Source organism: Pseudomonas sp. NPDC088414 (assembly GCF_044753325.1).
GTDB lineage: Bacteria > Pseudomonadota > Gammaproteobacteria > Pseudomonadales > Pseudomonadaceae > Aquipseudomonas.
The window spans coordinates 1-56,307 of sequence record NZ_JBIVMY010000014.1 but is presented as its reverse complement, the minus strand read 5'-3'; the positions used below and the strand labels follow the sequence as shown (position 1 = coordinate 56,307).

The window sequence follows — 56,307 nt, the reverse complement described above, 5'->3', positions numbered from 1 at the left end:
GCGTGATTTTGAACTTCGAAGGTGCCGGTGCGCAGGCGCGGGTGCAGGTGAATTTCAGCGAAGGCAGCAAGTGGCTGATGCTCGGCTACGCGAAGCTGGAAGCCATTTAACACCTTGCTCGATTGCTTCTGTAGGAGTGAGCCTGCTCGCGATAGCGATTTATCATTCAATATATTTATTGTCTGACACGCCCTCATCGCGAGCAGGCTCACTCCTACAAGGCTTTGTGTCGGCTCATCTTTAAGGATATTGCCATGGGCTCAGGCTTCTTCTCTTCCTGGACATTCTGGGCCCTGCTCTCGGCGACTTTCGCCGCGCTGACGGCAATCTTCGCCAAGATCGGCATCGAAAACGTCAACTCCGACTTCGCAACCCTGCTGCGCACCATTGTGGTCCTGGTCAGTCTGGCCTTGATTTTGTACGCAACGGGCCAATATCAGTCACTGGGATCAATTTCCGCCAAGAGCTACCTGTTCCTGCTGTTGTCCGGTCTGGGTACCGGCGCGTCGTGGCTGTGCTACTTCCGCGCGCTGAAGGTCGGCCCGGCCTCGCTGGTCGCGCCAGTGGACAAACTCAGCGTGGTGCTGGTGGCGGTGCTCGGCGTGATCCTGCTGGGCGAGAAACTCGACCTGCGCCAATGGGGCGGCATCGGCCTGATCACCGCCGGTGTGGTGCTGTTGACGTTGCGTCGATAAGCAGGTTTCCCGCTGAACCTATCCCATTTTCCTACAGACAAAAGTACATGGCCTTATTGCTTCGACGGAGCTGAACGTAACCTGTCAGGCAAAAGCCCGAAACACTCTCTCGCTAGCCAGTAACACTTCAGCTGTGCAACATGGCGCGCGTGTCTCCACAAACGGGAATTCCCTTTATGAAACGTTTTCTTAGCATCGCCATGGCGTTGTGCATCGGCCTGACGATGAGCCTCGACGCCAACGCCAAGCGCTTTGGTGGTGGCAAAAGCGCCGGCGCTGCGCCGACGCACCAGACCAGCCAGATGGCTCCTTCTTCCCCAGGCATGGGCGGCGCAGCAGCGACCGCTGGTGCTGCCGGCGCTGCCGGTGCAGCGGCCAAGGCCGGTGGCGCTTCGAAATGGCTCGGCCCTCTGGCCGGTATCGCCGCCGGTGGCCTGTTGGCGTCCATGTTCATGGGCGGCGGCTTCCAGGGCATGCAGATCTTCGACATCCTGATCATGGCCGTGATCGCGTTCGTGATCTTCCGCTTCATCGCCGCTCGTCGACGCAAGCAGCAGGAGCATCTGGCTCCGGCCGGCGCGCCGATGCAGCGTGAAGTGTTCGAGCAGAAGCCTGCTGCCATGGGTTCGATCTTCGGTGGTTCGGCCGCACCGGTTGCCGCTCGTCCGGTGATCAACGCGCCGGCCTGGTTCAACGAGCAGAACTTCCTTGCCGCTGCGCGCAGCCACTTCCAGTCGCTGCAGCAGCACTGGGACGCCAACGAAATGGACAAGATCGCCGAGTTCGTGACCCCGCAAATGCTCGACTTCCTCAAGCGTGAGCGTGCGGACCTGGGCGACGGCTTCCAGTCGACCTACATCGACAACCTGCAGGTACAACTGGACGGCGTGGATGATCGTGCCGACAAGACCATCGCCACCCTGACCTTCAGCGGTGTGTCGAAGACCTCGCGTTTCGACCAGGGCGAAGTATTCAGCGAAAGCTGGAACATGGAACGTCCACAGGGCGAAAACCAGCCTTGGCTGGTGGCCGGTATCCGCCAGAACGGCTGATCCCCTGCGCGTTACGCATGTGGTAATAAAAACCCCGGCCTCGGCCGGGGTTTTCTATTTCGCAGTTGCATCTATAGCGAGCTACTGTATAAACCGGCCCATATAAACCGCGCCATTCAAGCAAGAGGATCCCGGACGTGGAAGAAATCATCGAACAACTGCGCGAAGCCAACGAACCCGTACCGGTTCCCCTGGAGTTGCCCGACGAAGACCAATTGGTGGAGATCGAAGAAGAACTCTTCATCAACATCCCGTTCGTCTTCAAAGAGTTTCTGCTGACCGTCAGTGATGTGGTTTACGGCAGCCTCGAGCCGGTGACCGTCACCGACCCGCAATCACACACTTACCTGCCGGATGTCGCGGCCAACGCCTGGGACGCTGGGGTACCACGCGATCTGATCCCGATCTGCCAGGACGGCGACAATTACTACTGCGTCGAAGAAGACGGCACCGTGGTGCTGTGGTCCGGCGAAGAAGAGCTGATTACCGAAGAGTCCTGGGAATCGGTGTGGCACTGGGCGCGGGATGTCTGGCTGGAGAGCTGATTAGCCGGATGCCCGGGCCGGTCAGTGCCCCGACGACTCCTTGTGGTTGTCGAGGGTTTCCAGCAGGGCCACCTGCATCCGCGTGTGCACGCGGATGAACCAGCGCCAGAGCAGCGCCGCCACGGCGGCCGCGACTACGGCGACCAGCACCAGCAACTTGTTGGTCGGCAGAATACTGGCCGACAAGGCTGCCAACAGCAGGAAGATCACCAGCAGCGAGAGGATCGGGATCACTTCGGAGATCACCCGACGCACTCGCTGCGTGTGCCTTCCGGCCATCTCCGGCTTCACGCCCATTTCCGCCAGCAGCATCGACAGCGCCTTGAGCTTGCGATAAGCCGCGATCAGGAACGGCAGCGACAGCAGCAACGCCCCGCCCCAGATCAACGCCTTCTGCCAGCTCGGATCACCAATCCAGTCCTGCATCCACACCGACAGCCGTCCGGCGAAAAACGCACCGCTGAAGAAAATCGCAATCACCAGCGCCAGATTGACCCCGACCTGCAACAGGATCCGCCGGATCATCGCCGCCAGCATCGCGCCCTCGCCTTGCGGCTGAATGCTGCGCAGCCATTCGCCATACATGCCGAATACCCGGCCCAGACGCTTGGGCACCGCCGCCGAAAGCTTGATCGACAGCGGGTCGGCCGCGCGAATCAGGTACGGCGTCAGCAGCGTGGTGATCACCGACACCGCTACCGCAACGGGATAAAGGAAGTTGCTGGTGACCTGCAGCGTCATCCCGAGCGCGGCGATGATGAAGGAAAATTCGCCAATCTGTGACAGACCCATCCCCACACGCAGTGAGGTGCGTCCGTCATTGCCGGCGATAAACGCCCCGAGGCCGCAGGACAACATCTTGCCGAGCACCACCGCTACGGTGATTACCGCGATCGGCCACGCATACTGCAGCAGGATCATCGGATCGAGCATCAGGCCGATGGCGACGAAAAAGATTGCACTGAACAGGTCGCGAACCGGTTCGATCAGGCGTTCGATCTTCAGCAACTGCCGCGACTCGGCCATGATCGCGCCGATCAGGAAGGCGCCGAGCACCATGCTGTATTCGAGCTTGACCACCAGCAGGCAGAAGCCGAAACACAGGCCGAGCACGGTGATCAGCAGCATCTCGTTGCTTTCGAATTTGGCCACATAGGCCAGCAGACGCGGTACCAGCAAAATGCCGACCACCAGCGCGACGATCATGAACAGCGAAAGTTTGCCGACCGTGGAGAACACTTCGCCGGAGCTGACCGTGCCGCTGACTGCGATGCTCGACAGCAAGGCGATGATGCCGATGCCGAGGATGTCCTCGACAATCAGTACGCCGAAGATCAGCTGCGCGAAGCGCTCGTTTTTCATCTTCAGGTCGTTGAGCGCCTTGACGATGATGGTAGTCGAGGAGATTGCCAGAATCGCGCCGAGGAACAGCGAGTCCATGGTGTTCCAGTCGAACCAGCGGCCGATTTCATAGCCGATCCAGATCATCAGGACGATTTCGAGGAACGCCGCAATAAACGCCGTGGCCCCGACCTTGAACAACTTGCGCAGGCTGAATTCCAGCCCGAGGCAGAACATCAGGAAGATCACCCCCAGCTCGGCGAGGGTCTTGATGGTTTCTTCGTCGTGGATCAGGCCGAACGGCGGTGTGTGCGGGCCGATGATGAAACCGGCGACGATGTAGCCGAGCACCACCGGCTGCTTGAAGCGGTGAAACAGCACGGTGACCACACCTGCGACCAACATGATCACTGCCAGGTCCTGAATAAAGCTGATGGCATGCATGGTGTGGGCTCCTTGTATGACGTGACTCGCCGTCAGACATCAGAAAGGTCTGAGCGAGTGGGGTAAAAATCCGCTTTTCGTGTAGGAATTGCCCTTGGGCAGGGCCTTTTGCAGGTTAACACCGCGACTTCCGGCTGGAAGCCGGTGCAATATAAGGAAACAGATCGGTCGCGGCGTGACGGCAGCCAGTCGTCTGGCGTCCCGATAACGGTGCTTTTGAAAAAGCCACCAGGCACCCGCAGAGGTGCGTCCAGCCAATCCAGCCTTGATCCGTGAGAACGTTATGGAACCCGGAAACGCCCAACTGTCGATGACGGTATTGATGACCCCCGACATGGCCAACTTCTCTGGCAATGTTCACGGCGGTACCCTGCTCAAATACCTCGACGAAGTGGCCTACGCCTGTGCGAGCCGCTATGCCGGCCGCTACGTGGTGACGCTGTCGGTGGATCAGGTGATTTTCCGCGAGCCGATCCATGTCGGCGAACTGGTGACCTTCCTCGCGTCGGTCAACTACACCGGCAACACCTCGATGGAAGTCGGCATCAAAGTAGTGACCGAGAACATCCGCGAGCGCTCGGTGCGTCACACCAACAGCTGCTTCTTCACCATGGTTGCAGTGGATGACCAGCGCAAACCGGCCGCCGTGCCGCCGCTGCAACCGCAGAACAGCGAAGACAAGCGCCGCTACATGCAGGCGCAGCAGCGTCGGCAGATTCGTCAGGAGCTGGAAAAGCGTTATCAGGAGATCAAGGGCGACGCCTGAGAACAAAAGCAAAAGATCGCAGCCTTCGGCAGCTCCTACAGAGGATCAACTTTTACCTTGTAGGAGCTGCCGAAGGCTGCGATCTTTTCGCTTTTAGCTGGTTACAGGCTGATCGCGGTCGCTTCGAACTTCACCCGCGGATGCGCAATCCGGTCCTGCGCCCTAACCAATTGCAGCTCATAGCTGGCACACGCCTGGGTTTCCAGCAGCACCTCATGCACCGCCGCTGCGGTGAACTCAAACGCCGCCACCAGACTGTCACCCAGCAGTACCCGCGCCAGGAACAAACCTGAGGTCAGATCGCCCACGCCCACCGGCTGACGCGGAAACGCCAGCAGCGGACGGCGCAGGTGCCAGCTTTCATCTGCGGTCACCAACAACATCTCGAAACCGTCCGCCGGCTTGCCCGGATAATCCAGATGCTTGACCAGCACCGCTTTCGGCCCACGTGCCAGCAATGCCCGAGCCATCGCCAGGCAGTCGAACAGCGACTGCGGCTTGCGCCCCAAGAAGCTGTCCAGCTCCAGTTGGTTGGGGCACATGATGTCCGCCACCGCAGCGGCTTCCTCCAAGAGGAAATCGCTGACTTCGGCCGCCACACTGCAGCCCTTCTCCGGATGGCCCATCACCGGGTCGCACAGGTACAACGCCTTCGGATTGACCGATTTGATGCGCTCGACGCCACTGAGAATCGCCCGGCCCTGCGCCGCGCTGCCCAGATAACCGGAAAGCACGGCGTCGCAGTTGCCCAGCTCGCCAATGGCGGCAATGCCTTCGACCAGTTCGGGGATCTGGTGCGGCGCCAGCACTTCACCGGCCCACTGCCCGTACTGGGTGTGATTGGAAAACTGCACGGTGTTGAGCGGCCAGACATTCACCCCGACCCGCTGCATCGGAAACACGGCGGCGCTGTTGCCGGCGTGGCCGAAGACCACATGGGACTGAATGGCGAGCAGATGAGGCGTACGTTTCATTCGGGTTATTCCGTAAAACGATTGAAATTCAAGCCGCGCAGTATGCGACGAAACACAGCCTGTACGACAGACCGGCGACGCAGTTAAGCTGCGCCTATCTTTTGGAGTTTCCTGTTGATGCTGACCCTCGAAAACATCTTCGTGCTGATGCTGTTCGCCGCTGCCGGCGCATGGCTATGGCACAACCACGGCTTGCGCGAGCGCGCGCTGGAGCGGGTCAAGCAGCACTGCATCAACATCGGCGTCGAACTGCTGGACGGTAACGTCGCGTTGAAGAAAATCGGTTTGCTCAAGGATGCCAGCGGTAGGCGGCGTCTGGCCCGGGTCTACAATTTCGAGTTCACCGTGACCGGCGAAACCCGGCACAACGGCACCATCACCCAGTTCGGCGCGCACAGTGCGCAAATCGAACTGGCGCCCTACCCGGCACCGTTCGACGACACGCCGCCGGTCGTCGAGGTCACTCGTCCACGGGCCGAAGTGATCGAGTTGAGCCAGTGGCGTCAGGAACACAACAAGTGGAAGCCTTGAGCTAACCCGTTTGCACCCGGCATTGCGTCAGGCCTGACTGCAAATCATCGATACTTTGCGCATCGGCAAAGATCAGTTCGATGCGCGAATCCCGGCGCCACTCACTGGGCTGCCACTCCAGCTCGGCGTTATCCAGAGCATTTGCCGAAACCCAGCCCTGCTCGCTGTGGATGACCAGTTTCGCTCGCCGCCAGCCCAGCGCCTTCAACCACAAGCTCAGGCGTTGAGTATCGAATTTCTGCTCCGGGTGCCAGCGCCAGCCGATGCTCCAGCCACCCTCCTGCGCCTGACTCAGGCAGATCGGCAATGCCGGATCGCTCCATACCGCCGCAATCGCCCCCACACCCTGCGGTACGACGAGGTTATCCACACCCGCCACCGCTTGCGCAGCCGCGCCGGGCAACGCGTGCAAAGGCAGTTGCGCCTGCTGGGTCCAGATCAGTTTCACTGACGGCAAACGCTGCACGATGGTCTGCCGCACAGCCTCGTCCAGACCTTCTGCCTTGTTCAGCAATAACAGACCAGCGCTGGCCAAGGCGTCCTGCTGAGCGGTCGGCAACGCTTTCCCGGCGGCCAGCGCCTGGGCATCCAGCACTAACACACAGGGCTGCAGCGCCAGTACACCCAACCACGGCGCCTCGCCCAACTGCTTGAGCAACTGCGCTGGATGGCCCAGCCCGGACGGCTCGATGAACAACCGATCCGGCCGCGTCTTGCGCAGCAAACGGCCAAGGCCGATCTGAAACGGCGCGCCGTTGACGCAACACAAACAGCCTCCGGCGACTTCGCCCAGTGCGATACCATCGGCGTCGCGGGTCAGTAACGCGGCATCGAGGCCGATCTGACCGAACTCGTTGATCAGCACTGCCCAGCGCTCGCCTGCCGGTCGCTGGGCCATGAGTTGGCGAATCAGGCTGGTCTTGCCGGCGCCCAGAGGGCCGGCGATGACATGGGTAGGAATGTTCTGCAACATGGCTGGGCGTTTTCTGAAGGGGTTGGACATGCGTTGGATGGGATGGTCGTTGCTGTTGATGCTGCTGTCGAGCGAAGCATGGGCCCAGGCTTGCGTGGTGCACAGCCAGGGTGAGCGGCTCGACGTCAAGGTCTGCCAGCAGAACCGCAGCATTCCCGAGAAACTGTTCAGCGACGGTTTCTGCCAGCCGACGCTGGCCGGGCAGAAAGTCGAGGTGCAGTACGTCGATCAATGCCCGAGCGGCGCGTTCGGCGTATGCAGCAACGCGCAAGTCGCCAATATGCCCTATCGCCAGGATATCCACTATTACGGTGTCGCCTCCGACGCGGCGTATTTGCAGCCGTACTGCGAAGGCCAGAGCCAGGGCAAGTGGCTCAAGCCTTGAGCCGTCAGCCGAGCCAATCGAGGGTGAGCAGCAGACGTCGCTCACCCGGCGCCGGTTGCGGGGAGCGATGAATCAAGCCATAGCCTTCATTGCCGTGCCACTTCTCGCCTTTCAATAACGCCACGTCACCGCTCTGCAGTTGCTGGATGTTCGCGATGTCCCGTGGTTCGGCGTTTGCCTGGCCCAATTGCTCGCGATCCATCACGCCTTCCTTGAGCCACTGACTGCCGATCCCGCCGTAGGTTGTAATCAAGCGCACCGGCACATGATCGACATGGAAGCGTGGGCACATGGCTTTGTCCAACACCCGCAGGCGCAAACCGATGCGGCGAGCGCCCAGCAGACAGGCGAAGGCACTCACCAGCCACTGCAGGTCCGCGATGAAGCCCTCGTAGCCTTGCAGATCACGGAACCCGGCGGCCAGTCCTTGCAGATCAGGGTCGGCGTCTTCATTCGGCAATTCGATGCACAGCGATTCCGCCAAAGGCTCGTTGAGCGAGAGCAGCAACTCTGCGAAATCGGCGATGTGCAGCGGCAGTTGGCGCTGCCAGACCGCGAGATTGACGTCGTCTTCGAGGATTCGCGTCAGCGTTTCGGGCGTCGGCCCCTGATGCTGATTACGGGTACGATTCTGCTGCAATTTGAGCGCGAGCATCAGGCGGCCTCATCGTGCCAAGGGCCGAACGGGTCAGGCAGCATGCGCCAACCTTCTACGCCAACAGCCATCTCTTCGTCCGTGAGCAGGCAGGCCTCAAGTTCCGACCTGAGCTGTACGAAATTCATGTTCTGGCCTATGAAAACCAGCTCCTGACGGCAATCTCCGACATTGCGCGTCCAGTTTTCCATGATCGCTGCGGTACTTTCCTGATCCTGCGGCCATTGGCTTTTCGGTACGAAACGCCACCAGCGCCCGGCAAAACCATGACGCATCAGACCGCCGGCCTGCGACCAACTGCATGCGTCGGTGGGTTTGCTGGCGAGCCAGAAATAGCCCTTGGAGCGCAGCAGTTTGCCGTTGGTCCACGGACGATCGATGAAGTTGAAGAAGCGCTGCGGATGAAACGGGCGACGTGCGCGGTAGGCCATCGAGGCGATACCGTATTCGGTGGTTTCCGGCACGTGCTCACCGCGCAATTCCTGTAACCAGCCTGGGGCCTGAGCGGCCTTCTCGAAATCGAAACGCCCGGTGTTGAGGATCTTCTCCAGCGGCACCTCGCCCATCACCATCGGGATGATTTCCGCCTGGGCGTTGAGGCGCTTGAGGATGGCCATCAGCTCTTCGCGCTCCTGACGACTGATGAGGTCGATCTTGCTGATCAGCAGTACGTCGGCGAACTCGATTTGTTCGATCAGCAGATCGGTGATCGAGCGTTCATCTTCATCGCCCAGTGTCTCGCCGCGGGACGCGAGGCTCTCGGCAGCCTGATAATCGAGGAGGAAATTCACGCCGTCGACTACCGTGACCAGGGTGTCGAGCCGCGCGACGTCAGCAAGGCTCTGGCCCTGCTCATCGCGGAAGGTAAACGTTTCGGCTACCGGCAGTGGTTCGGAAATGCCAGTGGATTCGATGAGCAGGTAATCGAATCGTCCTTCGCGGGCAAGTTTGCTGACTTCTTCGAGCAGATCCTCGCGTAGCGTACAGCAGATACAACCGTTGCTCATCTCAACCAGTTTTTCTTCCGCACGATTCAGGCTGACATCGCGCTGGACTTCGCTGCCATCGATATTGATCTCGCTCATATCGTTAACGATGACCGCAACACGCAAGCCTTCTCGATTACGTAGTACGTAATTCAAAAGCGTACTTTTTCCGGCGCCGAGAAATCCCGATAAAACGGTCACGGGAAGCGGAGATGACATTGGATAATCCTCATCATGTGGTGGCCGATGTGCGTTTTGGCCTGTCTTGGCGTAGCGCAGCGCGTTCTAGAGCTTCAAAACAGCGATATGACAGAAGCAGACGCTTGAAATCGACGAGCTCAGGCCTAATTCAATTTAATGTTATAGTATAACAATATGAATAAGCCAGACCCGCTCTTGCCGAAACTGATAAAGCGCTGGAAGCTGCACGCAATCTGCCCATCGGGAACCGCGATGAAAACTGCTTTGAAATGCTCGCTACTGAGTCTCGCGTTGCTGTCCGGGGCCAACGCATGGGGGCAAATTCCCGCGCTCGCCAACTGCACACGCAGCGCCAATCTGCTGGCCTGCATCGATGCGCAGGGCAATGCCTACAGCGTGAACACGGTGGGCACCACGATTTATCTGCGAGGATTTGAAAAGGAAGGCAAACGCTACTGGGCGCAGACCAACAGTCGCTTCGGCCAGCTAACGTTCTTCACCGGGATCGCCTCTGACGGCGAAGCCTGGGTCGGCTACACCCGTCGCGTCGGCTGGACGACGATCAATCGCTTTTCCAGCTCTGGCGGCAGTAGCGCCAAATTCACCTGCAGCCGAATGACCGGCTGCTAAACCTGCGCTTTTTGCTGCTCCTGCTGCCAGGCGATGTAGCTATCTACTGGCGGATTCTTCTGGAAGTAACGCTGCAATCCTTCAAACAAACCATCAGCCACAGCTTGCTGATGTCGAGGCGTGACCAGTCGCTGACTGTCACGGGCGTTGGAAATGAAGCCGGTTTCTACCAGAATCGATGGCACATCCGGCGACTTCAAGACGGCAAATCCTGCCTGTTCCACGCGCTTCTGATGCAGCGTGGTAATGCCCGCCAGACTGCGGAGAACGGTGCTGCCGAGTTGCAGGCTCGCGGCGATGGTGGCGCTCATCGACATGTCGAGGATCACGCCCGCGAGCATCGGATCCTTGTCTTTGAGATTGAGCAGGCTGGTCGCACCCAGCAGATCCGCGCCGTTCTCCCGCTGTGCCATGAAGCGTGCAGTCGCCGACGTCGCACCACCTTCGGACAGGCAATATACCGACGCACCCGACGCCGTCAAACGCGGTGCCGCATCGGCGTGCACCGAGATAAACATGTCGGCCTTGTGCTGACGTGCGATGTCCACACGCTTGCGAAGCGGGACGAAGAAGTCGTCATTGCGCACCAGTTTTACGTCGAAGCCTTTCTCCCTTTTCAGGCGTTTGGCGAGCAATTGAGCGATGGCAAGAACCACATCTTTTTCCCGCTCACCCTTGGCGCCAACCGCACCTGGGTCTTTCCCGCCGTGCCCGGGATCAACGACAACGATGATGTCGCGCTTGGGGTGAGCCTGATTCGAGGGTGTTTCACGTGGAACCATTGCCGGACTTGATGCCTGTTTGGCGTTTACTAGATCAAGCACCAAACGGTGTCCTTGGCCATCTTGAGGCGCCAAAAGGAAGCTGTTCAATAGCACCGGATGGTTCAGATCGAGAACGATCCGTGTATCCCCCTGACCAAAATGCCCTGAGCGAATGGCGCGAATCGCGGTATCGGCCAGCGCTAATCGACCGAAATCGCTGCTCAAACTCGCCCCGGAAAGGTCGATGATCAAGCGTTCTGGAGCGCTCAGGGAAAAGGTTTTGTAGCGCACCGGACCGCTAAGATCGAACACCAATCTCAGCTTGTCATCAGAACGCCAGAGGCGCGCACTGCGAATTTGTGTGGCCGAAACAGTAAAAGGAAAAGCTAAGGCCGTGCTGGCCAGAAGCAGATTGAGCAGATGACGTCTGTGCATATGAAAGCCTGTTCATGAAAAGGCATCGTGATTTGAATTGTTATAATGTAACATCTAATTCAATCAACACGATGGTTCCGAACATGAATTCGCTGACACTTCCGGATATTGCGACTCAAGCCGCTCGTCAGGCATTACCGCTTGATTGGGTGGGAATGTGCGGCATTACTCTGCCTGTTTTATTGCAAGGTCAACGTCTGGGCGCAAAAGCTGATGCAGGCGTGAGTCTCGATGATGGCGAGGCGCGCGGTATTCACATGTCGCGGCTGTATCTCGCACTGGCGGCACTTGAGCGGCAGGACCTATCTCCCTCCCTGTTACGCCAGGTTCTCGAGGATTTTCTGGCCAGCCATGATGGTTTATCCAACGGCGCCTACCTGAAAATCCACTGCGAAGTGCTGCTGAAAAGGCCTGCGTTAGTCAGCCCTCTAGCCGGCTGGAAGAGCTACCCAGTGAGCATTTCTGCGAGCCTGAAAAACAAAGTGTTCCACGTGGAACTGCAAATTGAGGTGCCCTACTCCTCAACTTGCCCCTGTTCAGCCGCGTTGGCGCGGCAGTTGATTCAGCAGCAATTCATCGATGACTTCGCCAACAAGCCACTGCAACATGCCGAGGTTTTGGCTTGGCTAGGATCAAGCCAAGGCATTGTCGCCACCCCGCACAGCCAACGCAGCACCGCGCATCTTCATATGCACCTCGACGAGTTCATCGACGAGCTACCCCTGAGTGTGATCATCAATGATGCCGAAGCGGCGCTCGGCACCGCCGTACAAACCGCCGTGAAACGCGCCGACGAGCAAGCCTTCGCGTTGGCCAATGGGCAGAACCTGATGTTCTGCGAAGACGCCGCGCGACGACTCAACCTGGCCCTGCGTCGCTCCCCCGGGGTGAGTGGATTCCACCTGCGAGTGATCCACGCCGAAAGCCTGCACGCCCACGACGCGGTCGCCGAAAGCCACTGGCATCGAGAACTCGAATGATCCGTTGCCACACCCTGAGTTGGGGCGCACCCGGCCAACCACTGACTTCGCCACTGACCCTATCGCTGGAACACGGCAGCCTCGGCGCCATCATCGGCGCCAACGGCTGCGGTAAGAGCAGCCTGTTGAAAGTCATCGCCGGATTGCAGGAGCCGTTATCGGGAAAGGTCGCACTGGGTGTTTCACGTCAGGGCGGTTTGGCGTTCCTGCCGCAACAGCAACACCTCGACCGACAGTTCCCCATCAGCCTCGAAGAGCTGGTGGCCGCGGGTTTCTGGGGCCGTCGACTGTCGACGCAACTGCGCACGCAACGACTCGTCAACGCACTGGAAAATTGGCACCTTAGCGGTCTGGAACAGCGTCCGCTGATGGCCCTCTCCGGTGGCGAGTTGCAACGCGCCCTGCTCGCCCGCTTGAGTCTGACCGACGCCCCATTGCTGCTCCTTGACGAACCCCACGCCGCACTCGATGAACTGGGCCAACAATTGCTCTGGCAACACATCCACGCCTGGCACTCCGAAGGACGGACACTGCTGGTGGTCTGCCATGACCTCGCCGCTGTCCGCCAACACATCCCGCAGACCCTGCTGATCAAAAACCGCGAATGCGTGTTCGGACCCAGTACCGAACTGATCCAGCAAACACCCGATATGCAGGTGGCCTGATGCTCACCGTCGCCCACCTCTGGCAACCGTTCAGCGAGTTCGTGTTCATGCGCCGAGCGCTGCTCGGCGGATTGGTATTGGCCTGCAGCACAGCGCCACTTGGCGTGTTTCTGATCCTGCGGCGCATGAGTCTGATCGGTGACGCCGTTGCCCACGGCATCCTTCCCGGCGCGGCATTGGGCTTCTGGTTCGCCGGTCTGAGTCTCCCCGCGTTGACCTTCGGTGGTCTGGGTGCAGGCCTGGGCATGGCCGGGCTAGCCGCCTGGATTACCCGCCGCACCGGTCTGCGCGAAGACGCCAGCCTCGCTGCGATCTACCCGATCTCGCTCGCCAGTGGCGTGCTGATTCTTGGCATCGCCGGCAAGCGTCTGGATCTGCTGCACTTGCTGTTCGGCTCAGCGCTCGCCGTCGACGGCCCAACCCTCAACGGCATGTTGTGGGTGTCGGGACTGAGCCTAGCCGCCATGGCCCTGATCTACAAACCGCTGCTGCTCGACACCCTCGACCCGTTGTTCCTACAAACCGTCAGCCGCCTCGGCCCTCTCGCCCATGGCGTGTTCCTGACACTGGTGGTACTGAATCTGGTGATCGGTTTCCAGGCCATCGGCGCCTTGATGGTGGTCGGTCTGATGATGCTGCCCGCCGCCGCATCACGGTTCTGGAGTCGACGCCTGCCGAGCCTGATTGCGATCTCGGCGCTTATCGGCTGCCTGTCGGTGTGGTGCGGATTGTTGATCTCGTTCTACTACTCGCTGCCCAGTGGTCCGGCCATCGTGCTGGTCGCGGGGATCGGTTATCTGCTGTCCGTGGTGTTCGGACCGGTGCACGGTTTGTTGCGCCGCCCGCCTTTGCTCACATCCCCATGAGGTGTTTCCCGATGCGTGCTTTACTCGTGTTGTTCAGCCTGCTGCTCTCGATGTCGTTGTCGGCGGCGGAAAAATTGCCGGTAGTCACCAGCTTCAGCATCCTCGCCGACATGGTTCACCAGGTGGGTGGCGAGCACATCCAGATCACCAATATGGTCGGCCCGAACGCCGACGCGCACACCTATGAACCGACACCGGACGATGCCAAAGCGCTGCTCAAAGCCAAACTGATCATCAAGAACGGGCTGGGTTTCGAGCCGTGGCTCGATCGTCTGGTGACCAGCACCGAGACAAAAGCCACGGTCGTCAGTGCCAGCCGTGGTGTGATTCCTCGATCGCTGGATGAGGATGGCGAGACCGTACCCGACCCGCACGCCTGGCACAATCTGGCCAACACCGAGCTGTACATCGCCAACATCACCAAGGCACTGATCGCTGCCGATCCGGCGAACAAAGCCGACTACCAACGCAACAGTCAGACCTACCTGAAACAGATCTACGCCCTGCTCGCCGAAGCCAAGGCCAAGCTCGGTTCACTGCCGCCGGGCAATCGCAAGATTGTCACCAGCCACGATGCTTTCGGTTATCTCGGCCAGGCCTACGGCATCGACTTCATGGCGCCGCAAGGTCTGTCCACCGAGCGTGAACCTTCGGCTGCCGAAGTCGCTGCGCTGATCACCCAGATCCGTCAGGCCAAGGTCAAAGCGGTGTTCATGGAAAACATCAAGGACGCGCGCCTGCTCAAGCAGATCGCCGAAGAAAGCGGCGCGCACATTGGCGGCACGTTGTACTCCGATGCCCTCGCCGCCAGTGGCCCGGCCAGCACCTTTGCCGGATTGTTCGAATACAACCTCAACACCCTTTACGACGCGCTGAGCCAACCATGATTCGCAAAAACCCTTCCGGCGATTTGCCGCACATTGCCGAGTCGGCCTACGTCGATAAAACCGCAATCATCTGCGGCAAGGTGGTCATCGGTGAGAACGTCTTCGTCGGCCCCTACGCGGTGATCCGTGCTGACGAAGTAGACGCTTCGGGCACGATGGAGCCGATCACCATCGGCGCCAATTCGAATATTCAGGATGGCGTGGTAATCCACTCCAAATCCGGCGCCGCCGTGACCATCGGCGAATTCACCTCGATCGCCCATCGCTCGATCGTGCACGGTCCCTGCATGGTGGGCGACCGGGTGTTCATCGGCTTCAATAGCGTCCTGTTCAATTGCGTGGTCGGTGATGGCTGCGTGGTGCGGCACAACTCGGTGGTCGATGGCCGCGATTTGCCGGACGCGTTCTACGTGCCCTCCACCACCCGCATCGGCCCCAACACCGACCTATCGCAGTTCCCGCCGGTGAGTGTCAGCGCCTCGGAGTTTTCCGAAGACGTGGCGCGCACCAATGTCGATCTGGTGCGCGGTTACAAAGCCTTGCAGAACGAGTTCTGAACCATGAGCAGCGTGCTGATTCGTAACGCCAGGCTGGTCAACGAAGGACGCGAGTTCGATGGCGATCTGCTGGTCAGTCATGGCCGCATCGTCAAGATTGCGCGCAGCATCGAAGGTGAAAATGCCCGCGTGGAAATCGACGCCGACGGCCAATGGCTGTTGCCGGGGATGATTGATGACCAGGTGCATTTTCGCGAACCGGGGTCGCCGGCCAAGGGCAGTATTCATAGCGAGTCGCGCGCTGCGGTGGCGGGCGGCATCACCAGTTTCATGGACATGCCCAACACCCGACCGGCCACCCTCACCCTCGAAGCGTTGGCGGATAAAAAGCGTCGGGCGGCGATCAATTCGGTGGCTAACTACGGCTTCCACTTCGGTGTGAGCCAGGACAACCTCGATACGGTCGCTGCACTCAATCCCTGCGAAGTGGCCGGGGTCAAAGTGTTCATGGGCGCGTCCACTGGCAACCTGCTGGTGGATGATCCGCAGATTCTCGAACGGCTGTTCGCAGAAGTGCCGACGATTCTGCTGGCCCACTGCGAACACACGCCGAGCATCGAAGCCAACGCTGCCCGGCTGCGCGAACGTCTGGGTGAACGGTTGCCGGCGAATATCCATGCGCTGATACGCGATGCCGACGCCTGCTACCGCTCTTCATCGCTGGCAGTGGAACTGGCAAGACGACACGGCACTCGCCTGCACGTGCTGCACCTGACCACCGCCCGCGAATTGGCGCTGTTCGAGGACAAGCCGCTCGCGCAAAAGCACATCACCGCGGAAGTCTGTCTGCATCACCTGCTGTTCGATGACCGCGACTATCCGGCTTTCGGCAACCTGATCAAATGCAATCCTGCGATCAAGACCCAAACCGACCGCGACGCCCTGCGCGCGGCGCTGCTGAGTAACCGACTGGACGTCATCGGCAGCGATCACGCACCGCATACCTGGGCAGAAAAGCAGCGCCCGTATACCGAAGCGCCTGCCGGTTTGCCGCTGGTGCAGCACGCCTTGCCGGCGCTGCTGGAACTGGTGGCCGATGGTGTGCTGCCAATCACCACGCTGGTGGCGAAGACCAGTCACCGGGTGGCGGACCTGTTTGCGATTCCGGATCGGGGTTATTTGCGCGAAGGGTATTGGGCGGATCTGGTGCTGGTTGAGCCAGCGGCTCTGGAAGTGTCACGGCAACCGATTCTGTCGCAGTGCGGGTGGACGCCGTTTGCTGACAGGAGTTTTCGTTATCGGGTGAATACTACGGTGGTGTCGGGGCAGATTGCCTGGCGGGAGCAGCGAATCAACGAGGGATGCCAGGGACTGGCGTTGCGGTTTATGCGGTGACAACCAAGACGCCTTCGCGAGCAGGCTCGCTCCCACAGGAATCACCTTGTCCCTGTGGGAGCGGGCTTGCTCGCGAAGCTTTTAAGCCCTCGGCTTCACAGTGCCGCAATCCTGACCCAACCACACCGCACGGGTTTCCAGGCTGCCCTTCTGGTTAATGCCGATGGCATTGAACGTGCCGTTGGCCACGGTGGTGAACTCACGATCACTGAGGAACGTCGCGACACCCGTGCCTTGCGCTTTCGGGCAGCTGAAGCGGAATTTCCACTGGTTGCCGGTGCGCTCGGTGATCTGCTGTTTGCAGCCCGATTGCGGATCGGCCAGCGGAATGTCGTTAGTCGCCACTTGCTGCGGCGTCAGGCAGGCACGAATGCCCTTGCCGCCGATGTTGATCCCGTTCTTTTCCAGCGCCGCACGTTGTTGCGGAGTCATCTGGCCTTGCAACTGGCCAAGGATCGATTGCACATCCATGGGCTGGTCATCGACCTTGACGTTGCTCGAGGTCATTTCCCATAGCCCCGGCTGCAGCATTTGCGCCTGCGCAACCAGCGGCATTGCCAAACCCAGGCCCAGCGCCAAACCCAGCAGACGAACGTTCATCGAAAAAAACTCCTGATCAGTAGTGGCCGTTAGACGTCGGCCGGTTGCTTCGGTTCATGTACCAATTAAATAGCGACATTCGCCTCGGAACATGGTCTGTTACGCATTGAGTCTTCAGGAGCAAGGCTGCCCCATGGATTATTTCGGACCGCACATTTTCGGTTATCTGATCGCCCTGATACATAGCCTCGGCTTGATCGCCGCCATCCACGCGGTGCTGACCGTACGCACCGCCCAAGGCTCGATCGCCTGGGCATTGTCGCTTATTTTCATTCCCTACCTGACGCTCATCCCTTATCTGGTATTCGGCCGCAGCACCTTCGACGGCTATATCAAGGCACGCCGTCAGGCCAACGAACAGATGCGCCAGGCGATCTCCGAGCTGAACTGGCGCCCGTGGGTCGAAGAGGCCCTCACCGCCCGTGCATCCAACGCCTACGCCTCACTGCGCGCCATGCCCAAATTGGGTCGTATGCCGTGCCTGGCAAACAACGAAGTACAGCTGCTGGTGAATGGCCACGCGACCTTCGAGGCGATTTTCCGTGCCATCGATCAAGCGCGCGAAGCCGTACTGGTGCAGTTTTTCATCATTCATGACGACCGCCTCGGGCAGCGCCTGCGCGACCTGCTGCTGAAAAAAGCCGCCGAAGGCGTGGCGATCCATCTGCTGTACGACCGGATCGGCAGCCACGCCCTGCCCCATAGCTACGTGCAGGCGTTGCGCGACGGCGGTGTCGAGGTCAAAGCCTTCGCCACGCGCAGCGGCTGGCTCAATCGCTTCCAGGTGAATTTCCGCAACCACCGCAAAATCGTCGTGGTCGATGGCGTGCTCGGCTTTGTCGGTGGGCACAACGTCGGCGATGAGTACATGGGCGAGAAGCCGCCGCTGGCGCCCTGGCGCGATACCCACGTGCAAGTGCGCGGGCCGGTGGTGGCCTGCATGCAGGAGTCGTTTGCCGAGGACTGGTTCTGGGCCGCACGGACTTTGCCGCCGCTGATCCTGCCAGACGTTTACCCGGAGGACGGCGTGCTCTGCCAGTTGCTGGCAAGCGGCCCCGCCGACGCTTACGAAACCTGCTCGCTGTTCTTCGTCGAAGCGATCCACGCAGCGACCGAGCGCGTGTGGATCACCAGCCCGTACTTCATTCCCGACGAAGCAGTCTTCGCCGCGTTGCGTCTGGCGGTGCTGCGCGGCGTCGACGTGCGTCTGCTGCTGCCATCGCGCCCCGATCACCGCATCGTCTACGCCGCGTCCAGCCTGTATGCCTTCGAAGCGGTGCGCGCCGGCGTGCGGGTGTTCCGCTACGAACCGGGTTTCCTGCATCAGAAAGTGGTGTTGATCGACAGCGAAATCAGCGCCATCGGCAGCGCCAATCTGGACAACCGGTCGTTCCGGCTGAATTTCGAAGTGATGCTGCTGACCGTTGACAGCGAATTCGCCGCCAGCGTGGAACAGATGCTCAACGCCGACTTCGAGCAGGCTTACGAAGTAGCCAAAGAGGAAAGCCGGGAGATCCACCGCCTGCAACAGCTCGGCATGCGGATCGCCCGGCTGATTTCCCCGATTCTCTGAACGGCGCCTCTCCCCACAGCGGGAGAGAGGCGCTCAGGCATTACGGGTGATAGATGTCGTCCCGCGTCCAAGGCAACTCGTGGCTGCCATCGGCGTGCGCTTTCACTGCCAGAATCTGGTGCAGATTGATCCAGCCCCGCGCGAAGGCGTAAGCACATCCGGCCAGATACAGGCGCCAGATGCGCAGCGCCTGCTCAGGCACCATTTTCGCCGCAGCTTCGAGGTTGTCTTCCAGCCGCTCGCTCCAGTGGTCCAGCGTGCGCGCGTAATGCAGACGCAGGCTTTCGACGTCGACAATTTCCAAGCCTGCTTCACTGATCTCGGCCGAGATCATTGCCAGATGCGGCAGCTCGCCATTGGGGAATACATATTTCTCGATGAAATCCCCAGCGCCACGCCCGACCGGGCGACCATCGGTGTGTTTGGCGGTGATGCCATGGTTCATCACCAGACCGCCCTCTTTCACCGCACCAAACAGGACTTTGCAATATTCGGCGAGGTTGGCGTGGCCGACGTGTTCGAACATGCCAACGCTGACTACCTTGTCGAAGCGCCCGTCCTGCGGCAGATCGCGGTAGTCGAGCAGTTGCAGTTCGACCTGGTCTTCCAGGCCCTCGGCTTTGACGCGCTCGCGGGCCAGTGCCAGTTGTTCCTTGCTCAGGGTGATGCCGAACACCTTGGCGCCAAACTCCCGCGCCGCAAAACGCGCCAGCCCACCCCAACCGCAGCCGACATCCAGCAGGTAATCGCCGGGCTGCAGACGCAGCTTGCGACACAGGTGCCGAAACTTGGCCTGTTGCGCTTGTTCGAGGGTTTCACTGCCGGTTTCAAAATAGGCGCAGGAATACGCCATGTCGCTGTCCAGCCACAGCTGGTAGAACTCGTTGGACAGGTCGTAATGGTAGGAAATGGCTTTGGCGTCGGTTTCCTTGTCGTGCACCGCTCGCACAGGCTGGGCGCCTTCATCTTCGTCGAGCAAGGCACTGCTCAGTTCGTCGCAAACCCGGATGACTTCGCTGATCGAGCCCTCCAGTTCGAGCTTACCTTCGACGAACGCCGCCCCCAGCGCGTCAAGGCTTGGATGGGTGAACTGGGTAACCATCGTCGGGTCCTTGACCACGATGGTTACGCTGGGCGCCGGGCCCAGATTGAACTCATGGCCGTCCCAGAGTCGCAAGCGAAGTGGGAGCTGCAAATTCTGCAAGGCCGGTGGAAGTTGCGCGAGCATGGAAAATCCCCCTTGTTTCAGACGTCAGATCTGAGGGTAGACCATCCTTGAAAAATAGCAGGCTATCGATTTGATAGTCCGCCCCTATAAGCCGCGATCGCCCAAGGGCGCCAGTGCGCCCCGGGCAAGAGCACCTACACAGATGACTGCTTTGCGCCTCGACAGTTCGCAAAATTGCGTGAGCTAGTCCTGAAGTTTCAACAACGGCTCCTGAAACCTCAGCAAGCGTCCGGCGTTACCCAGCACCAGCAACGTGCTGAGGTTGTGCAGCAACGCTGCGATCATCGCTCCGGCAGCGCCAAGCCAGCCGAAGGCGGCGAAGATGACAATCGCCAGCGTCCAGCCCAGACCGATGATCACGTTGACCTGCAAGGTCTTGCGGCACTGGCGGCTCAGGCGCACACAGGTGCCGAGGCGGCGCAGGTCACTGCCGATCAGGACGATATCCGCCGAAGCCAGGGCAATGTCGGCACCGCCTGCGCCCATCGCCACACCCACCACACCGGCCTTGAGCGCCAGCGAATCATTGATGCCGTCACCCACCACCATTGGCCGGAACCCGTTGTCGATTTCCTTGAGCACGCGGTTGAGCTTGTCCTCGGGCAGCGCTTGCGCTTCCACCTCTTGCAGGCCGACCTCGCAGGCCAGGGTCTGCGCAACACTCTGGCGGTCGCCGGTCAGCAGCAGCTGGCGACCCAGCCCCAGTTCGCGCAATTCAGCGAGGGCAAAGCGCGCTTCCGGTTTGACGCTGTCGGCCAGCAACAGCCAGGCGACAAACTCGCCGTTTAACGCCAGCCCGGCAATCGGCCCGTCGTGCTCGGGAACGTTGGTGGTGACGATGCCCAGTTGCGCGAACAGTTCGGGACGCCCCAGCGCCGCCTCACCCTGCGCGGTCATGGCCACGACACCCAGACCCTGGCGCTCGTGAATGTCCGTCAGCGGCAGGCTCTGCTCTTGACTGACTAACCCCGCCAACGCCCGGCTGACCGGATGGCTGCTGGCCGCGCCGAGACTGGCAGCCAGTGCCATCACCGCAGATGCTTCCAGACGCGGACTGTTGATCGATTGCAAACGCAAGGTGCCGTAAGTCAGCGTGCCGGTTTTGTCGACCACCAGTGAAGTGAGATCTGCCAACTCCTCAAGAAACGCCGAACTGCGGATCAGAATGCCGTGGCGCGCCGCGACCGCCACTCCGGCAATTGCCGTGGCCGGTGCCGACAGCACCAAGGCGCAGGGACATGCCGCCACCAGCACCGCGAGCATCGCCTGCGCATCATGGGTGACAAACCAGGTCACCGCCGCCAGCAACAACACCAGCACCATGTAGCTGCCGGCATAACGTTCAAGCAAACGGGTGATGGGTGGCTTCGAGCGTTCGGCGTTCTGCATCAAGGCGATGACCTTGCCCAGTGTCGATTGATCGCCGGTGCGGGTCACTTCAATGCGCAGCAAGCCGTCGAGGTTGATTGCGCCGCCAAACACCGTCATGCCCACCGCCGTTTCCACCGGCACCGACTCGCCGGTGATCGATGCCGTATCGAGGCTGGCCTGGCCGAACAACACCCGGCCATCCGCCGGCACCCGATCGCCTGCGCGCACCTCCACAGTGTCGCCGGGTTTCAGCGTGCCGTTATCGACTTCGATGATCGAACCGTCCGCCTGAATCTTGCGCGCGTGGCTGCGGGTCAACTGGCCGAGGGCGTGGATTGCTTCCTGCGAGCCGATCACGCTGCGCTCTTCCAGCACGTGGCCGAAGATCATGATGATCGGCAGCAGCGCGGCGGTCAGCAGATCCCCGGTCGCCCACGCACCGAGCATCGCCAGCGCAATCAGTTGATCGGTGATGCCGTGCAGGCTCGGATAACGCAGGCTGTACCACGCCGAACGCATCACCGGCACCCCCACCAATAAAGAGGCGAAACCCAGCAGCAACTGACTGACTCCGGTTTGCTCCGGCACCAGCCAGCGCCAGATCAGGCCAAGGCCGAGCAAGCCAAGGGCGAGCATCGCCAGGGTCAATTGTCGTGCAGCGCGGCGCTGTTCGGCCGAGGACAACAGGCTCGGTGCAGCGGTGGTCGCAGTCATTTACTGGCTCCCTGAATGATCAGGCGGGAATCGTCTTTCGGATCGACCGTGGTCACTGACCCGGCCTGGCCGAGGATCTTCGGCATGCGTTCGCGGTATAGACGCAGGAGCATCTGCGGGTCGGTGCCCTGTTGCTGCGCCTTGGCCAGGCTCATTACCGTGGCGGTGTCGGCAGAGGCTTTGGCCAAGCGTTCGCCTGCCTGTGCGTGGGCCACTTGCAGCGTGCGGTCGGCTTGCTCGTTCGCGGACTGGGTGAGTTTTTCCGCCTCGGTGCGCGCATTGGCGACGGCTTTGTCGGCTTGCTGACTGGCGGTCAATACCGCATTGAAGGCGCTGACGGCCGGATCGGGCAGACTCGACTGCACGTCGACCCGCGCCACCTCGATGCCGATACCCTGCCCGCTCGCTTTGAGTTCAGCCAGACGCTTGTTGATGCCTTGCACCAGATCACCGCGCAGGCGTTCGCGACGCTCGGCTGCCTGATTGTCGGCGCCGATCAACTCGGGCCGCGCGACTAGAATCGTGTCCAGATCCCGGGCAGCAGTCAAAGCCACGGCGCTGCGGGTGACCAACCGATCCAGTGCCGGCAGCACATGATCACCTTGCAGGACGAAGTCATAGGGATCGGTGACTTTGTAAAACACCCGCACATCCAGTTGCACCACGCCGGCGTCGCCGGTCAGCAAATAGCCGGAACCGGCCAATGCATCGCTCAGCGGAGTGGCGAAGGTTGCCACACGATCAGCCTTGATCGCCTCACTGCTGCGCAGCAGGTTTTCCACTCGACGCTCAATCATCCGATCCGCTGCCGGCAGCAAAACCACCTGCTCGAACGGCTGCGGCCAAGCCAGCAACAGCCCGGCATTCTGGATGCGTTGCAGTGCGCCAAAGTGCAGAACCACGGCGCGATTCTGTGGATCGATCTGCCGCACATTGGAAAACGCCCACGCCAACGCGGCCAACACCGTGACCGCGTACAAGGCAAAAAACGCCAGACGTCCGGCCTGAATCCACGGACTGCTCAACGAATGTGTTCCACGTGGAACTTCATCACTCATGGCTGCGATCCGGATTTGTTTTCAACATTCGGCGGGCCGTCCACCAGCACACGGAATGGCGCGGCGTCGGTGCGCAGGATCAGCTTGGTGTCAGGCGTCACGATGGTGCCGAGGGTATCGAGCGAGCGCAGCAGGTTGTACAGCTGCGGCGATCCAGCGTAGGCACGGCCATAAATTTGCGCCGCTTCGACTCGGGATTGCGCCTCGATTTCTGCAGCTTTAACTGTCGCGTCGGCCTGAACAATTCGTGCATCGCGCTCGGCAGCAGAACGAATCTGCGCGGCTTCCCGCTTGCCGATGGCGGTACGTTCGGTGGCGATTGTTTCACGCTCGGCGCGCATCCGGTCGACCGTGGCCGTGAGCGTCACCGAAGGCAAGGTCAGGCGTTCAACACCCACCTGCACCACGCGCACACCGTAAGTGGCAAGCAGTTGCTGATCGATCTGCTGACGCAGTTGCGCTTCGAAATCGGCGATACGCACTTTGCTGGCATCGGTATTCACCAGATCCGCCAAATCAAAACTGCTGGCGGTGGTTTCCAGCGCCGAGCCGACAAAGGTGCGAATCTGCCGCGCCGCTTCGTCCGGCTGATTCTGCACCGCACGCATGAAACGTTGCACGTTGTCCGGGTCGCCCTGCACCTGCCACGCCACGTAGGCCTGAACGATGATGCGCAAACCGTCGCGAGTGCCGACATCCTGCAAACCACTGGAGGTGGTGCGCAGGCGCAGATCCACCGGGATCGCCGCTTCGAACGGCGCCGGCCAGCGCCAGCTCAAACCGGGTTCAAGCAGTACCCGTGACGGGTTGCCGAAACGGGTGATGACCGTGGCTTCACCCGAGCGCACTTGCACAAGGCTCGCCGCCGCGATGGCAAACGCCACCAGCAACAGCGCCCAGCCGATTCGCCGCCAAGGGAACGGTCCCGCCTCTTCCGGCGCGCCGTGGTGATGGTGATGATGCCCATGATGATGGTGATGCCCGGCGTGGCCGTGATCGTGGCCGCTGTGGTCATGGGAATCGTGAGTGTGCGACTGGCTCAAGGGGCAACTCCTGGTTGAGCGGTGGTGCGCGCGGGCGTCGGATCAGCCGGCAGCGTGAACGTACGCAGGTCGATGGTCGGCGCATTGCTGCTGCCGCCTAAACGGTGGTCGAGTACCAACAATTTGGCCTTGCTCAGACCCAGGCTGAGCTGACTCAGATATTGCTCGAGCACGAATGCCTGGCCCGCGCTGGCATAAGCTTTTTGTTCAGCGCTGAACTTCAGGTTTGCCGCCTGCGCCGTCGCGTTGATTTCACGAGCGCTGGCACTGGCCTGATCGCGGGCCAGGCTAGCCTGCAATTGCGCCTGATTACTGGCTTCTGCCGCAGCGCCGCGCTCACGAGAGATCAACGCCTGCGCGCCGATCTGCGCGGCTTGCACGCTGTGGTAAGCATTGGCGGCACCGGCTGGCGGGTGAATCGCTTCGACCACGGTGGCGAGAATCTCCACGCCGCTGTTGAGCTTCTGCAGATCGCCTTGCACCGCATGGCCGATTTCTTCGCCCAGCCCTACCCGGTCAGCACCGAGCAAACCGTCGAGGGTGCGCGAGGCAAAATCGTGCACCAGAATCCGGCTCGCGGTGCTGCGGATCAGTGTCGGTACGTCGGCGTTGTTGTAAGTGGCGGCCAACGCATCCTGATCACGCAGACCAATGCGATAGACGAAACGCACGTCCATGTTGACGATCTGAAAGCTCTGCTGATCGCCACGGCTGCTGGCGATCACCTGGGATTTATCGTTAAAGTGGCTGGCATCCCACAAGCGGTTGGCGGTCATCGGCGCCGGGCCTTCGGCTGGCTCGGCCTGGGTCGGCGCAGGCGCATCACCGACGCTGGTTGCCAATTCATGCACCACGCCGTTCTCGACGCTGAGCACCCGCCCCAGCGGCCAAGGCAAACCGGCGTGCAATCCGGGGCCGAATACTTGCACCGGTTTGCCGAAACGTTCGTAAATGCCGCGCCCTTGCAACGGGATTTCGTGGATACCGGTCAGCAACCAGCCGACGGCAGCCACCAGCGCCAGCACCGGCAGAAAGGCGCGACGCATGTAGCTGAACGCCCAGATCTGGCGCAGATCGATGCCGAAGCGGTTGTGCAATTCGTGCTGCAAGGCGAGCAGCGGTTGCGGCGGCCAACGCAGCATGTCGGCGACAAAACTGCGTGCCAGCAGAGTCGGTTCCAACTGTTCACGACGCGGGCTAAATACAGAAAGAACAGCACGCAATAGCAACTCAATCGCGACCAATCCCGGCAAGATTCCGATCAACACCGCAAGGCGCACTGGCCACACGGAAGCCTCGCTGGCAAATAACAGACATAGCGCGCCCACTACCAGACTGATGATTGCAACGCGTGTCAGTTGCGCGAGCGAGCCGGCCTCCGGCCACTGCGCCGGATTCTCCTGAGCCAATTGCCGCTCCAGCACCAGCAAGCCAAAACCCAACAGCAACATCAGTGCGGCGCCCACCGTGGCCGACAGCCCCACCGCAGCGGGCGGTAACGCCAGATTCCAGACCTGTTCGATGCCGATCATCACCAGCACCGACCACCCGCCCAGCCACAGCGTGGCCGCGCCGATCTGCCCCAGCAGATGCAAACTGCGCTGACTCAGACGCTCCAGCAGCCGCTCGTACCAGCCGTCAGCTGGCGTTGGCTCGACTTCGCTCAACGGCTCGTGGGCGAGCGGATGCATGACTCGCGCACGCCATTGCGTCACCCACCATGCCGACTGCAGGCCGGCGACCAGCACCAACAACGCCGCACCGAGATTCACCAGCAATGCCGGCCATATCGATTGCGCGGCAAACAACCCGACAAACATCGCCAGCACCCACCCTGCCCCGGCCAATGCGCCGAGACCGATGGCCAGGCGGCGCAATCGTCGCCCCTGCGCGGCCGCTTGTTGAAAGCGTGGCAACCCGGTCACTTGCGTGCCATCGACATCCAGATCGACTTGCATATCACCCCAACACCTTTGATTCATCGGCTTATTCGTTACGATATAACGAAAGCCGTGAAATATTCGTACACAAATACGCTTATCTAAAGATGCGCAACCTGTCGCTTGCCTGAAGCCTTGACCGAAATGTCCGGAAACGCACATATTACGTTCGTAATTTTATCGACCAACTACCTTTAGCGATCCGCATCCCCAACGAGGAGCAACAGCATGAGCAACTACGACGTGGTCATTCTGGGCGGCGGCCCCGGTGGTTATAACGCGGCGATCCGCGCCGGCCAGCTGGGCCTGAAAGCCGCGTGCGTGGAAGGACGCGCCACCCTCGGCGGCACCTGCCTTAACGTCGGTTGCATGCCGTCCAAGGCCTTGCTGCATGCTTCGGAGCTGTACGACGCGGCCATGGGGGCGGAATTCGCCAACCTCGGCATCGAAGTCAAACCCACGCTCAACCTCGCGCAAATGATGAAACAGAAAGACGAAAGCGTGAGCGGCCTGACCAAGGGCATCGAGTTTCTGTTTCGCAAGAACAAGGTCGACTGGATCAAGGGCTGGGGCCGCATCGATGGTCCGGGCAAAGTCACGGTGACCGACGATCAGGGCAACAAGACCGAGCTGAGCGCCAAGGACATCATCATCGCCACCGGCTCCGAACCCACGCCCCTGCCCGGCGTCGAGATCGACAATCAACGCATCCTCGACTCCACCGGCGCGCTGTCGCTGGGTGAAGTGCCCAAGCATCTGGTGGTCATCGGCGCGGGGGTGATCGGCTTGGAACTGGGCTCGGTCTGGCGGCGTCTCGGCGCCCAGGTGACCGTGGTCGAATACCTCGACCGCATCTGCCCCGGTGTCGATGGCGAGGCCGGCAAAACCTTGCAACGCTCGCTGAGCAAGCAAGGCATCAGCTTCAAGTTGAGTTCGAAGGTCACCAGCGCCACGACTTCGGCCAGCGGCGTACAGCTCAGCGTCGAACCTGCTGCGGGCGGCAACACCGAGTTACTGGAAGCCGACTACGTACTGGTCGCCATCGGCCGGCGCCCGTACACCAAGGGTCTGGGTCTGGAGAACGTCGGTCTGGCAACCGACCAGCGTGGCATGCTCGCCAACCGCCAGCACCGCACCGAAGCCTCCGGTGTGTGGGTGATTGGTGACGTGACCTCCGGGCCGATGCTCGCGCACAAGGCCGAAGACGAAGCGATGGCCTGCGTGGAACAGATTGTCGGCAAGGCCGGCGAGGTCAACTACGAGCTGATTCCCAACGTCATCTACACCCGGCCCGAGCTGGCCAGCGTCGGCAAGACCGAAGAGCAGCTCAAGGCCGAAGGCCGCGCCTACAAGGTCGGCAAATTCCCCTTCACCGCCAACAGCCGGGCGAAGATCAACCATGAAACCGAAGGTTTTGCCAAAGTCCTCGCCGACGAACGCACTGACGAAATACTCGGCGTGCACCTGGTCGGCCCGAGCGTCAGCGAAATGATCGGTGAATACTGCGTGGCCATGGAGTTCAGCGCCTCAGCCGAAGACATTGCGCTGACCTGCCATCCGCACCCGACCCGCTCCGAGGCGCTGCGTCAGGCGGCCATGAATGTCGAGGGGATGGCGACGCAGATGTAGATGTAGATGTAGATGTAGATGTAGATGGTCACCCAAACCCTGTGGGAGCTGGCTTGCCAGCGATGGCGTCAGTCCTGTAACCGTTGCGGTCGCTGACACATCGCTATCGCTGGCAAGCCAGCTCCCACAGTTGACCGTGTTTCTGCTGGAGGACTGCGCTCAAATGTAGGAGTGAGCCTGCTCGCGATCAAGACAACCCTCTCTACAGCGGCAGATGCCCCAACGGCAACGCCCCCGGCGTCTTCACCGTGTGAATCGCAAAGTTGCTGCGAATGTCGCTCACGCCCGGCAGCTTCAGCAGGCAGCCGCTGAGAAAGCGGTCATACGCGCGCAAATCCGGCACCACTACCTGCAACAGAAAGTCCGACTCCCCCGACACCAGGAAGGCCGAGATCACCTCCGGCAGCGCCGTGACCGCTGCGTAAAAGGCTTCGGCCTGTTCATCGTTGTGGCGTTCGACCTTGACCCCGACAAACACCGTCAGCCCCAACCCTACCTCATCGCGATCCAGGTTGGCCTGGTAACCGCGAATCACCCCGGCCTCCTCCAGCATCCGGACCCGGCGCAGGCACGGTGACGCCGACAGGCCGATCTCGTCCGCCAACTCGACGTTGCTCAAGCGTCCGTTGCGCTGCAGGGCGGCGAGAATCTTGCGATCAAAGGCGTCGAGTTTCATGGTTGGCAGATCCTGATGGTCAAGGCGCAAAAAGAAAGCAGGTTATGCCAATCACAAGGCTTTTTGAAGCTGACTTCGCAAGCACCTGCCCCGGCCTTGCGCCATAAACTTTGCTCACCGAATCGAAAACGAAAGGGCGGCGACATGGCAAATATCGGATTGTTTTTTCTGGCACTGGCGGTGGTCTTCCTGTTGCCCGGGCCGGACATGATCCTGCTGCTGCAAACCGGTGCCCGTCAGGGTCGTGGTGCAGCACTGGCGACCGCCGTGGGTCTGGCGATTGCCCGGGGCTGTCATGTGGCGTTGGCGGCGTTGGGTCTGGCCGCGCTGTTCAAGGCAGCGCCGTGGACGTTTGATCTGGTGCGTCTGGCGGGCGCGGCGTACTTGCTGTGGATCGGCGTTCAATGCCTGCGCAGCACGTTGTTGCCGAACCTCACTGCAACTGCCGTGACGGACACCCAGGGACAATGGCGCGAGGCGATTCGCCGTGGCTTGCTGACCAATCTGCTCAACCCCAAGGCGCTGCTGTTCTGCTCGGTGCTGTTGCCGCAATTCATCGTCAATGACGGCGCAGCGGTGCTGACCCAATTTGCCACCCTCGGCGCGTTGCTGGTGGGCATCGGGCTGCTGTTCGACAGCGCCTACGCCCTGACCGGCGCGGCGCTGGGCCGTTGGCTGCAACACAGCCCAACCGCCCAGCGCGTCCAGCAATGGCTGTTCGGCAGCCTGTTGATCGGCTTCGCCGTGCGCCTGACGTTTATCCAGCAGGCCTAGGGTTTGCGGGCCTTGCGCCGACGACTGAACAACACCAGCACGCCAGCGCTGATCAACAGCAGGACACCGACCACCGGCCATTTGTACGGACGCAACGAATTGCGCACCGCGTCGGTCACCTGGGTCACGTAACGCTTGTCGGCGTTTTCGAAATCCGGATAGGGGCACTGATTGCCGAAGTCCACCGCCCACGGCACGTACGGGCCTTCATTGACGTAGCGTCGATACAGCGCGCTTTGCTCTTCCAGGCTGCTGTTGAAACCGGCGGCGTTACACAACACCGCAGCAAACGCCTGGCTGGTGTGCGGCAAATTATCAGCGGCCCGACTGGCCAGCGCGGTCGCGACAAAACGGTAGTGATAACGCTCGTCCGGCTGCGCTTCACTGGCTTTCTGGCGCTGTACCTCAGCCTCGGCCACCAGCGGCCCGACTTTCAGCTCGGTGTTTTCCAGGCTGTAGTTGCCGCCAAACGTCGCGTAGTCCGGCGCCATCTCGTAACCGAGAATGTCCATGCCCCATTCACGCGCGGTCCACGCCGCGTTGTACAAGGCGCTGGCACGTCTGGTCGGCCACCACGCAGCATCGGCCTTCATCCGTTGCTCGCCGTACAGACGGGCCTTGTGCTGCAGATCGGGATTGTCGAAATAGCCGACCGCTTCCTCGTAATGACCCTCGCGCAGCAAGCGCCGGCCCAGTAGATTGCGCAGGCTGGCGGCGACCGGTAGCGGCACGTAGTTGTCGCGTTGCTGCTGAGTCAGCGCCGGTGGCGCCGGCACGTTGTCATCGACGTAGCGCTTGAGTTCATCGACCGTCAGCACGCGCTCGGCTACCGTCGCCGCGTCGAACCAATAGATACTGTTGCTGCGATACAACTGCACGAACGCTTGCAGGTATTCGCCACGTTGCAGCGCCAGAATCGCGCTTTCGCCCTCGACCCGGCATTTCGGCTGAACGGTTTCAAAGTCCCAGTCCGGAGTGCGTCGGTAACCCCAATCTTCGCTCTGCGGGAACGCCTGCGCGGCTTTGGCATAGGCGGCAGCTGCGGCGTTTTTATCGCCGTCACGCACTGCCAGCTTGGCCCGCAGCCACCACGCCAGTCCGCCGTCGCCGGCGTTTTCAAGGAAGGCCTTGGCGCTGGCGTAATCACCCTGTTGATAGTTCATCGCCGCCAGCCGGTCGGCGTTTTCCAGGCTGCCACGGGTGCTGTCCTGCAGCAGCTTGATGAGCTTCTTCTCGTTCGGCGGTTGCTCGTCGAATGACCAGCCCATACGGCTGATCAACGAAGCGGTGACCAGTTGCTGCACAGCGTTGCGCTCCAGCAACTTCGCCAGTTGCGGCTCGGGCAGTTCGGCCAGCTCATTCATCAGTTGTTTCAGCGAGGTGTAACCCACGGCCGAACCGTGCAGGTTCTGCGCTTCATACAGTTCAATGGCGCCGTTCCAGTCACCGGCGTTGCGCAGCACCCGCGCCTCTTCACCGAGGCTGGCAACCCCCAGCTCCAGCGGGTCGCTGAAGCCATCGATGCTCAGTTGTCGAGCCTGACGGAAGGCTGCGCGTGCGTCCTCCAGCACTTCGATGACATCGCCCGCCTCGGCACTCATGGCAAACCAGGCACGGCCCAGGGAATACGCCGCCCAGGTGCTGCGCAGCGGACGCTGATCGACCGGCAGTGCCAGCACTTTGTTGAAGTATTCGATCGCCAGTGGATGATCGCCAGTGGCAAACGCCACCGCGCCGGCCACGTACAAGCGGATTTCCGCCGGCAGGCTGGCGCCCTGCGCTTCGACCTGACGCGCATCGCTCAGGCCACGCAGTTGCTTGACCAGCGCCTGTTGCTCGGCGCTCAGACCGACCTGCTCGGCTTTTTCGCGAAGCGCAGCAGGTTCGCGTTCGTCGCCGTACATATCGTCGGGATTGTGCGTCGCCGCCGTGACATTCTTCAGCCCGGCAATGGTCTTGCCCAAGCGGCTGATCTCGAAGTTGAAGTTGCCCTCCGGCAACTCGGCCAGGGTTTGCCCGCGATTGTCGAGCAGGCGCATCGGGAAGTCCGGACCGCAGGCCAGCGCCGAACCCAGCGGCAGGCTGAGGCTCAGGCAGAGCAGATGGCGGGGCCAGTTACGGGTCAACATGCGAACCTCCTTGATCAATAAATGCACAGCGCGCCCAACCGATGGCACGCTGTCCGCCCGCCGGCAGACGACCGTCGCGCAGGCGGGTGAAGGTAAGCAGATCCGCGCTCTGTTGCAACGAGTAACCGGCAAGCGCATCGGCGCCTTCGCAAGCGCTGGCCTTGACGGTGATGCGCGTGGGCCAGGCACTGTCGAGGTTTCCGACATTGCGCAGGGCAATGTCTTGCAGGCCATCGTGGTCGCTGAACGTCAGGCCGAGCCGGCTGCTCAACGCATCGCCACGGGCCACGGCGCTCAACGTGGCCAGGCTCCAGGCCCGACGATCATTGGCCAGCGGCAGACGAAACCAGATCAACCCGGCCAGATGCGCCGGCGGGTCCTCGCGCAGCTCTTTTGCCAGTTGGCTCAGTTGCAACGGATCGGCGAGCAGTTCCCGGCGTTGCCCATCACGCTCGACCGGTACTTCGCTCTCCACTACCGGGGCACCGCCGGCATCTGGCAGCAACGCCACGCCATAGGCCGGCAGCGCCAGATAGAAGGGTTTGCTGCTGATTTTGCCCCAGGCGCTGGCCCAGCGCCGAGCCTGCTCGGGGTCGAACAAGCCGCGTCGCGGATCGCTGACGGCATGCACCTGCAGCACGCTGCTGTCGACTGTGGTCAACAATGCCGGCAGCTGTGAACTGCCGAGCCACGCCGGCAGCGCGGTGATGCTCAGCGGCAACGATGCGGGCAACGCGGAGCGCAGATGTGTCAGGAATTCGATGTATTCCGGCAGACGCGCATTACCCGCATCATGGTCGATCTCGACGCCACCCAGGGTCAGCCCCTGCGCCTGCCAGTCGGCGACAACCTGAAAAATCCGATCCGTGACCTGTGCCTGATCCAGCCCCTTGAGCTGACCATCGAGGCGAATCACCGCAATCAGTGGCCGGCCATCGTGCTGGAGCAACGGCGCATCGATACGCGCCCGATGCCAGCCGTCATTGGGGAACGCCTGCAAGGCCAGCACACGCAAGGTCGAAAAGTCCTCGCGGCTGTCTTTCAGCGCGAGTTCATGGGCGGACGTCCACTGGCGTTGCCAGACGTAGAGTTGCTGATCGAGGGCGGGGGCGTCATGCCGCTCGCAAGCAGCGAGCAGCAGCGCCGCGATCAAAATCGAAAAGCCGAACCGCATCAAATGCCTATTCCCTGCCGGTACAAAAATGCAGGGTACACAAATCCCTGTAGGAGTGACTCAGGGCTTGCGGGCAATGATCACCTGACTCTTCGCCACCACCGCGTCCAGCGCCTGCTTGATCTGCGCACCCCGGGGCGAATCGAGCACCGCTTGCCAGGTGTTGGCCCAATGCTCGAGTAACGGGTGATCCGGGTTGCTGAAATCGACCTTGGCTTCCCAGAACAGCAGCATCCACATCGACCAGTAAAACCCGTACTGGCTGTGGCTGATGATCTCCAGCCCGGCGTCGCTGACCATCGTCTTGAACTGCTCTTCACTGATGATGCGAATGTGGTTGGGCTTCTTGAAATACTCCGGCGCCGCAATGTCCTTCTGCAAATCTTCAGAGCTTGGGTGCGGCACGCTCAACAGGTACAGCGCACCGGACTGGCCGACCCGCACCAGCTCGGCAAGAAACTGCGCCGGGTCGTCGACGTGTTCGATGACTTCGGTGGAGACCACCCGGGTGGCGGTGCCGTCGGCAATCGGCAACGGATTGCAGTCGGTGACATGGCACTCGACGCTGCGCGCCGGGGTATCGCTCAGGCGCTGGCGAGTCGCCTCGACCTTGGCGCCATCGATGTCGGCAATGATGATCTTCGCCCCGCGCATGCCGCAGAAATGCACGTTGCCGCCGTCACCGCAGCCGACATCGAGCAAGGTGTCATCGGCCGTCACCGGGAAGCCCTTGAACAGCTCACCGGTCTCCTGATTGAACCAGCCGCTGAGCTTGGCGTCGTAGAGGCCGAGCATGTATGGATCGACCTTGTCCGCCACCGGGGCGGAAGATTGCGCGGGGGCCGGTGCAGGCGTCGCCGCCGTGAGTTTTTTCAATAGGCTCAGCATGAGGTGGCTCCGGGAGTTGAAACGGCAGTTCGGGACGTATCGAGGCGCTGCACCAAAGCGGCACCGCGATTGCGCATCGGCATTTCGATGAAGCGGTAGTTCAGCTCGCTGAGCAGCACGATCAGGCCGCAGGCGATCAGCAAGGTGAGAATCGGGTGCCCGGCCGGGCTCGGTAAACCGGCAGCCTGCAAGCGGAAGATCAGCTCCCGCACCAGCAGGTAGGCCGGGATATGAATCAGGTAAATGCCGTAGGAGCGACTGCCGATCCACGCCATCAGCCGTTGCAGGTGGCCTGCCGGCAGCAGGTAATCGCGGTTGTACGAGGCGATCCACACCAGCAGCGCACCGAGCACGGCGATCGAGCCGATGCGATAAGGCGCGAAAGTGAAACGGTCGGTGGCCATGAAACTCATCAGCAGTGCCACGCCGATCAGCACTGAAACCCCGGCCCACGGTCGCCGCAGAAACGTCGGCTGCCAGCGCTGCCAAGAAGGTTGCGCACTCCACAGCGCCAGCAGCACGCCGAGCGCCAGCGCATCAGTGCGCACCACCATCAGCAACGGCGTGCGCAGGGTGAACAGTTGCACCGCGACCAGCGCCAGCAAGGCCCAGACCAGATGCTTGCGGCACAGCACAATCAGCAGCGGAAACAGCAGGTAAAACTGCTCCTCCAGCGCCAGGCTCCAGTAGACGAAACTGCTGCCGTATTCGTAATGAAAGAAGCTGTCGGCAAAACGGAAGTTGGCGTACTGCAACACCCCCGCCAGGGTCGCCTGCAGGTTGGCGTGCAAGCTGCCAAAGGCACCGGAGCGGTTGAGAAACACACACGCCAGGAGAATCAGCGCCAGCCACAACCAGGCTGACGGCAACAGGCGAAACACCCGCCGCAGCCAGAAATTGCGCGTCTGCTGCCAGCACTCCTGATGCGTCGTGCAGCCTTGCAGCGCAGGAATCAGACTGCGCGCGATGACAAAACCGGAGATCGCGAAAAACAGATCGACGCCCCACCACGGTTGCGCCCAGCCGTGGATGTTTTCCAGCAGCGGTACCGTGTCGGTGAACAGACTGCCCTGCAAGTGATGGAACAACACGCCGAGGACGGCGACCGCGCGCAACACTTCGATGTCCATGATCCGCCTGGCACTCATGGCTGACTCCCGGCGCCGGTTTCGCCAGCCAGTGGTTTGCGGGCGATGATCACCTGACTTTTGGGCATGAAGCGGTCGAGCATCTGCTTGATTGCCAGGCCATCGGGCTGCGCCAGCAGGTCTTGCCAGGTACGCGCCCAGCTCTCCATCAGCGGCGGGTACGGCGCCTGAATCCGGTCGCGCACCGCGCCACCGAGGTCACGGCCGGCAGCGCGCTCGCTGGCCCAGAAGAAGATCATGCCCATCACCCAGAAGAACCCGCTGGCCTGTCGATGCTCGATCACCAGCCCGGCGTTCTCCACCAGTTCGGCAAAGCGCTGCTCGGTGAAAATCTGCACATGATTCGGTGTCTGGTAATAACTGGCCGGGGCGATGCCCTGTTGCAGATGCTCGCCTACCGGTGCCGGCACACTCAGCAAGTACTGCGCGCCCGGGCGGCCCATGCGCACCAGTTCGGCCATGAACGGTTCCGGCTGATCAATGTGTTCCAGCACTTCCATGCACACCACTTTGCTCGCGCAACCGGCGGCCAGCGGCAATGGCAGGCTGTTGCTGACCAGCCCCAGATTCGGCTTGGTGCTCTGCGCCTCAACCTGCCGCGCCAGATCGCGAACTTTGTCATGTTCGCTGTCGGTGAAGATTACCGAGGCGCCCTGTCGCACCGCGAACAGCGTCGCCACGCCCTCGCCACAACCGACGTCGAGCAAGGTGTCGTCAGCGGTGATCGCGAAGCCCTTGAGCAATTCACCACTGTCGGGCAAAAACCAGCCGTCGAGGATCGCGTCATGCAACCCCACATCCCGTGGCGAAACCTGGCCGGGCGGCTCAGGTGCAACAGGCAAGGGCGCGGGACGCAGGCGTGCAAGCAGGCGCCCGATCATGCGCTCGCGGCTTCCACGGACAACGCTTTGATGGCTTGCGCACGCTGGGCAAAAAACGTCCGCAGACGCTCTTCAGCGCTCGCCTGGCTGCAGAATTTCTGCAGGTTGTGCACGGCATGTCCGGACATCCGCGCGTAGCGCTCGACATCGTTTTTCGCCACCGCATAACTGTCGCGATACGCCGCGCACAGTGAGTCCCAATCGGTCATGTAGCGCAAGGTGCGATAGGCCGCCCGTGGGTCATGGGGCCAGGCCGTCAGCTCCTCGGTGGAAGCGACGATGAACGCGTTGTCGCTGTCGACGTAATCGGCCATCGCCGTGTTCAGCGGCGCAATGGCCGGTTTGCCACAGGACATGAACTCCATCAGCGGCAGGCACTGGCCTTCGCCATAGGAGCTGTTGACTACATAGCTGGTGGCCTGCACCAGTGCCTCGTAATCGGCGTCCGCCAGATAACCGTGAATCAGCACGATCCGGCACTGGTAGGACTGGTTCTTGTACAGGTGATGCAGCATGTCGCTCAGGGCATTGGCGATGTCATGGTGCGTGAGCTTCAGCACCAGGGTCGCATCGGCGACCTCACGGAACGTGGTGCAGAATGCGCTGAGCATGTCCTGCCAGTTCTTGCGCCCGTCATACGGGTTGAACACCGAAGTGTAGACCACGCCGTCCAGTTGCAACTGGCAGTCCTGCGGCGGTCCGGCAAACGACAGCGGCGTGCCTTCGCACAACCCAGGCGGACCATAGGGGCGCAGATCCACCGTGCGGCTGTCGAGCAGCAGACCGCGCAGCTTCAACTGCACCGCTTCGACCACTGGCTGCTTGCGTAACTGCGCACCGCGGGCGGCGAAGCGATCCCACACCGGCGCGGGAATCGCGCAGATCGGATAGTCCGCGCCCATCACCTCACACACGGCGTCAACGGTAAAACTCGAATGGGTAATCGCCATGCCGCAGGCGTTCAACACCACGCGCCAGTCGTGACGCGGTTCGCCGTGCCAGCTCTCGGTGGGGATGGTGCTGAACTCCCAGGCAAATACCGGGATGGTCGGGCAGGCGTAATGAATCGGCGTGCGATGCGGCGGCGAGAACGACAGAAACACGCATGCCTCGCCACGGCTCAGGCAATCGAAGTACAGGCGATCGACCAACTCGTCCGGGTTACTCACTTCAATCACTTGCCCGAGGCGCTCCAGCACCGGGCGGAATTCCTTGAGGACAAAGTAGTAGCTGTATTCGGGCCGGCCAAGGTTCTGCTGGATGTTGCTCTTGTTGGTTTCAGAATGAATGATGATCAGCATGATGCAGCCCCCGCCTCGGCGATCAGCTCTGGGCTTGCACTCGGCGTCAGTTGAAAAAACTGCGCCAGACGCTGCTGCACTGGAGCAAAACTGCAGTACTCGCGCATGCGTTCATTGGCCGCCAAGGCCATGGCCTGATAGGCCTGTGGATCGTTCTTGGCCATGGCGTAACTGTTTTCATAGGCGGTTTTCAACGAGCCCCAGTCCGGGCGATGGCGCAGGGTGCGGTAGAGGATCCGCACATCGTCCGGCCAGATGGTCGGCTCACGGCTGGACTTGACGATGAAACCGACACGCTCGTCGATGTAGTCATGCATCGCCGTATGGTCCGGCGCAATCACCGGACGCGCGCAGGACATGAACTCCATCAGCGGCAGGCACAGACCTTCGCAGCGCGACGCGTTGACGTAGAAACTGGCCGCTCCGTAAAGCCTGGCGAACTCTTCGTCTTCCAGATAGCCGTGCATGACCAGCACCCGGCATGAGAACGGCGACAGCTGCGACAACAAGGTGATCAGGTGCACGTAATAGGTCGCCAGATCGTTCTGCGTCATCTTCAGCACCAGCGTGGCATCTTCGACGTCGCGCATGGCCCAGCAGAAAGCCGTGATCAGGTGATGCCAGTTCTTGCGCCCGTCTTCGGGATTGAACACGCTCACGTACACCACGCCGCTGACCTCGGCCTGCAGCGTGGCGCTGGTGTCCGGCAAGCAGGCCTGTGGGTGCTCGGCCACCGTCGGTGCTTCGACAGTGACCGCTGGCGGCAACGGTTCAGGGGCTGGCGTACGCAACCGGAAGAGCTGGCGGCGCAGAGCGACCGGCAGCAAATCGCGAACGGCTTCGCGATACCACTGCAGCAGGTTGTGCTTGAGCAGAAACAGCGGTCGGTGTTCGTTGGAGGCCGCTGTCGCTCGCCAGCCTTCGCGCAAGTAATGCTTGGTGATGAATGCGCGCCGGCGCAGGGTCAGTTCCGGTGGTGGCGGGACAGGTTCGGACGGCGCAGCGACGTCGACCGGCTCGCTGGCCTCCACTGCCGGCTCGTTGGGCGTGGGTGCAATCAACCCATCGGCGGACAAGCCGAGGGCTCGGCTGTCGATGATGCAGCCCTTGATCTGCAACACCGCCCCTGGGTTCACCGCAGCAGGCGGGAACTGCCGACGCACCCCGGCGAAGCCTTCCCACAAAGGCGTCGGCAACACCAGGACCGGGAAATCTTCGCCCATGGTCCGGCGAATGGCCTCTGCGGTGTGGCTGGACAAGGTGATCGCCCGACCGTGACGGGCCAGGATCCGGCTCCAGTCATGGCGGGCATCTTCTTGATGAGGATCGACCGGGATCGAGTCGTACTCCCACGCAATCACGCAGACCACCGGACATTGCAGGTCGGTCGGGGTTTTATGCGGCGGAGCGAACGAAAGGAAGAGACAATCCTGACCGGCCAGTTGCAACTGGCGGTACAGCGGGTCGACTTCCGCCGCCGACGACACCACGTGCACTTGCCCAAGGCTTTCAAGCACAGGACGGTAGGCCTTGAGCACGAAGTAATAGCTGTATTCCGGACGCCCCAGGCTCTGGCTGATGGAGCGGTCGTTGACGTCCGAGTAAAGAATGAAATTCATGGCATCCCACGGTGCAACCACCATCCCGGCGGTTTCACGCTATGACGGCCAAGCGCTGGAGCGAGTCGGGATCACCGCTGCTCGTCCTTCGTCATGGAGCTCGTCTTCGTTCTTGTTTTAGTGGCTGGTTTCACCCTGTTGCGCAACAACCCCGGCGAACCTGGGGAGATGGCGACGATGGCCATTCTAAACACATCCGTCGCGAATCCGGGAACCGCCCGACGAGAATAAATCAGGCTACGCTGACGAGAACTGACCGGTCACGGTTTGCGCTGTTGAAATTGCTGCGCATTTGGCACAGATTGGTAACAAACAACTACAACAACGACTTCGCCTGCCGTCATGTCGGTCTTTTCATCCGGCCTGACAGACTTCTCCTCAAAGCCTGTGGGAAAGTGGCGAAAGTTAAAGACCAAGGGGTCGCTGTTTGAAAAAGCGTCTGTTCATCACGGGCCTCAGTGGATTCGTGGGACAACATCTCCAGTCGCGTCTGGCTCAGCCGGACTCGACATGGGAGCTGCTGCCTGGCGCTGCACCCTACGATCTCACGGCACCTGCCAGTCTCGTCGACCTGTGGCCACAATTGCCCGACGCGGTGATTCATCTGGCCGGCCAGACCTTCGTTCCCGAAGCCTTTCGCGATCCGGCCCGCACCCTCGAAATCAATCTGCTCGGCACCCTCAATCTGTTACAGGCGCTCAAGGCGCGCGGTTTCCAGGGGACTTTCCTGTATGTCAGCTCCGGCGACGTTTATGGTCAGGTTGCCGAAAGCGCCCTGCCCATCACCGAACTGCAACCGCCCTGCCCGCGCAATCCCTACGCCGTGAGCAAACTGTCGGCGGAATTTCTCTGCCTGCAATGGGGCCTGAGCGAAGGCTGGCCGGTGCTGGTGGCGCGGCCGTTCAACCATATCGGCAGCGGGCAGAAAGACAACTTTGTCATCGCCAGTGCTGCACGCCAGATCAACCGCATCAAACAGGGCCTGCAAGCCGCGCAACTGGAAGTCGGCGACATTGACGTCACGCGCGACTTCCTCGATGTCGGCGATGTGATCTCGGCGTATTTCGCTCTGCTGGAAAAGGGCACGCCGGGGCAGGTCTACAACATTTGCTCGGGCCGCGAGCAAAGCATCCGCAGTCTGATCGAACAGCTGGGCGACCTGGCCGAGATCGACCTGCAACTGGTGCAGGATCCGGCGCGCATGCGCCGTGCGGATCAGCGCCGCGTTTGCGGCAGTCACGCAAGGCTCGCCCAGATCACGGGATGGACGCCGAAAATTTCAACACAACAATCCCTGCGGGCGATCCTGTCCGACTGGGAGCAGCGAGTACGACAAGAATGAAAAGTGCACTGATCACAGGGATCACCGGCCAGGACGGCGCTTATCTGGCCAGACTGCTGCTCGACAAGGGCTACAAGGTTCACGGTCTGGTCGCACGGCGCAGCAGCGATTCGCGCTGGCGCCTGCGCGAGATGGGCGTCGAAGGCGACATCGTCTATCTGGACGGTGACATGGCCGATGCCTGCTCGGTGCAGCGCGCGGTGATCAAGTCGGCGCCGGACGAAGTCTACAATCTGGCTGCGCAAAGCTTCGTCGCCGCTTCCTGGAATCAGCCGGTGACCACCGGCATCGTCGATGGCCTGGGCGTGACCCACCTGCTCGAAGCGATCCGCCAGTTCAGCCCGCACACGCGTTTCTATCAGGCCTCCACCAGCGAAATGTTCGGTCTGATCCAGGCCGAGCAGCAGGACGAGAACACCCCGTTCTACCCGCGCAGCCCCTACGGTGTGGCCAAACTCTACGGCCACTGGATCACCGTCAACTATCGCGAAAGTTTCGACCTGCACGCCAGCAGCGGCATTCTGTTCAATCATGAATCGCCACTGCGCGGCATCGAATTCGTCACTCGCAAGGTCACCGACGCCGCCGCCCGCATCAAACAGGGCAAGCAGCACGAACTGGCCCTGGGCAACATCGACGCCAAGCGCGACTGGGGCTTTGCCGGCGACTACGTCGAAGCCATGTGGCTGATGCTGCAGCAGGACAAGCCTGACGATTTCGTGGTCGCCACTGGCGTCACCACTACCGTGCGCGAGATGTGCCGCATCGCTTTCGATCACGTCGGTTTGAACTACCGCGACTACGTGAAGATCGACCCGGCGTTCTTCCGCCCGGCCGAAGTCGAAGTGCTGCTCGGCAACCCGGCCAAGGCGCAGCGCGTACTGGGCTGGAAGCCGAAAACCGATCTGGACACCCTGATCCGCATGATGATGGATGCGGACATGAAACGCGTCGCCAAGGAGTAGGTCATGCTGATCCCCGTGATTCTGTCCGGCGGTGCCGGTACTCGTCTGTGGCCGGTGTCCCGCGAGGGCCATCCCAAACCGTTCATGACCTTGCCCGACGGCCAGTCGCTGCTGGGCAAGACCTACCAGCGGGCGGCGGCATTGCTTGAAGGCTGGGGTGACATTGTCACGGTGACCAACCGCGAATATTACTTCCAGAGCAAGGATCACTATTGCGCCGCCCATGTGTCGAGGCATCGCGGGCACTTCCTGCTGGAGCCGACCGGGCGCAACACCGCCCCGGCGATTGCCGCCGCCGCCCTGTCGCTGCAGGCGCTGCACGGTGACGACGCGATCATGGTGGTGATGCCCGCCGACCATTTGATCGTTAATCAGCAAGCCCTCAAGAGTGCCGTCGAACACGCGGTCAATCTGGCGAAGGACGGTTATCTGGTGACCTTCGGCGTGCTGCCGACCGCCCCGGAAACCGGCTTCGGCTACATCGAGACCGGCGCACCGCTGGACGCCAAAGGCGCAGCGAAAGTGCAGCGTTTCGTGGAAAAACCCGACCTGCAAACCGCCTCCCATTACCTGGAAAGCGGCAACTTCCTGTGGAACTCGGGCATGTTCTGCTTCACCACCGCGACCCTGATCAACGAACTGCAATTGCACGCGCCAGAGTTGCTGGAACAGACCCGCGCCTGCATGGACGCCAGTGCCGCGGTGGAAACCGTCGGCTGCCTGCAACAGGAACTGTCGCCGACACTGTTCGCTGAGATCACCGACATCTCCATCGATTACGCGTTGATGGAACGTTCAGAAAAAGTCGTGGTGGTGCCCGCCGGTTTCGACTGGAGCGACATCGGTTCGTGGGGCGCGGTGGCGGCGCTGGTGCCGGCCGATGCCGACAACAATCGCGCCAGCGGCGAAGCAGTCTTCATCGACAGCCACAACAACTTTGTGCAGAGCGAAGGCCGGCTGGTGGCAACGGTGGGTGTAGATGACCTGATCATCGTCGACACCGCCGACGCGGTGCTGGTGGCCCATGCTGATCGCGCCCAGGATGTGCGACGCGTCGCCAAACATCTCAAGGACAAATCCCACGAAGCCTATCGCCTGCATCGCACGGTCAGCCGTCCATGGGGCACCTACACCGTGCTCGAGGAAGGCCCGCGCTTCAAGATCAAGCGCATCGTGGTCAAGCCCGGCGGCAAGCTGTCACTGCAAATGCACCATCACCGCAACGAACACTGGGTGGTGGTCGAGGGCATGGCCAAAGTCACCAACAACGGCAGCGGCACGCATCTGGTGGCCAAAAACGAATCGACATTCATTGCCGCCGGACACCGGCATCGCCTGGAAAACCCCGGGGTGATCGACCTGGTAATCATCGAGGTGCAAAGCGGCGAATACCTCGGTGAAGACGACATCGTGCGCTTCGAAGACCAATACGGCAGGACGGTTTGATGCTGCTTTCCCTGTACCGCTCGCTGCGCAGCTACCGCGGATTCATCCTCGGCAGCGTCAAGCGGGAGTTTCAGGCGCGTTATCGCAATTCGCTGTTCGGCGCGCTGTGGACCGTGCTCAACCCGTTGTCGATGATCGTCGTGTACACGGTGATCTTTTCCCAGATCATGCGCGCGCGCCTGCCGGGGGTCGATGACGGCCTGGCTTACAGCGTGTACCTGTGCGCCGGTCTGCTGACCTGGGGACTGTTCGCGGAAATCACTTCGCGCAGCCAGAGCATGTTTCTGGAAAACGCCAATCTGCTGAAGAAAATCAGCTTCCCGCGCATCTGCCTGCCGGTGATTGCGCTGCTCAACGCAGGGATCAACTTCGCGATCATTCTCGCGCTGTTCTTCGGTTTTCTGCTGATCAGCGGGCGCCTGCCCGGCATGGCCTTGCTGGCGCTGATTCCACTGTTGCTGGTGCAGGTGATCTTCGCCGCCGGGCTGGGGATGATCCTCGGCATTCTCAACGTGTTCTTCCGCGATGTCGGGCAGATGTTCGGCATCTGCCTGCAGTTCTGGTTCTGGCTGACACCGATCGTTTACCCGCTCTCGATCCTGCCGCCGGGCATCCAGCACCTGATCAGCCTCAACCCGATGACGGCACTGATGACCAGTTACCAGAACGTGTTCCTCTACAACCAGTGGCCGGACTGGTCGTCACTGCTGCCGTTGCTGATCCTCGGCCTGCTGTTCTGCGCCATGGCCCTGCGCCTGTTCCGGCAACGTGTCGGCGAAATGGTGGATGAACTCTGATGGGACATATACGCGTCAGCGGCCTGGGCAAGGCCTACAAGCAATACCCCAATCGCTGGAGCCGGTTGTTCGAGTGGCTGGTGCCGTTTTCCGGCACCCGACACCACTTGCACTGGGTTCTGCAGGACATCGATTTCGAGATTCAACCCGGTGAAGCGGTCGGCATCGTCGGGGTCAACGGCGCGGGTAAAAGCACGCTGCTGAAGATGATCACCGGCACCACGCAACCGAGTTGCGGGCAGATTCAACTGCAAGGCCGCGTCGCCGCGCTGCTGGAACTGGGCATGGGGTTTCACCCGGACTTCACCGGCCGCCAGAACGCGTTCATGGCCGGCCAGTTGCTGGGCATGCAGGTCGAAGAGATCGAAGCGCTGATGCCGCAAATCGAGAGTTTTGCCGAAATCGGCGAAGCCATCGATCACCCGGTGCGCACCTACTCCAGTGGCATGCAAATGCGCCTGGCCTTCAGCGTTGCCACCGCCCGACGTCCAGACATCCTGATCGTCGATGAAGCACTGTCGGTGGGCGACGCCTACTTCCAGCACAAAAGCTTCGAGCGCATCCGCAACTTCCGCAAGGCCGGTACCACGTTGCTGATCGTGTCCCACGACCGCTCGGCGATTCAGTCGATCTGCGACACCGCGATCCTCCTTGAGAACGGCCGCCTGGCCATGCGCGGCAAACCCGAAGAGGTCATGGACTACTACAACGCCATGCTTGCCCAGCGCGAAGGCCAGATCGTGCGCCAGGAAATGCTCGCCAACGGCCAGGTGCAGACCATTTCCGGGACGGGTGAGGCGGGGATTGTCAGTGTGCGTCTGCTCGACGCTCAAGGGCGCAGTCTGGAAGTGGCGGAAGTCGGCCAGCCGGTGGTGCTGGAAGTTCAGACCGCAGTGCGCGAGGACATCGAACGGCTGGTGCTGGGCTTTCTGATCAAGGACCGCCTCGGCCAGGCAATCTACGGCATCAATACCCATCGCCAGGACCAGGCGATCAGCGACCTGAGCGCCGGTGAGCAGGTGACGTTCCGCTTCGCCTTCGACATGCGCCTGGGCAAGGGCAGCTATTCGGTGGCGCTGAGCCTGTCGCGCCTGGATTCGCATCTGGATCGCAACTTCGAATGGCGCGATTACGGTCTGGTCTTCCACGTCATCAACAATCGTCAGGAAGACTTCGTCGGCTGCTCGTGGCTGCAAGCCCGGACCGAGATCAGCCGCTCCAGTGAAAACACCGAGCAACTACCTGATAGGGAAATCTCGCAATGACACGACTGTTGGTGGAGTGCACCTACGTTTTCGAACACCCGTCCGCCAACTCGGGCATTCAACGGGTAGTGCGCAACGTCATTCAACAGTTGCCCGACGCCGACCGCGAGCGTGAATGTATCCCGGTGGTGATGCTCGACGGCGCTCTGTATCAGGTTAAAAGCCTGGCGCCGATCAAAACCCCGAAAATCAATCTGACCAGCCTGCGGGTGAAGCTCGAACAATGGGCCAACGGCTTCTGGCTGCGCCATCGCGCTCTGGAACGACGCTGGCCTTTCAGCCGGTCACATTTCACCCGGCGAGTGTTGTACGTACTCTGCCGACTCACCGCGTTCGCCTGTTTCAGCCTGCCGATGCGCGTGCTCGGGCGCCTGCTCAAGGGCAAGCCGGTGCCCGAGCGTTGCGTGCCATTGCAACATCAGGCCGGCGATCAACTGGTATTGCTCGACTCGTCCTGGCACGCCAACTTTTTCCCCTTGGCCGAACAACTCAAACGCGACGGCGTCGGTATCGTTTCGGTGATCTACGACCTGATCCCGCTGACCCATCCACAGTTTTGCGACGCGGGTCTGGTCAAGGTGTTCAACGACTGGTTCGACTGGATCGCGCGCACGGCTGATGGCTATGTCGCGATCTCGACCACCATCCGCGATCAGGTGCGCCAGGAGATGCTGCGCCGGATCGGCACGCAACAGGTGCAGCAGCGCTGGTTCGATTATTTCCACCTCGGTTCCGAACTGGACCTGACCGACGCCTCAGCGGAGGTCGATCGCAACCTGCTGAACCTGTTCAAGACCCCTGAACCGGTATTCCTGATGGTCAGCACCATCGAGCCGCGCAAGAATCACGCCTACCTGCTCGATGCCTTCGAACAGGCCTGGGCTGCCGGCTCCAGGGCGCACTTGTGCATTGCCGGGAAAATCGGCTGGAAGTGCGAGGCGCTGATCGAGCGAATCCGCCAGCATCCACAACTGAACCGTCGCCTGTTCATGTTCAACTCGCTCTCGGACAAAAGCCTTGAGCACGCCTATTCCCACGCCACGGCGCTGGTATTCCCGTCGCATGTCGAAGGGTTCGGCCTGCCCCTGGTGGAAGCCATGCAGCGCGGGCTGCCGGCGATGGCCAGCGACATCCCGGTGTTTCGCGAAATCGGCGGCGATTACATGGCGTATTTCGATCTGCACAACCCGCAGAGCCTTACCGACCTGGTGCTCGGGATGGAGCGCTCGGGGCAGTTTCCGGCGCCCATGAGCCTGGACCAATGGCGTTGGCTGAGCTGGCGCGAAGCAAGCGCGCAACTGGTGCAGCGCATCGAGCGCAACCTGAACCATCCACTGCCCGCGTCCGAAGGCCAGCATGCGCATTGCTCTTAACGCGCGGATTCTTCAGGCGCCACGTACCGGCATCGGCCATTACGTCGCCGAACTGGTCCGCGCCTTGCGCGACACAACCGATATCGAGGTGGCGTTGTTCCACGGCTGGGGCTGGAGCTCGGCCTTGCCGGAAGCGGCCATGCCCGGCTACTCGCGCCTGACGCCACTGTTGCGGCAGATCCCCGGCGCCTATCAGGCACGGCGCTGGCTGGAGCAGAAACGTTTCGATCAGGGCCGTGCGCAAGGCATCGATCTGTATCACGAGCCAAGCCTGTGGCCGCTGGCCTTCGACGGCCCGACCGTGATCACTCTGCACGACCTGACTCACCTGCACTTTCCTGACAGCCAACCGGCGGCGCGTCTCAAGGAAATCGAACGGCGCCTGGCGGCTGGCGTGCAACAGGCGCAACGGATCATCACCGACTCGCAGGCGATAGCCGACGAGGCGCAGGCTTGTTTTGGTCTGCCGGCCGAGCGTTTCGTGGTGGCGCCACTGGGGGTAGCCGAGCGTTTTCATCCACGGGAGTCGCACGCCATCGAGGCAGTGCTCAAGGCGCATGCCGTCGCCCCGCGCGAATACTTCCTGTGTGTCGGTACCCTGGAGCCGCGCAAGAATCTGAGCCTGGCGCTGCGTGCCCACGCCCTGCTACCGGAGGCCGTGCGCCAGCGTTTTCCGTTGCTGATCGTCGGCATGGCCGGTTGGCAACAGGCACAGTTCAGCGACGAACTGCGCCAGGCCCTGTCTTCAGGACATGTTTGCCTGCTCGGCTATCTGCCGGATGAACAGGTCGCACAACTGCTGGCCGGCGCCCGGGCGCTGGTGTTTCCGTCGCTGTATGAAGGATTCGGGTTACCGGTACTGGAAGCCATGGCCAGTGGCACCCCGGTGATCCTCACCCGTTCTTCAGCGATGCCGGAAGTCGCCGGCCCGGCAGGCAACTACATTGAATCAGACGATGCACACGGCTTGCGCGATGCGCTGAACCGCCTGATCGACGATCAAGCGCATTGGCAGGCCTGCCGAGAAGCCGGATTGCACCGGACGCGGCTATTTTCCTGGGAACGTTGCGCACAGGCCACCGCCAGTGCCTACCGCCAGGCCATGGGAGGCTGAATGCGAGTTCTTCATTTCTTCAAGACGTACCTGCCAGATTCGGTCGGCGGCATCGAACAAGTGATTTTCCAGCTCTGCGAAAGCGGCGCGCATCACGGCATCGACGGCCAGGTGCTGACCCTCAGCGCTGACCCGACCCCGCCGGTGGTGCAACTGGGTCAACACGAAGTGCATCGCGCCAGACTCGACATCCAGTTCGCCTCCACCGGTTTTTCCTGGAGCGTGTTCAAACAGTTTCGCGAACTGGCCGCCGAAGCCGATGTGGTCAACTACCACTTCCCGTGGCCGTTCATGGACTTGGTGCATTTCGCCAGCGGCATGAACAAACCGAGCGTGGTGACCTATCACTCGGACATCATTCGCCAGAAGCATCTGCTCAAACTCTACCGGCCGCTGATGAACCGCTTCCTTGCCAGCGCCGACCGGATTGTCGCGGCCTCGCCGAACTACCTGCACACCAGCGATGTGTTGCAGCAGTTCCAGGACAAGACCCGGGTGATTCCGTACGGTTTGAACAAGGCCGGTTATCCACAGGCCGACCGCGAACGGATGAATCGCTGGCGCCAGCAGCTTGGGGATAAGTTTTTCCTGTTCGTCGGAGTCATGCGTTACTACAAGGGTCTGCACATCCTGCTCGATGCCTTGAAGGACGTGGACTATCCGGTGGTGATCGTCGGCGCCGGGCCGCTCGAGCTGGAGTTGCACGCCCAGGCTGCCGCGCTGGGTTTGCGCAATATCCACTTCCTCGGGCGCCTGGGCGATGAAGACAAGGTCGCCCTGCTGCAACTGAGCTACGCCATCGTGTTCCCGTCGCACCTGCGTTCCGAAGCGTTCGGCATTTCGCTGCTCGAAGGCGCGATGTACGGCAAACCGATGATCTCCAGCGAAATCGGCACCGGCACCAGTTACATCAATATCCACAACGAAACCGGGCTGGTGGTGCCGCCGAGCAATCCACAGGCGTTTCGCGAGGCGATGCGCACCCTCTGGGAAGACCCCGAGCGTGCGGCGGCCATGGGCGTCAAGGCCGAGGCGCGCTACCGGCAGCTGTTCACCGCCGACGAGATGGGCCGCAAGTGGACCGAGTTGTACCAGGAACTGCTCGAAGAAAAGGCCCTGTCCTACGCCTGACCCGCCACAACACCGATCCCCTGTAGGAGCTGCCGCAGGCTGCGATCTTTTGATTCTGGGTTTTTTAAAATCAAAAGATCGCAGCCTGCGGCAGCTCCTACAGGGGGGCATTACAGATCCAGTACCAACGGCCGCTCGCTCTGCGCCGGCACCGCGCAGCAAATCAGCACCTGCCCCGCTTCCGGCATGTCTGCCGGTGGCTGTGGATAATTCACTGCGCCACTGATCAACCGCGTCTTGCAGGTTCCGCACGAACCTCCACGGCAACTGAACTCGGGGCGCAAGCCACGGCTTTCTGCGAGCTCCAGCAGACTGCCGCCGTCCGGCTGCCAGCGCGCTTCCTTGGCAGAGCGTTCGAACATCACCGGCACTGACGTGATGGCTGCGGGTGGTTGCTCGATGACCAGCGCATCCGGGTCCGGCTGGCGCTTGAGCGTCGACGGGCCGAAGGTTTCGGCATGGATCCGCGCGTCGCGAATGTCCAGCTCACGCAGGCTGTCGTAGATGCTTTGGGTAAAAGCGCCGGGACCACAGACAGCAAAATCGATCTGGTCGTAGTCCTCGACCTCCAGCAGATCGCGCAGCAATGCGCTATCAATGCGCCCATGGCGGTCGAAATCCTCGCCCTCGTGCACATCGGCTTCCGGCTGGCTGAGCAGGCGAATCACCCGTACCGAATCGCCGGCAGTTTCCAGCAAGCGATCCAGCTCTTGGCGAAACGGCTGATCGGCCAGGCTGCGTGAACTCTGCAGCAACCACGTCGGCCGAATCCGCCGGGTGCGCAGGCCTTGGTACACCACCTCGCGCAGCATCGACAGCAACGGTGTAATGCCAACCCCCGCCGCCAGCAGCACCAGCGGCCGCTGTTCCAGCGGTGCCACGGTGAAGTGCCCCTGTGGCGCCCGCGCCTCGAGGATATCGCCGACCCGGATCTGCTGGTGCAAATGGCCTGAGATCAAGCCCTCGCGTTTCACACTGATGCGCAGGAAATCATCCGATGGCGCACTCGACAGGCTGTAAGTACGGATATGCGTTTCACCGTTCAGGGTGAAGCGCAGCGGCAGGTGCTGCCCGGCCTGAAACACCGGCATCCCCGCGCCGTCGTCCGGTTGCAGATAGATCGAGCGGATGTGCTGGCTCTCCCTTTCGATGCGGGTCACCCGCAGCGGCCGCCAGCGGTCACCCAATGCCTTGGCCTGCAAGCGTGCATCGGCCTGAGCCCAGGTGCCGGTCAACAGGCTGGTGGGCGACATGCCGTCGAAGCGCCAGCGCAAAGCCAGCGCCGCCGGGCGCCGCACCAGCCTCTCTACCTCGAATGTCCACAGGCGCTCGGCGCCCTGGAACGCTTCTATCTGCGGCCCTTCAAGGATGATCTCGGTCCGCCCGCTCAGTTGCAGCACATCGCCTGTGGAAAAGTCGATGAACAGCAGGCCCGCCTTGGGATTGAGCAGCAGATTGCCGAGCGTATTGAAGTGCAGATTGCCGGCAAAATCCGGGATGGTCAGGCGATTACCTTCGACCCGGACAAACCCGGCCTGCCCACCGCGATGGGAAACATCTACCGCACGTTGTCCGTCCGCGTCGACGTAACTGGCGACGAAAAAGGTGTCGGCACCTTCGATCATCGCTCTGGCTGCGTCATCAAGACCGTCGCCGTGCTGCGCGGGCCGAGTCTGCGGATCGCTCAGCGGCACGCGCTGGAACTGGCGCAGTTGAATGTATTGCGGACAATTGCCAAAAGCCTGATCCACGCTCACCTCAAAACCCCGCGCGGTCAGATTATCGACATGACCGTTGAGGCGATTGCGGCGGCGAGTATGCAATTCAATGCCGAGCAACCCGATCGGTTCGCCATTGCGCAATTGCGCTGGATCATCGGCAGCGGGTTGGCTGACGAAATGCAGGTGCTCGGGATCAGGCGAATGAGCAAACCCCGGTGCGCCTTCCAGCACGCTGGCCCATGGACGCCCGTCAGCATCGACCGCGCCGTACAGCATGAACGGTAATTGCGCATAAAATGCGCGGTGCTGATCCGGCATCCAGTCGCGAATCACTTTTCGGCCGAAGGCCTCCATGCGCTCGGCAACACCGACATGGGCCTGCAGTTGTTGCTCGCCAGCGTGCCACGGTGAACGTTCCATCACGCATCTCCCCGCGCCGCCGGCGCACTGTGGATAACTCGATCGGATCGGGCCGAACCTTCAGGCTGTCTTCTGCAGACCGGCGACCGTGCGCGGCATGCCGACAAAACCGGGCAAGGCTTCGACACGCGCCAGCCAGGCACGCACGTTGGCGTAGTCGTCCAGCGACACGTTGCCTTCCGGCGCATGGGCGATGTAGCTGTAGGCGGACACATCGGCGATGGTCGGCTCGCTGCCGGCCAGATACGGGGTCTTGCCCAGCTCCACCTCCATCACCTTGAGCAGGTTGTGCGCACGGGTAATCGCTTCTTCAGCATTCAACTGTGCGCCAAACACCGTCACCAATCGTGCAGCAGCAGGTCCGAAAGCAATCGGCCCTGCAGCGGCCGACAACCAGCGCTGCACCCGTGCCGCACCGACCGGATCGGTTGGCAGCCAACGACCGTGGCCGTACTTCTGCGCCAGATACACCAGAATCGCGTTGGAGTCGGCCAGCACCACACCGTCATCGTCGATCGCCGGCACCTGACCGAAACTGTTGATCGCCAGATACGGCGCCTGCTTGTGCTCACCCTTGGCCAGATCGACCAGGATCAGCTCGGTCGGCAGTTGCAGCAGGGACAACATCAGCTCCACCCGATGGGCGTGGCCGGAACGCGGGAAGTTGTAGAGTTTGATCGCTTGCATGGTCGACTCCGCTGGAGAGGGCGCCTTTCGGGATGGCAGCGCCGATGGAGGCCATCTTCCCCTCATCCTTGAAGCAACAGAATCACCAGCAATCGCAATCGATTATTTCACTGGATGAAATAACGCCGCGTTCTGCAGCGCCGGATGCTCGCGCAAGGCCTTCACCGCATGGTCGACAAAACTGCGCACCCGCACCGGCGCCTTGCGTCCACCCTGATACACCACATGAATCGGCAGCGGTGGCAGTTCGAAATCAGCCAGAACAATTTCCAGTTCACCGGCGGCCACCTTGCCGGCGACCTGATAGGACAACACCCGGGTCAGTCCCAACCCCAGGCAGGCCGCAGTAATCGCCGCTTGGTTGGCGGTGACCACCAGCCGAGGCTCGGGTCGCACGCTGAGCGCTTCGCCCTGATCCATAAACGGCCAGTTGCGTAACTGGCCGATGGCCGAGGTCGCCACCACCGGCGCACCGGCCAGTGCCTGCGGATGCGCGGGACGGCCGTGTCGAGCCAGATAGGCCGGCGAACCACAGATCACCCGCCGTACTTCGCCGACCCGGATCGCGTGCTGATTGCTGTCCGGCAACTCACCGATACGCACCGCGACATCGATGCCCTCCTCGACCATGCTCACCACCCGATCAACCAGCAACGCATTGATCGAAACGTCCGGGTATTGCGTCAGATAAGCCGCCATCAGCGGTGTGACAAACAGCTCGCCGAACAATACCGGCGCAGTCACCGTCAATTGCCCGCGGGGCTGGGCGTGACTGCCCGCCGCCGAATCCTCGGCTTCCTGCACCTCGGCGAGAATTCTCCGACAATCTTCCAGATAACGCTGACCAGCCTCACTCAGGTGCACAGTGCGCGTGGTGCGAATCAGCAACTGCGTACCGATACGCTGCTCCAGCGCCGCCACGGCGCGGGTGACACTGGCCGCGGACAAGCCAAGACGTCGCGCCGCCGCCGAGAAGCCCTGCTCCTGGGCCACGGTGGCGAAGATCTGCATTTCCTGGAAGCGGTCCATGGAGGTCCTCGATTCAGATACAAAAATCGCAGCCGAGGCTGCGATTTTTGCGGGTCAATGTCAGCTGTGGATAACTTATTCCACCGTCACCGACTTCGCCAGGTTGCGTGGCTGGTCGACGTCGGTGCCCTTGAGCACGGCGACGTAGTACGACAGCAGCTGCAGCGGGACGGTGTACAAAATCGGCGAAAGGATGTCGTGGATGTGCGGCATCTGCACCACGTGGGTGCCTTCGCCGTTGGTCATCCCGGCTTTCTCGTCGGCGAACACGATCAGTTCACCACCACGGGCGCGAACCTCCTGCAGGTTGGACTTGAGCTTCTCCAGCAGTTCGTTGTTCGGCGCCACGGTGACCACCGGCATGTCGTTATCCACAAGCGCCAGCGGTCCGTGCTTCAATTCGCCAGCCGGATAGGCTTCGGCGTGGATATAGGAGATTTCCTTGAGCTTCAAGGCACCCTCCATTGCGACCGGGAACTGCGCGCCACGGCCGAGGAACAGGGTGTGGTTCTTCTCGGCGAACAGCTCGGCGATTTTTTCCACGGTGCTGTCCATCGCCAGCGCTTCGCCCAGACGGGTCGGCAGACGACGCAACTCTTCCACCAGCGTGGCTTCAACGTCTTCGCCGAGCGTGCCGCGGACCTGACCCAGAGACAGGGTCAGCAGCAACAGGCCGACCAGTTGTGTGGTGAAGGCTTTGGTCGAAGCCACACCGATTTCGCGACCGGCCTGGGTCAGCAAAGTCAGGTCGGACTCACGCACCAGCGAGCTGATGCCGACGTTGCAGATCGCCAAGCTGGCGAGGAAGCCCAGCTCTTTGGCGTTGCGCAGCGCGGCCAGGGTGTCGGCAGTTTCGCCGGACTGAGAGATGGTGACGAACAGGGTGTCCGGCTGCACCACCACCTTGCGGTAGCGGAATTCGCTGGCGACTTCGACCTGGCACGGAATGCCGGCCAGCTCTTCGAGCCAGTAACGCGCAACCATACCGGCGTGGTAGCTGGTACCGCAGGCGACGATCTGCACGTTGCGCACTTTGGCGAACAGTTCGGCAGCCTGTGGACCGAAGGCCTGCACCAGTACTTGATTGTTGCTCAGGCGACCTTCGAGGGTACGCTGCACCACGACCGGCTGTTCGTGGATTTCCTTAAGCATGTAGTGACGGAATTCGCCCTTGTCGGCGGCTTCGGCACCGTCGCTGTACTGTACGGTCTGGCGCTCAACGGCGTTACCGTTCACGTCCCAGATCTGCACGTTATCGCGGCGAATTTCGGCGATATCGCCTTCTTCCAGGTACATGAAGCGGTCAGTCACCTGGCGCAGGGCCAACTGGTCGGAGGCGAGGAAGTTCTCGCCCAGGCCCAGACCGATCACCAACGGGCTGCCACTGCGCGCGGCAACCAGGCGATCCGGCTGTTGTGCGTTGATCACGGCCAGACCGTAGGCACCGTGCAGTTCCTTGACCGTGGCTTTCAGCGCGACGGTCAGGTCAGGCTGATCCTTGAGTTTATGGCTCAGCAGGTGCGCGATGACTTCGGTGTCAGTGTCCGAAGTGAACACGTAACCCAGCGCTTTCAGTTGCTCACGCAGGGCTTCGTGGTTCTCGATGATGCCGTTGTGCACCACGGCGATATCACCGGAGAAATGCGGGTGCGCGTTGCGCTCGCAAGGTGCACCGTGGGTCGCCCAACGGGTGTGGGCGATACCGAGACGGCCAACCAGCGGCTGTGCGGCCAGCGCCGCTTCCAGCTCGCTGACCTTGCCCGGACGGCGCATGCGCTCGAGCTTTTCATCGTTGGTGAAAACTGCCACACCGGCGCTGTCATAGCCGCGGTATTCAAGGCGCTTGAGGCCTTCAAGCAGGATGGCGGTGATATTACGTTCAGCTACTGCGCCGACAATTCCACACATGCTTATTTCTCCTGACTGACAGCCGCGCAAATCACGGTGATACCGCGGGCCTGAATCTGATCGCGCGCATCTTCAGGCAGGCGATCATCGGTAATGAGGGTATGGACGCTGCTCCACGGCAGCTCCAGGTTGGGAATCTTGCGGCCGATCTTGTCGGCCTCGACCATCACGATCACTTCCCGCGCCACGTCGGCCATCACCCGGCTCAGACCGAGCAACTCGTTGAACGTGGTGGTGCCGCGCACCAGATCGATACCATCGGCGCCAATGAACAACTGGTCGAAGTCGTAAGAGCGTAGTACCTGCTCGGCGACCTGGCCCTGAAAGGACTCCGAATGTGGATCCCAGGTGCCGCCGGTCATCAGCAGCACCGGCTCGTGTTCGAGTTCGCTCAAGGCGTTGGCGACATGCAGGGAGTTGGTCATGACCACCAGACCCGGCTGCTGGCCAAGTTCGGGAATCATCGCGGCAGTGGTGCTGCCACTGTCGATGATGATGCGGGCGTGTTCGCGGATGCGTTTGACGGCAGCACGGGCAATCGCCTGTTTATACTTCGAAACGCTTTGGCCAGGTTCCGCGACCAGTTCCTGCGGCATGGTGATCGCCCCGCCGTACCGGCGCAGCAACAGACCATGGCTTTCCAGCGCAGCCAGATCCTTGCGGATCGTAACTTCCGAGGTTTCAAAACGCTTGGCCAGTTCATCCACACTGACTTCGCCCTGCTCATTGAGCAAGGCGAGGATGTTGTGCCGGCGTTGAGGCGTGTTGCGTTTCGACATGGCGACTTAAGTTTCGATTCGAAAGATAACGGAAGCAATCAAAACCTATTGCCTTTCAATCGTCAAGCTCAGGTCATAAAAAAATCGCAGCCCCCCGGCATCCAGTGTAGGAGCTGCCGAAGGCTGCGATCTTTTGATGGTAAAGCCCGCTGTGAATAACTCAGCTCTTCTTGATTTTCTCCGGCCGCTTCCAGCCGTCGATATTTTTCTGCCGCGCCCGACCAACAGCCAACTGCGCGTTATCCACATTCTGCGTAATGGTCGAGCCAGCCGCGGTGGTTGCCCCCGACGAGATATCCACAGGCGCGACCAACGAGTTGTTGGAGCCGATGAACACGTCCTCGCCCAACACGGTTTTCCACTTGTTGGCGCCATCGTAATTGCAGGTAATGGTGCCCGCGCCAATGTTGGTACGTGCGCCAATTTCCGCGTCGCCCAGATAGGTCAGATGCCCGGCCTTGGCGCCCTCGCCCATGCGCGCGTTTTTCAGTTCGACAAAGTTACCCACATGCGCGCGTGCTTCGAGCACCGTGCCCGGACGCAGACGGGCGAACGGACCGGCATCACTGCCTTCGCCAAGAACTGCGCCTTCGATGTGACTGTTGGCTTTGACCACCACGCCTTTGCGCAGGGTACTGTCCTTGATCACGCAGTTCGGACCGATCACCACATCGTCCTCGATGACAACATTACCTTCGAGAATCACGTTGACGTCGATCAGCACATCACGACCGACGGTGACTTCGCCGCGCACATCAAAACGCGCCGGGTCACGCAGGGTCACGCCTTGCGCCATCAGACGGCGACCGGCGCGCAACTGGTAATGCCGCTCGAGCTCGGAGAGTTGCTTGCGATCGTTGGCGCCCTGCACTTCCATCGGGTCGTGCGGTTGTTCGGTGGCTACTACCAAACCATCGCTGACCGCCATTTCGATCACGTCGGTCAGGTAGTACTCGCCCTGTGCGTTGTTATTCGACAGGCGGCTCATCCAGTCGGCCAGGCGATTGGCCGGGACGGCGAGAATGCCGGTGTTGCCTTCAGTGATTGCGCGCTGGGCTTCGCTGGCATCTTTATGCTCGACGATGGCAGCGACCTTCCCGTCAGCGTTGCGCACGATGCGGCCGTAACCGGTCGGGTCTTCCAGCTCGACGGTCAGCAGGCCCATCTGGCCCGGTACGACGTGCTTGAGCAGGCGCTGCAGGGTTTCAACTTCAATCAACGGCACGTCGCCGTAGAGAATCAGCACGGTGTCGGCGCTGATGAACGGCACAGCCTGAGCGGTTGCATGACCAGTGCCCAATTGCTGGTCCTGCAGCACGAAATTCAGATCGTCCGCCGCCAGACGCTCACGTACCACATCGGCACCGTGGCCGATCACCACATGAATGCGTTGTGGATCGAGCTGCCGTGCGCTGTGGATAACATGCCCAAGCATGGAATTGCCGGCAACCGGGTGCAGCACTTTCGGCAACGCCGAACGCATACGGGTACCTTGACCTGCCGCGAGGATAACGATTTCGAGAGACATGACTGGCTACCAATCCTGGGTGGTCAGCAACTGCGACCGGGTTGTTAAAATCGGAAAAGAAAAAAGGGTAGCCGAGGCTACCCTTTTTTATCAATCGCACAACAAGCGGCTGACGGATTAACCGCCAAACTTCTTGCGGATCTGCTGGACGGTGCGCAGCTGAGCTGCAGCCTCGGCCAGACGTGCGGACGCAGCTCCGTAGTCGAAATCTGCGCTCTTCTCGTGCAAAGCAGCTTCGGCAGCCTTGAGAGCTGCCTGGGCTTGAGCTTCATCCAGGTCGGCGGCACGTTGCACGGTATCGGCAAGCACCTTGACCATGTTCGGCTGAACCTCGAGGAAACCAACGCAGAAGTAGAACACATCGGCATCCCCGCCTTGCTAGATCAGCC

At 61.3% G+C, this 56,307-nt stretch carries 51 protein-coding genes and 1 pseudogene (1 of these 52 only partly in view); 25 read left to right on the top strand and 27 right to left on the bottom strand.

The genetic code is table 11. The features are described 5' to 3' along the window. From uvrD to ACIP8I_RS14420, 4 genes are all read left to right on the top strand, one after another. Window positions 1-110, top strand: the end of a protein-coding gene (gene uvrD, locus ACIP8I_RS14435; protein ID WP_003229685.1) for a DNA helicase II. 2,074 nt of this gene lie to the left of the window's left edge; the window shows 110 of its 2,184 coding nt (coding positions 2,075-2,184); its start codon lies off the left edge, out of view; the stop codon is at window positions 108-110. A gap of 144 nt (window positions 111-254) precedes the next feature. Beyond that, window positions 255-695 (top strand): EamA family transporter, encoded by a 441-nt coding sequence (locus tag ACIP8I_RS14430; protein WP_400761958.1) that lies wholly within the window; start codon window positions 255-257, stop codon window positions 693-695. 176 nt (window positions 696-871) lie between these two features. Continuing rightward, window positions 872-1,747: a Tim44 domain-containing protein gene (locus ACIP8I_RS14425; protein ID WP_007962237.1), complete on the top strand. Its 876-nt coding sequence runs from the start codon at window positions 872-874 to the stop codon at window positions 1,745-1,747. Window positions 1,748-1,884: 137 nt separating this feature from the next. Then, window positions 1,885-2,292, top strand: a complete 408-nt coding sequence (locus ACIP8I_RS14420) for an SMI1/KNR4 family protein (protein WP_024164487.1) — start codon at window positions 1,885-1,887, stop codon at window positions 2,290-2,292. 21 nt (window positions 2,293-2,313) lie between these two features. Here the strand turns inward: ACIP8I_RS14420 and ACIP8I_RS14415 are convergent, their stop codons facing one another. Then, the gene (locus tag ACIP8I_RS14415) at window positions 2,314-4,077 is read right to left on the bottom strand and encodes a cation:proton antiporter (RefSeq protein WP_003229692.1); all 1,764 of its coding nucleotides are present in this window, start codon (window positions 4,075-4,077) and stop codon (window positions 2,314-2,316) included. A gap of 283 nt (window positions 4,078-4,360) precedes the next feature. On the opposite strand from ACIP8I_RS14415, the gene ACIP8I_RS14410 reads away from it, so the two are divergent. Then, entirely contained in the window at window positions 4,361-4,843 is a 483-nt protein-coding gene (locus tag ACIP8I_RS14410) for an acyl-CoA thioesterase (protein WP_003229693.1), read from the top strand. A 101-nt stretch (window positions 4,844-4,944) separates the two neighbouring features. Here the strand turns inward: ACIP8I_RS14410 and pdxY are convergent, their stop codons facing one another. Beyond that, on the bottom strand, window positions 4,945-5,817 hold the full coding sequence (pdxY, locus tag ACIP8I_RS14405) for a pyridoxal kinase PdxY (RefSeq protein ID WP_400761955.1): 873 nt from the start codon (window positions 5,815-5,817) through the stop codon (window positions 4,945-4,947). Between the two features lie 117 nt (window positions 5,818-5,934). Between pdxY and ACIP8I_RS14400 the strand changes: the two genes are divergently transcribed. Then, on the top strand, window positions 5,935-6,348 hold the full coding sequence (locus ACIP8I_RS14400; protein WP_400761953.1) for a DUF3301 domain-containing protein: 414 nt from the start codon (window positions 5,935-5,937) through the stop codon (window positions 6,346-6,348). A gap of 1 nt (window position 6,349) precedes the next feature. Here ACIP8I_RS14400 and ACIP8I_RS14395 read toward each other — a convergent pair whose 3' ends face one another. Continuing rightward, complete coding sequence (locus tag ACIP8I_RS14395; RefSeq protein WP_400761951.1) at window positions 6,350-7,321, bottom strand: CobW family GTP-binding protein; 972 nt, start codon at window positions 7,319-7,321, stop codon at window positions 6,350-6,352. A 28-nt stretch (window positions 7,322-7,349) separates the two neighbouring features. Here ACIP8I_RS14395 and ACIP8I_RS14390 point away from each other — a divergent pair, with 28 nt between their 5' ends. Further along, entirely contained in the window at window positions 7,350-7,706 is a 357-nt protein-coding gene (locus tag ACIP8I_RS14390) for an NADH:ubiquinone oxidoreductase (protein ID WP_134785034.1), read from the top strand. 4 nt (window positions 7,707-7,710) lie between these two features. Here the strand turns inward: ACIP8I_RS14390 and ACIP8I_RS14385 are convergent, their stop codons facing one another. Both ACIP8I_RS14385 and zigA read right to left on the bottom strand, forming a co-directional pair. After that, the gene (locus ACIP8I_RS14385; RefSeq protein ID WP_400761949.1) at window positions 7,711-8,361 is read right to left on the bottom strand and encodes a DUF1826 domain-containing protein; all 651 of its coding nucleotides are present in this window, start codon (window positions 8,359-8,361) and stop codon (window positions 7,711-7,713) included. Next, a complete protein-coding gene (gene zigA, locus ACIP8I_RS14380; RefSeq protein ID WP_400761947.1) occupies window positions 8,361-9,566 on the bottom strand; it encodes a zinc metallochaperone GTPase ZigA in 1,206 nt (401 codons plus the stop codon). Before zigA ends, ACIP8I_RS14385 begins: the two co-directional genes overlap by 1 nt. 234 nt (window positions 9,567-9,800) lie before the next feature. Here zigA and ACIP8I_RS14375 point away from each other — a divergent pair, with 234 nt between their 5' ends. Continuing rightward, window positions 9,801-10,178, top strand: coding sequence for a glutamine synthetase (locus tag ACIP8I_RS14375; protein WP_400761945.1), 378 nt, complete (start codon window positions 9,801-9,803; stop codon window positions 10,176-10,178). Here ACIP8I_RS14375 and ACIP8I_RS14370 read toward each other — a convergent pair. After that, on the bottom strand, window positions 10,175-11,377 hold the full coding sequence (locus ACIP8I_RS14370) for an N-acetylmuramoyl-L-alanine amidase (protein ID WP_400761943.1): 1,203 nt from the start codon (window positions 11,375-11,377) through the stop codon (window positions 10,175-10,177). The two genes, ACIP8I_RS14375 and ACIP8I_RS14370, sit on opposite strands and share 4 nt — an antisense overlap. Before the next feature lie 83 nt (window positions 11,378-11,460). Here ACIP8I_RS14370 and folE2 point away from each other — a divergent pair, with 83 nt between their 5' ends. Genes folE2 through ACIP8I_RS14340 form a run of 6 tightly spaced genes read left to right on the top strand, consistent with a single transcriptional unit; the run spans window position 11,461 to window position 16,667 of the window. Continuing rightward, window positions 11,461-12,357: a GTP cyclohydrolase FolE2 gene (gene folE2, locus ACIP8I_RS14365; RefSeq protein ID WP_400761942.1), complete on the top strand. Its 897-nt coding sequence runs from the start codon at window positions 11,461-11,463 to the stop codon at window positions 12,355-12,357. Continuing rightward, window positions 12,354-13,022 carry an ATP-binding cassette domain-containing protein gene (locus ACIP8I_RS14360; RefSeq protein WP_367082151.1) on the top strand — a complete coding sequence of 223 codons (669 nt, stop codon included), beginning with the start codon at window positions 12,354-12,356 and terminating at the stop codon, window positions 13,020-13,022. Before folE2 ends, ACIP8I_RS14360 begins: the two co-directional genes overlap by 4 nt. After that, entirely contained in the window at window positions 13,022-13,888 is an 867-nt protein-coding gene (locus tag ACIP8I_RS14355) for a metal ABC transporter permease (RefSeq protein ID WP_400761940.1), read from the top strand. The genes ACIP8I_RS14360 and ACIP8I_RS14355 overlap by 1 nt, the downstream gene beginning before the upstream one ends. Window positions 13,889-13,899: 11 nt before the next feature. Beyond that, window positions 13,900-14,775, top strand: coding sequence for a metal ABC transporter substrate-binding protein (locus ACIP8I_RS14350; RefSeq protein ID WP_400761938.1), 876 nt, complete (start codon window positions 13,900-13,902; stop codon window positions 14,773-14,775). Next, on the top strand, window positions 14,772-15,332 hold the full coding sequence (locus ACIP8I_RS14345; RefSeq protein WP_400761936.1) for a DapH/DapD/GlmU-related protein: 561 nt from the start codon (window positions 14,772-14,774) through the stop codon (window positions 15,330-15,332). The genes ACIP8I_RS14350 and ACIP8I_RS14345 overlap by 4 nt, the downstream gene beginning before the upstream one ends. 3 nt (window positions 15,333-15,335) lie before the next feature. Continuing rightward, a complete protein-coding gene (locus ACIP8I_RS14340; protein WP_400761934.1) occupies window positions 15,336-16,667 on the top strand; it encodes a dihydroorotase in 1,332 nt (443 codons plus the stop codon). 81 nt (window positions 16,668-16,748) lie between these two features. Here the strand turns inward: ACIP8I_RS14340 and ACIP8I_RS14335 are convergent, their stop codons facing one another. Then, the gene (locus tag ACIP8I_RS14335; RefSeq protein WP_007960849.1) at window positions 16,749-17,267 is read right to left on the bottom strand and encodes a DUF3617 domain-containing protein; all 519 of its coding nucleotides are present in this window, start codon (window positions 17,265-17,267) and stop codon (window positions 16,749-16,751) included. Window positions 17,268-17,400: 133 nt separating this feature from the next. Between ACIP8I_RS14335 and cls the strand changes: the two genes are divergently transcribed. Next, window positions 17,401-18,840 (top strand): cardiolipin synthase, encoded by a 1,440-nt coding sequence (cls, locus tag ACIP8I_RS14330; RefSeq protein ID WP_400761932.1) that lies wholly within the window; start codon window positions 17,401-17,403, stop codon window positions 18,838-18,840. 40 nt (window positions 18,841-18,880) lie between these two features. On the opposite strand, the gene cfaB is transcribed toward cls, so the two are convergent. From cfaB to hflK (ACIP8I_RS14305), 5 genes are all read right to left on the bottom strand, one after another. Next, window positions 18,881-20,068: a C17 cyclopropane fatty acid synthase CfaB gene (cfaB, locus tag ACIP8I_RS14325; RefSeq protein WP_108589101.1), complete on the bottom strand. Its 1,188-nt coding sequence runs from the start codon at window positions 20,066-20,068 to the stop codon at window positions 18,881-18,883. Window positions 20,069-20,251: 183 nt separating this feature from the next. Further along, complete coding sequence (locus ACIP8I_RS14320; protein ID WP_400761929.1) at window positions 20,252-22,153, bottom strand: heavy metal translocating P-type ATPase; 1,902 nt, start codon at window positions 22,151-22,153, stop codon at window positions 20,252-20,254. Then, window positions 22,150-23,211 (bottom strand): protease modulator HflK, encoded by a 1,062-nt coding sequence (gene hflK, locus ACIP8I_RS14315; RefSeq protein ID WP_400761927.1) that lies wholly within the window; start codon window positions 23,209-23,211, stop codon window positions 22,150-22,152. Before hflK (ACIP8I_RS14315) ends, ACIP8I_RS14320 begins: the two co-directional genes overlap by 4 nt. Next, a complete protein-coding gene (gene hflC / locus ACIP8I_RS14310) occupies window positions 23,208-24,254 on the bottom strand; it encodes a protease modulator HflC (protein WP_400761925.1) in 1,047 nt (348 codons plus the stop codon). The genes hflK (ACIP8I_RS14315) and hflC overlap by 4 nt, the downstream gene beginning before the upstream one ends. Beyond that, entirely contained in the window at window positions 24,251-26,212 is a 1,962-nt protein-coding gene (hflK, locus tag ACIP8I_RS14305; protein WP_400761923.1) for a protease modulator HflK, read from the bottom strand. Before hflK (ACIP8I_RS14305) ends, hflC begins: the two co-directional genes overlap by 4 nt. A gap of 210 nt (window positions 26,213-26,422) precedes the next feature. Between hflK (ACIP8I_RS14305) and lpdA the strand changes: the two genes are divergently transcribed. After that, the gene (lpdA, locus tag ACIP8I_RS14300; protein WP_400761921.1) at window positions 26,423-27,823 is read left to right on the top strand and encodes a dihydrolipoyl dehydrogenase; all 1,401 of its coding nucleotides are present in this window, start codon (window positions 26,423-26,425) and stop codon (window positions 27,821-27,823) included. Between the two features lie 202 nt (window positions 27,824-28,025). On the opposite strand, the gene ACIP8I_RS14295 is transcribed toward lpdA, so the two are convergent. Continuing rightward, window positions 28,026-28,499 carry an Lrp/AsnC family transcriptional regulator gene (locus ACIP8I_RS14295; protein WP_007960832.1) on the bottom strand — a complete coding sequence of 158 codons (474 nt, stop codon included), beginning with the start codon at window positions 28,497-28,499 and terminating at the stop codon, window positions 28,026-28,028. A gap of 144 nt (window positions 28,500-28,643) precedes the next feature. Here ACIP8I_RS14295 and ACIP8I_RS14290 point away from each other — a divergent pair, with 144 nt between their 5' ends. Further along, window positions 28,644-29,273, top strand: a complete 630-nt coding sequence (locus ACIP8I_RS14290; RefSeq protein WP_007960831.1) for a LysE family translocator — start codon at window positions 28,644-28,646, stop codon at window positions 29,271-29,273. On the opposite strand, the gene ACIP8I_RS14285 is transcribed toward ACIP8I_RS14290, so the two are convergent. From ACIP8I_RS14285 to ACIP8I_RS14255, 7 genes are read right to left on the bottom strand one after another with little or no spacing between them, the layout of a single operon-like run. Continuing rightward, window positions 29,270-31,402, bottom strand: coding sequence for a hypothetical protein (locus ACIP8I_RS14285; protein ID WP_400761919.1), 2,133 nt, complete (start codon window positions 31,400-31,402; stop codon window positions 29,270-29,272). The genes ACIP8I_RS14290 and ACIP8I_RS14285 overlap by 4 nt on opposite strands. Further along, window positions 31,389-32,576: a DUF3142 domain-containing protein gene (locus ACIP8I_RS14280; RefSeq protein WP_400761917.1), complete on the bottom strand. Its 1,188-nt coding sequence runs from the start codon at window positions 32,574-32,576 to the stop codon at window positions 31,389-31,391. The genes ACIP8I_RS14285 and ACIP8I_RS14280 overlap by 14 nt, the downstream gene beginning before the upstream one ends. Window positions 32,577-32,636: 60 nt before the next feature. Beyond that, on the bottom strand, window positions 32,637-33,464 hold the full coding sequence (locus ACIP8I_RS14275; protein WP_400761915.1) for a class I SAM-dependent methyltransferase: 828 nt from the start codon (window positions 33,462-33,464) through the stop codon (window positions 32,637-32,639). After that, window positions 33,458-34,612: an acyltransferase family protein gene (locus ACIP8I_RS14270; protein WP_400761913.1), complete on the bottom strand. Its 1,155-nt coding sequence runs from the start codon at window positions 34,610-34,612 to the stop codon at window positions 33,458-33,460. Before ACIP8I_RS14270 ends, ACIP8I_RS14275 begins: the two co-directional genes overlap by 7 nt. After that, the gene (locus tag ACIP8I_RS14265; protein WP_400761911.1) at window positions 34,609-35,493 is read right to left on the bottom strand and encodes a class I SAM-dependent methyltransferase; all 885 of its coding nucleotides are present in this window, start codon (window positions 35,491-35,493) and stop codon (window positions 34,609-34,611) included. The genes ACIP8I_RS14270 and ACIP8I_RS14265 overlap by 4 nt, the downstream gene beginning before the upstream one ends. Next, complete coding sequence (locus tag ACIP8I_RS14260; RefSeq protein ID WP_400761909.1) at window positions 35,490-36,794, bottom strand: glycosyltransferase; 1,305 nt, start codon at window positions 36,792-36,794, stop codon at window positions 35,490-35,492. The genes ACIP8I_RS14265 and ACIP8I_RS14260 overlap by 4 nt, the downstream gene beginning before the upstream one ends. Continuing rightward, window positions 36,788-38,413, bottom strand: coding sequence for a glycosyltransferase (locus ACIP8I_RS14255; RefSeq protein WP_400761908.1), 1,626 nt, complete (start codon window positions 38,411-38,413; stop codon window positions 36,788-36,790). Before ACIP8I_RS14255 ends, ACIP8I_RS14260 begins: the two co-directional genes overlap by 7 nt. Window positions 38,414-38,840: 427 nt before the next feature. Between ACIP8I_RS14255 and ACIP8I_RS14250 the strand changes: the two genes are divergently transcribed. The 8 genes from ACIP8I_RS14250 to ACIP8I_RS14215 are packed head-to-tail and all read left to right on the top strand — an operon-like array spanning window position 38,841 to window position 47,846. Further along, window positions 38,841-39,755 carry a GDP-mannose 4,6-dehydratase gene (locus ACIP8I_RS14250; protein ID WP_400761906.1) on the top strand — a complete coding sequence of 305 codons (915 nt, stop codon included), beginning with the start codon at window positions 38,841-38,843 and terminating at the stop codon, window positions 39,753-39,755. Beyond that, entirely contained in the window at window positions 39,752-40,720 is a 969-nt protein-coding gene (gene gmd, locus ACIP8I_RS14245; RefSeq protein ID WP_367082185.1) for a GDP-mannose 4,6-dehydratase, read from the top strand. The genes ACIP8I_RS14250 and gmd overlap by 4 nt, the downstream gene beginning before the upstream one ends. 3 nt (window positions 40,721-40,723) lie before the next feature. After that, a complete protein-coding gene (locus ACIP8I_RS14240; protein WP_367082187.1) occupies window positions 40,724-42,166 on the top strand; it encodes a mannose-1-phosphate guanylyltransferase/mannose-6-phosphate isomerase in 1,443 nt (480 codons plus the stop codon). After that, window positions 42,166-42,963, top strand: a complete 798-nt coding sequence (locus tag ACIP8I_RS14235; RefSeq protein ID WP_400761903.1) for an ABC transporter permease — start codon at window positions 42,166-42,168, stop codon at window positions 42,961-42,963. Before ACIP8I_RS14240 ends, ACIP8I_RS14235 begins: the two co-directional genes overlap by 1 nt. Beyond that, window positions 42,963-44,228 (top strand): ABC transporter ATP-binding protein, encoded by a 1,266-nt coding sequence (locus tag ACIP8I_RS14230; protein WP_367082189.1) that lies wholly within the window; start codon window positions 42,963-42,965, stop codon window positions 44,226-44,228. Before ACIP8I_RS14235 ends, ACIP8I_RS14230 begins: the two co-directional genes overlap by 1 nt. Next, window positions 44,225-45,601 (top strand): glycosyltransferase family 4 protein, encoded by a 1,377-nt coding sequence (locus ACIP8I_RS14225; protein WP_400761901.1) that lies wholly within the window; start codon window positions 44,225-44,227, stop codon window positions 45,599-45,601. The genes ACIP8I_RS14230 and ACIP8I_RS14225 overlap by 4 nt, the downstream gene beginning before the upstream one ends. Next, on the top strand, window positions 45,585-46,715 hold the full coding sequence (locus tag ACIP8I_RS14220) for a glycosyltransferase family 1 protein (RefSeq protein ID WP_007960798.1): 1,131 nt from the start codon (window positions 45,585-45,587) through the stop codon (window positions 46,713-46,715). The genes ACIP8I_RS14225 and ACIP8I_RS14220 overlap by 17 nt, the downstream gene beginning before the upstream one ends. Then, the gene (locus ACIP8I_RS14215; protein WP_400761899.1) at window positions 46,716-47,846 is read left to right on the top strand and encodes a glycosyltransferase family 4 protein; all 1,131 of its coding nucleotides are present in this window, start codon (window positions 46,716-46,718) and stop codon (window positions 47,844-47,846) included. Between the two features lie 110 nt (window positions 47,847-47,956). Here the strand turns inward: ACIP8I_RS14215 and ACIP8I_RS14210 are convergent, their stop codons facing one another. The 7 genes and pseudogenes from ACIP8I_RS14210 to ACIP8I_RS14180 all read right to left on the bottom strand — a co-directional run. Beyond that, window positions 47,957-49,987, bottom strand: coding sequence for a pyridoxamine 5'-phosphate oxidase family protein (locus tag ACIP8I_RS14210; protein WP_400761897.1), 2,031 nt, complete (start codon window positions 49,985-49,987; stop codon window positions 47,957-47,959). Window positions 49,988-50,047: 60 nt separating this feature from the next. Further along, window positions 50,048-50,674, bottom strand: a complete 627-nt coding sequence (locus tag ACIP8I_RS14205; protein WP_400761895.1) for a glutathione S-transferase family protein — start codon at window positions 50,672-50,674, stop codon at window positions 50,048-50,050. A gap of 102 nt (window positions 50,675-50,776) precedes the next feature. After that, on the bottom strand, window positions 50,777-51,703 hold the full coding sequence (locus ACIP8I_RS14200; protein ID WP_400761893.1) for a LysR family transcriptional regulator: 927 nt from the start codon (window positions 51,701-51,703) through the stop codon (window positions 50,777-50,779). A 75-nt stretch (window positions 51,704-51,778) separates the two neighbouring features. Then, the gene (gene glmS, locus ACIP8I_RS14195; protein WP_400761891.1) at window positions 51,779-53,611 is read right to left on the bottom strand and encodes a glutamine--fructose-6-phosphate transaminase (isomerizing); all 1,833 of its coding nucleotides are present in this window, start codon (window positions 53,609-53,611) and stop codon (window positions 51,779-51,781) included. A gap of 2 nt (window positions 53,612-53,613) precedes the next feature. Continuing rightward, window positions 53,614-54,390, bottom strand: coding sequence for a DeoR/GlpR family DNA-binding transcription regulator (locus tag ACIP8I_RS14190; RefSeq protein ID WP_047596967.1), 777 nt, complete (start codon window positions 54,388-54,390; stop codon window positions 53,614-53,616). A gap of 160 nt (window positions 54,391-54,550) precedes the next feature. Beyond that, complete coding sequence (glmU, locus tag ACIP8I_RS14185; RefSeq protein ID WP_400761889.1) at window positions 54,551-55,918, bottom strand: bifunctional UDP-N-acetylglucosamine diphosphorylase/glucosamine-1-phosphate N-acetyltransferase GlmU; 1,368 nt, start codon at window positions 55,916-55,918, stop codon at window positions 54,551-54,553. Window positions 55,919-56,035: 117 nt separating this feature from the next. Continuing rightward, window positions 56,036-56,296 (bottom strand): annotated as a pseudogene (locus tag ACIP8I_RS14180) (ATP synthase delta/epsilon chain alpha-helix domain-containing protein); the annotation flags it as partial. Window positions 56,297-56,307 lie beyond the last annotated feature (11 nt).

What these genes read in the sequence shown, in the direction of transcription:
- ACIP8I_RS14235 (WP_400761903.1), top strand. Translation starts at nt 42,166, where the DNA reads ATGCTGCTTTCCCTGTACCGCTCGCTGCGCAGCTACCGCGGATTCATC.
- ACIP8I_RS14355 (WP_400761940.1), top strand. Translation starts at nt 13,022, where the DNA reads ATGCTCACCGTCGCCCACCTCTGGCAACCGTTCAGCGAGTTCGTGTTC.
- ACIP8I_RS14200 (WP_400761893.1), bottom strand. Translation starts at nt 51,703, where the DNA reads ATGGACCGCTTCCAGGAAATGCAGATCTTCGCCACCGTGGCCCAGGAG.
- ACIP8I_RS14430 (WP_400761958.1), top strand. Translation starts at nt 255, where the DNA reads ATGGGCTCAGGCTTCTTCTCTTCCTGGACATTCTGGGCCCTGCTCTCG.
- ACIP8I_RS14360 (WP_367082151.1), top strand. Translation starts at nt 12,354, where the DNA reads ATGATCCGTTGCCACACCCTGAGTTGGGGCGCACCCGGCCAACCACTG.
- ACIP8I_RS14275 (WP_400761915.1), bottom strand. Translation starts at nt 33,464, where the DNA reads ATGCTGAGCCTATTGAAAAAACTCACGGCGGCGACGCCTGCACCGGCC.
- ACIP8I_RS14385 (WP_400761949.1), bottom strand. Translation starts at nt 8,361, where the DNA reads ATGCTCGCGCTCAAATTGCAGCAGAATCGTACCCGTAATCAGCATCAG.
- ACIP8I_RS14370 (WP_400761943.1), bottom strand. Translation starts at nt 11,377, where the DNA reads ATGCACAGACGTCATCTGCTCAATCTGCTTCTGGCCAGCACGGCCTTA.
- ACIP8I_RS14390 (WP_134785034.1), top strand. Translation starts at nt 7,350, where the DNA reads ATGCGTTGGATGGGATGGTCGTTGCTGTTGATGCTGCTGTCGAGCGAA.
- ACIP8I_RS14410 (WP_003229693.1), top strand. Translation starts at nt 4,361, where the DNA reads ATGGAACCCGGAAACGCCCAACTGTCGATGACGGTATTGATGACCCCC.
- ACIP8I_RS14295 (WP_007960832.1), bottom strand. Translation starts at nt 28,499, where the DNA reads ATGAAACTCGACGCCTTTGATCGCAAGATTCTCGCCGCCCTGCAGCGC.
- ACIP8I_RS14400 (WP_400761953.1), top strand. Translation starts at nt 5,935, where the DNA reads ATGCTGACCCTCGAAAACATCTTCGTGCTGATGCTGTTCGCCGCTGCC.
- ACIP8I_RS14205 (WP_400761895.1), bottom strand. Translation starts at nt 50,674, where the DNA reads ATGCAAGCGATCAAACTCTACAACTTCCCGCGTTCCGGCCACGCCCAT.
- ACIP8I_RS14375 (WP_400761945.1), top strand. Translation starts at nt 9,801, where the DNA reads ATGAAAACTGCTTTGAAATGCTCGCTACTGAGTCTCGCGTTGCTGTCC.
- lpdA (WP_400761921.1), top strand. Translation starts at nt 26,423, where the DNA reads ATGAGCAACTACGACGTGGTCATTCTGGGCGGCGGCCCCGGTGGTTAT.
- ACIP8I_RS14215 (WP_400761899.1), top strand. Translation starts at nt 46,716, where the DNA reads ATGCGAGTTCTTCATTTCTTCAAGACGTACCTGCCAGATTCGGTCGGC.
- folE2 (WP_400761942.1), top strand. Translation starts at nt 11,461, where the DNA reads ATGAATTCGCTGACACTTCCGGATATTGCGACTCAAGCCGCTCGTCAG.
- ACIP8I_RS14240 (WP_367082187.1), top strand. Translation starts at nt 40,724, where the DNA reads ATGCTGATCCCCGTGATTCTGTCCGGCGGTGCCGGTACTCGTCTGTGG.
- pdxY (WP_400761955.1), bottom strand. Translation starts at nt 5,817, where the DNA reads ATGAAACGTACGCCTCATCTGCTCGCCATTCAGTCCCATGTGGTCTTC.
- ACIP8I_RS14265 (WP_400761911.1), bottom strand. Translation starts at nt 35,493, where the DNA reads ATGATCGGGCGCCTGCTTGCACGCCTGCGTCCCGCGCCCTTGCCTGTT.
- ACIP8I_RS14260 (WP_400761909.1), bottom strand. Translation starts at nt 36,794, where the DNA reads ATGCTGATCATCATTCATTCTGAAACCAACAAGAGCAACATCCAGCAG.
- ACIP8I_RS14425 (WP_007962237.1), top strand. Translation starts at nt 872, where the DNA reads ATGAAACGTTTTCTTAGCATCGCCATGGCGTTGTGCATCGGCCTGACG.
- glmS (WP_400761891.1), bottom strand. Translation starts at nt 53,611, where the DNA reads ATGTGTGGAATTGTCGGCGCAGTAGCTGAACGTAATATCACCGCCATC.
- ACIP8I_RS14230 (WP_367082189.1), top strand. Translation starts at nt 42,963, where the DNA reads ATGGGACATATACGCGTCAGCGGCCTGGGCAAGGCCTACAAGCAATAC.
- ACIP8I_RS14345 (WP_400761936.1), top strand. Translation starts at nt 14,772, where the DNA reads ATGATTCGCAAAAACCCTTCCGGCGATTTGCCGCACATTGCCGAGTCG.
- hflK (WP_400761927.1), bottom strand. Translation starts at nt 23,211, where the DNA reads ATGAGTGATGAAGTTCCACGTGGAACACATTCGTTGAGCAGTCCGTGG.
- gmd (WP_367082185.1), top strand. Translation starts at nt 39,752, where the DNA reads ATGAAAAGTGCACTGATCACAGGGATCACCGGCCAGGACGGCGCTTAT.
- ACIP8I_RS14190 (WP_047596967.1), bottom strand. Translation starts at nt 54,390, where the DNA reads ATGTCGAAACGCAACACGCCTCAACGCCGGCACAACATCCTCGCCTTG.
- ACIP8I_RS14220 (WP_007960798.1), top strand. Translation starts at nt 45,585, where the DNA reads ATGCGCATTGCTCTTAACGCGCGGATTCTTCAGGCGCCACGTACCGGC.
- ACIP8I_RS14255 (WP_400761908.1), bottom strand. Translation starts at nt 38,413, where the DNA reads ATGAATTTCATTCTTTACTCGGACGTCAACGACCGCTCCATCAGCCAG.
- ACIP8I_RS14340 (WP_400761934.1), top strand. Translation starts at nt 15,336, where the DNA reads ATGAGCAGCGTGCTGATTCGTAACGCCAGGCTGGTCAACGAAGGACGC.
- glmU (WP_400761889.1), bottom strand. Translation starts at nt 55,918, where the DNA reads ATGTCTCTCGAAATCGTTATCCTCGCGGCAGGTCAAGGTACCCGTATG.
- ACIP8I_RS14350 (WP_400761938.1), top strand. Translation starts at nt 13,900, where the DNA reads ATGCGTGCTTTACTCGTGTTGTTCAGCCTGCTGCTCTCGATGTCGTTG.
- ACIP8I_RS14210 (WP_400761897.1), bottom strand. Translation starts at nt 49,987, where the DNA reads ATGGAACGTTCACCGTGGCACGCTGGCGAGCAACAACTGCAGGCCCAT.
- ACIP8I_RS14290 (WP_007960831.1), top strand. Translation starts at nt 28,644, where the DNA reads ATGGCAAATATCGGATTGTTTTTTCTGGCACTGGCGGTGGTCTTCCTG.
- ACIP8I_RS14225 (WP_400761901.1), top strand. Translation starts at nt 44,225, where the DNA reads ATGACACGACTGTTGGTGGAGTGCACCTACGTTTTCGAACACCCGTCC.
- ACIP8I_RS14270 (WP_400761913.1), bottom strand. Translation starts at nt 34,612, where the DNA reads ATGAGTGCCAGGCGGATCATGGACATCGAAGTGTTGCGCGCGGTCGCC.
- ACIP8I_RS14320 (WP_400761929.1), bottom strand. Translation starts at nt 22,153, where the DNA reads ATGACTGCGACCACCGCTGCACCGAGCCTGTTGTCCTCGGCCGAACAG.
- ACIP8I_RS14415 (WP_003229692.1), bottom strand. Translation starts at nt 4,077, where the DNA reads ATGCATGCCATCAGCTTTATTCAGGACCTGGCAGTGATCATGTTGGTC.
- cfaB (WP_108589101.1), bottom strand. Translation starts at nt 20,068, where the DNA reads ATGCTCGCGCAACTTCCACCGGCCTTGCAGAATTTGCAGCTCCCACTT.
- zigA (WP_400761947.1), bottom strand. Translation starts at nt 9,566, where the DNA reads ATGTCATCTCCGCTTCCCGTGACCGTTTTATCGGGATTTCTCGGCGCC.
- ACIP8I_RS14395 (WP_400761951.1), bottom strand. Translation starts at nt 7,321, where the DNA reads ATGTTGCAGAACATTCCTACCCATGTCATCGCCGGCCCTCTGGGCGCC.
- cls (WP_400761932.1), top strand. Translation starts at nt 17,401, where the DNA reads ATGGATTATTTCGGACCGCACATTTTCGGTTATCTGATCGCCCTGATA.
- hflK (WP_400761923.1), bottom strand. Translation starts at nt 26,212, where the DNA reads ATGCAAGTCGATCTGGATGTCGATGGCACGCAAGTGACCGGGTTGCCA.
- ACIP8I_RS14280 (WP_400761917.1), bottom strand. Translation starts at nt 32,576, where the DNA reads ATGCGGTTCGGCTTTTCGATTTTGATCGCGGCGCTGCTGCTCGCTGCT.
- ACIP8I_RS14335 (WP_007960849.1), bottom strand. Translation starts at nt 17,267, where the DNA reads ATGAACGTTCGTCTGCTGGGTTTGGCGCTGGGCCTGGGTTTGGCAATG.
- ACIP8I_RS14285 (WP_400761919.1), bottom strand. Translation starts at nt 31,402, where the DNA reads ATGTTGACCCGTAACTGGCCCCGCCATCTGCTCTGCCTGAGCCTCAGC.